The organism is Mesorhizobium sp. M0478 (genome assembly GCF_040321305.1).
In the GTDB taxonomy this organism is placed as follows: domain Bacteria; phylum Pseudomonadota; class Alphaproteobacteria; order Rhizobiales; family Rhizobiaceae; genus Mesorhizobium.
Map to the genome: position 1 here is coordinate 1 of NZ_JAMYRH010000022.1, position 53,924 is coordinate 53,924.

At 61.7% G+C, this 53,924-nt stretch carries 62 protein-coding genes and 2 pseudogenes (1 of these 64 running past the window's edge); 28 read left to right on the plus strand and 36 right to left on the minus strand.

Features of this window, described 5'->3' with window-relative positions; genetic code table 11:
• Window positions 1–8 precede the first annotated feature (8 nt).
• The gene (locus tag NKI64_RS30575) at window positions 9–167 is read right to left on the minus strand and encodes a hypothetical protein (protein ID WP_352504817.1); all 159 of its coding nucleotides are present in this window, start codon (window positions 165–167) and stop codon (window positions 9–11) included.
• A 423-nt stretch (window positions 168–590) separates the two neighbouring features.
• Here NKI64_RS30575 and NKI64_RS30580 point away from each other — a divergent pair, with 423 nt between their 5' ends.
• Both NKI64_RS30580 and NKI64_RS30585 read left to right on the plus strand, forming a co-directional pair.
• Window positions 591–980, plus strand: coding sequence for a hypothetical protein (locus NKI64_RS30580; RefSeq protein ID WP_352671866.1), 390 nt, complete (start codon window positions 591–593; stop codon window positions 978–980).
• A gap of 574 nt (window positions 981–1,554) precedes the next feature.
• Window positions 1,555–1,707: a hypothetical protein gene (locus NKI64_RS30585; protein ID WP_352671868.1), complete on the plus strand. Its 153-nt coding sequence runs from the start codon at window positions 1,555–1,557 to the stop codon at window positions 1,705–1,707.
• On the opposite strand, the gene NKI64_RS30590 is transcribed toward NKI64_RS30585, so the two are convergent.
• Together NKI64_RS30590 and NKI64_RS30595 are read right to left on the minus strand one after the other, a co-directional pair.
• A complete protein-coding gene (locus NKI64_RS30590) occupies window positions 1,704–2,078 on the minus strand; it encodes a hypothetical protein (RefSeq protein ID WP_352504710.1) in 375 nt (124 codons plus the stop codon). The genes NKI64_RS30585 and NKI64_RS30590 overlap by 4 nt on opposite strands.
• 16 nt (window positions 2,079–2,094) lie before the next feature.
• Window positions 2,095–2,781: pseudogene (locus tag NKI64_RS30595) on the minus strand (ATP-dependent DNA ligase).
• A gap of 171 nt (window positions 2,782–2,952) precedes the next feature.
• On the opposite strand from NKI64_RS30595, the gene NKI64_RS30600 reads away from it, so the two are divergent.
• Together NKI64_RS30600 and NKI64_RS30605 are read left to right on the plus strand one after the other, a co-directional pair.
• Window positions 2,953–3,840: a hypothetical protein gene (locus NKI64_RS30600; protein ID WP_352671870.1), complete on the plus strand. Its 888-nt coding sequence runs from the start codon at window positions 2,953–2,955 to the stop codon at window positions 3,838–3,840.
• On the plus strand, window positions 3,837–4,307 hold the full coding sequence (locus NKI64_RS30605; RefSeq protein ID WP_352671872.1) for a hypothetical protein: 471 nt from the start codon (window positions 3,837–3,839) through the stop codon (window positions 4,305–4,307). Before NKI64_RS30600 ends, NKI64_RS30605 begins: the two co-directional genes overlap by 4 nt.
• Window positions 4,308–4,409: 102 nt before the next feature.
• Here NKI64_RS30605 and NKI64_RS30610 read toward each other — a convergent pair whose 3' ends face one another.
• The 18 genes and pseudogenes from NKI64_RS30610 to NKI64_RS30695 all read right to left on the minus strand — a co-directional run bounded on the left by NKI64_RS30610 (window position 4,410) and on the right by NKI64_RS30695 (window position 19,887).
• Window positions 4,410–4,709 (minus strand): PRC-barrel domain-containing protein, encoded by a 300-nt coding sequence (locus NKI64_RS30610; protein WP_352504708.1) that lies wholly within the window; start codon window positions 4,707–4,709, stop codon window positions 4,410–4,412.
• A 406-nt stretch (window positions 4,710–5,115) separates the two neighbouring features.
• A complete protein-coding gene (locus NKI64_RS30615) occupies window positions 5,116–6,471 on the minus strand; it encodes a hypothetical protein (protein WP_352671874.1) in 1,356 nt (451 codons plus the stop codon).
• Window positions 6,472–6,674: 203 nt separating this feature from the next.
• Complete coding sequence (locus tag NKI64_RS30620; RefSeq protein ID WP_352671876.1) at window positions 6,675–6,947, minus strand: hypothetical protein; 273 nt, start codon at window positions 6,945–6,947, stop codon at window positions 6,675–6,677.
• A gap of 302 nt (window positions 6,948–7,249) precedes the next feature.
• Complete coding sequence (locus tag NKI64_RS30625) at window positions 7,250–7,897, minus strand: helix-turn-helix domain-containing protein (RefSeq protein WP_352671878.1); 648 nt, start codon at window positions 7,895–7,897, stop codon at window positions 7,250–7,252.
• A gap of 17 nt (window positions 7,898–7,914) precedes the next feature.
• Window positions 7,915–8,112 (minus strand): hypothetical protein, encoded by a 198-nt coding sequence (locus tag NKI64_RS30630; RefSeq protein ID WP_352504704.1) that lies wholly within the window; start codon window positions 8,110–8,112, stop codon window positions 7,915–7,917.
• Between the two features lie 248 nt (window positions 8,113–8,360).
• The gene (locus tag NKI64_RS30635; RefSeq protein ID WP_352671880.1) at window positions 8,361–10,997 is read right to left on the minus strand and encodes a PriCT-2 domain-containing protein; all 2,637 of its coding nucleotides are present in this window, start codon (window positions 10,995–10,997) and stop codon (window positions 8,361–8,363) included.
• Between the two features lie 180 nt (window positions 10,998–11,177).
• Window positions 11,178–11,396 carry a hypothetical protein gene (locus NKI64_RS30640; protein ID WP_352504701.1) on the minus strand — a complete coding sequence of 73 codons (219 nt, stop codon included), beginning with the start codon at window positions 11,394–11,396 and terminating at the stop codon, window positions 11,178–11,180.
• 84 nt (window positions 11,397–11,480) lie between these two features.
• Window positions 11,481–12,059 (minus strand): hypothetical protein, encoded by a 579-nt coding sequence (locus NKI64_RS30645; RefSeq protein WP_352671882.1) that lies wholly within the window; start codon window positions 12,057–12,059, stop codon window positions 11,481–11,483.
• A 10-nt stretch (window positions 12,060–12,069) separates the two neighbouring features.
• The gene (locus NKI64_RS30650) at window positions 12,070–12,330 is read right to left on the minus strand and encodes a hypothetical protein (protein WP_023745133.1); all 261 of its coding nucleotides are present in this window, start codon (window positions 12,328–12,330) and stop codon (window positions 12,070–12,072) included.
• Window positions 12,330–12,506 carry a hypothetical protein gene (locus NKI64_RS30655; protein ID WP_023745132.1) on the minus strand — a complete coding sequence of 59 codons (177 nt, stop codon included), beginning with the start codon at window positions 12,504–12,506 and terminating at the stop codon, window positions 12,330–12,332. The genes NKI64_RS30650 and NKI64_RS30655 overlap by 1 nt, the downstream gene beginning before the upstream one ends.
• 2 nt (window positions 12,507–12,508) lie before the next feature.
• Window positions 12,509–13,084, minus strand: coding sequence for a tyrosine-type recombinase/integrase (locus NKI64_RS30660; RefSeq protein WP_352671885.1), 576 nt, complete (start codon window positions 13,082–13,084; stop codon window positions 12,509–12,511).
• Between the two features lie 196 nt (window positions 13,085–13,280).
• Window positions 13,281–13,808 (minus strand): annotated as a pseudogene (locus NKI64_RS30665) (integrase arm-type DNA-binding domain-containing protein); the annotation flags it as partial.
• A gap of 246 nt (window positions 13,809–14,054) precedes the next feature.
• Window positions 14,055–15,116 (minus strand): ABC transporter ATP-binding protein, encoded by a 1,062-nt coding sequence (locus NKI64_RS30670; RefSeq protein WP_352535353.1) that lies wholly within the window; start codon window positions 15,114–15,116, stop codon window positions 14,055–14,057.
• A 39-nt stretch (window positions 15,117–15,155) separates the two neighbouring features.
• Window positions 15,156–15,977 carry a carbohydrate ABC transporter permease gene (locus NKI64_RS30675; protein ID WP_023684659.1) on the minus strand — a complete coding sequence of 274 codons (822 nt, stop codon included), beginning with the start codon at window positions 15,975–15,977 and terminating at the stop codon, window positions 15,156–15,158.
• Entirely contained in the window at window positions 15,978–16,916 is a 939-nt protein-coding gene (locus NKI64_RS30680; RefSeq protein WP_352671887.1) for a carbohydrate ABC transporter permease, read from the minus strand.
• Complete coding sequence (locus tag NKI64_RS30685) at window positions 16,916–18,253, minus strand: ABC transporter substrate-binding protein (RefSeq protein ID WP_352671889.1); 1,338 nt, start codon at window positions 18,251–18,253, stop codon at window positions 16,916–16,918. The genes NKI64_RS30680 and NKI64_RS30685 overlap by 1 nt, the downstream gene beginning before the upstream one ends.
• A 66-nt stretch (window positions 18,254–18,319) precedes the next feature.
• Window positions 18,320–18,979: a GntR family transcriptional regulator gene (locus tag NKI64_RS30690; RefSeq protein ID WP_023738696.1), complete on the minus strand. Its 660-nt coding sequence runs from the start codon at window positions 18,977–18,979 to the stop codon at window positions 18,320–18,322.
• 23 nt (window positions 18,980–19,002) lie between these two features.
• Window positions 19,003–19,887, minus strand: coding sequence for a dihydrodipicolinate synthase family protein (locus tag NKI64_RS30695; protein WP_023670987.1), 885 nt, complete (start codon window positions 19,885–19,887; stop codon window positions 19,003–19,005).
• Between the two features lie 237 nt (window positions 19,888–20,124).
• Between NKI64_RS30695 and NKI64_RS30700 the strand changes: the two genes are divergently transcribed.
• From NKI64_RS30700 to NKI64_RS30715, 4 genes are all read left to right on the plus strand, one after another.
• Complete coding sequence (locus NKI64_RS30700; protein ID WP_023712370.1) at window positions 20,125–21,267, plus strand: hypothetical protein; 1,143 nt, start codon at window positions 20,125–20,127, stop codon at window positions 21,265–21,267.
• 176 nt (window positions 21,268–21,443) lie between these two features.
• On the plus strand, window positions 21,444–21,683 hold the full coding sequence (locus NKI64_RS30705; RefSeq protein WP_023713238.1) for a class I SAM-dependent methyltransferase: 240 nt from the start codon (window positions 21,444–21,446) through the stop codon (window positions 21,681–21,683).
• A gap of 238 nt (window positions 21,684–21,921) precedes the next feature.
• Complete coding sequence (locus NKI64_RS30710) at window positions 21,922–22,704, plus strand: glycosyltransferase family 2 protein (protein WP_196813777.1); 783 nt, start codon at window positions 21,922–21,924, stop codon at window positions 22,702–22,704.
• A 17-nt stretch (window positions 22,705–22,721) separates the two neighbouring features.
• Complete coding sequence (locus tag NKI64_RS30715; RefSeq protein WP_023712368.1) at window positions 22,722–23,378, plus strand: TVP38/TMEM64 family protein; 657 nt, start codon at window positions 22,722–22,724, stop codon at window positions 23,376–23,378.
• An 8-nt stretch (window positions 23,379–23,386) separates the two neighbouring features.
• Here NKI64_RS30715 and NKI64_RS30720 read toward each other — a convergent pair whose 3' ends face one another.
• The 4 genes from NKI64_RS30720 to NKI64_RS30735 all read right to left on the minus strand — a co-directional run bounded on the left by NKI64_RS30720 (window position 23,387) and on the right by NKI64_RS30735 (window position 26,876).
• Window positions 23,387–24,712, minus strand: coding sequence for a hypothetical protein (locus NKI64_RS30720; protein ID WP_352671893.1), 1,326 nt, complete (start codon window positions 24,710–24,712; stop codon window positions 23,387–23,389).
• Window positions 24,713–24,847: 135 nt separating this feature from the next.
• On the minus strand, window positions 24,848–25,567 hold the full coding sequence (locus NKI64_RS30725) for a Stf0 family sulfotransferase (RefSeq protein ID WP_023688604.1): 720 nt from the start codon (window positions 25,565–25,567) through the stop codon (window positions 24,848–24,850).
• Entirely contained in the window at window positions 25,564–26,736 is a 1,173-nt protein-coding gene (locus NKI64_RS30730; protein WP_352671895.1) for a glycosyltransferase, read from the minus strand. Before NKI64_RS30730 ends, NKI64_RS30725 begins: the two co-directional genes overlap by 4 nt.
• Entirely contained in the window at window positions 26,655–26,876 is a 222-nt protein-coding gene (locus NKI64_RS30735; protein ID WP_352671897.1) for a glycosyltransferase family protein, read from the minus strand. Before NKI64_RS30735 ends, NKI64_RS30730 begins: the two co-directional genes overlap by 82 nt.
• Before the next feature lie 50 nt (window positions 26,877–26,926).
• Here NKI64_RS30735 and NKI64_RS30740 point away from each other — a divergent pair, with 50 nt between their 5' ends.
• Entirely contained in the window at window positions 26,927–27,835 is a 909-nt protein-coding gene (locus tag NKI64_RS30740; RefSeq protein WP_245263954.1) for a hypothetical protein, read from the plus strand.
• Window positions 27,836–27,846: 11 nt separating this feature from the next.
• Here the strand turns inward: NKI64_RS30740 and dprA are convergent, their stop codons facing one another.
• From dprA to NKI64_RS30760, 4 genes are read right to left on the minus strand one after another with little or no spacing between them, the layout of a single operon-like run.
• Window positions 27,847–28,974, minus strand: coding sequence for a DNA-processing protein DprA (gene dprA / locus NKI64_RS30745; RefSeq protein ID WP_031199582.1), 1,128 nt, complete (start codon window positions 28,972–28,974; stop codon window positions 27,847–27,849).
• Window positions 28,971–29,576, minus strand: coding sequence for a glycerol-3-phosphate 1-O-acyltransferase PlsY (gene plsY / locus NKI64_RS30750; protein WP_023696534.1), 606 nt, complete (start codon window positions 29,574–29,576; stop codon window positions 28,971–28,973). Before plsY ends, dprA begins: the two co-directional genes overlap by 4 nt.
• A gap of 56 nt (window positions 29,577–29,632) precedes the next feature.
• Entirely contained in the window at window positions 29,633–30,919 is a 1,287-nt protein-coding gene (locus NKI64_RS30755) for a dihydroorotase (protein WP_023684667.1), read from the minus strand.
• Window positions 30,916–31,878 (minus strand): aspartate carbamoyltransferase catalytic subunit, encoded by a 963-nt coding sequence (locus NKI64_RS30760; RefSeq protein ID WP_023684668.1) that lies wholly within the window; start codon window positions 31,876–31,878, stop codon window positions 30,916–30,918. Before NKI64_RS30760 ends, NKI64_RS30755 begins: the two co-directional genes overlap by 4 nt.
• Before the next feature lie 196 nt (window positions 31,879–32,074).
• Here NKI64_RS30760 and NKI64_RS30765 point away from each other — a divergent pair, with 196 nt between their 5' ends.
• The 3 genes from NKI64_RS30765 (at window position 32,075) to NKI64_RS30775 (ending at window position 34,756) form a co-directional block, all read left to right on the plus strand.
• The gene (locus NKI64_RS30765) at window positions 32,075–33,703 is read left to right on the plus strand and encodes a DNA alkylation response protein (protein WP_023670993.1); all 1,629 of its coding nucleotides are present in this window, start codon (window positions 32,075–32,077) and stop codon (window positions 33,701–33,703) included.
• Window positions 33,704–33,827: 124 nt separating this feature from the next.
• A complete protein-coding gene (locus tag NKI64_RS30770) occupies window positions 33,828–34,415 on the plus strand; it encodes a hypothetical protein (RefSeq protein WP_023726664.1) in 588 nt (195 codons plus the stop codon).
• Complete coding sequence (locus NKI64_RS30775; RefSeq protein WP_023670995.1) at window positions 34,415–34,756, plus strand: DUF6105 family protein; 342 nt, start codon at window positions 34,415–34,417, stop codon at window positions 34,754–34,756. Before NKI64_RS30770 ends, NKI64_RS30775 begins: the two co-directional genes overlap by 1 nt.
• On the opposite strand, the gene ruvX is transcribed toward NKI64_RS30775, so the two are convergent.
• A complete protein-coding gene (gene ruvX / locus NKI64_RS30780) occupies window positions 34,674–35,180 on the minus strand; it encodes a Holliday junction resolvase RuvX (RefSeq protein ID WP_023688595.1) in 507 nt (168 codons plus the stop codon). The genes NKI64_RS30775 and ruvX overlap by 83 nt on opposite strands.
• A 165-nt stretch (window positions 35,181–35,345) precedes the next feature.
• Between ruvX and NKI64_RS30785 the strand changes: the two genes are divergently transcribed.
• From NKI64_RS30785 to NKI64_RS30815, 7 genes are all read left to right on the plus strand, one after another.
• Window positions 35,346–36,053 (plus strand): metal-dependent hydrolase, encoded by a 708-nt coding sequence (locus NKI64_RS30785; RefSeq protein WP_023670997.1) that lies wholly within the window; start codon window positions 35,346–35,348, stop codon window positions 36,051–36,053.
• A gap of 44 nt (window positions 36,054–36,097) precedes the next feature.
• Window positions 36,098–36,514, plus strand: a complete 417-nt coding sequence (locus tag NKI64_RS30790) for a hypothetical protein (RefSeq protein ID WP_023670998.1) — start codon at window positions 36,098–36,100, stop codon at window positions 36,512–36,514.
• A gap of 110 nt (window positions 36,515–36,624) precedes the next feature.
• The gene (gatC, locus tag NKI64_RS30795; RefSeq protein ID WP_023670999.1) at window positions 36,625–36,912 is read left to right on the plus strand and encodes an Asp-tRNA(Asn)/Glu-tRNA(Gln) amidotransferase subunit GatC; all 288 of its coding nucleotides are present in this window, start codon (window positions 36,625–36,627) and stop codon (window positions 36,910–36,912) included.
• Between the two features lie 7 nt (window positions 36,913–36,919).
• Window positions 36,920–37,375 carry a GNAT family N-acetyltransferase gene (locus tag NKI64_RS30800; RefSeq protein ID WP_023726661.1) on the plus strand — a complete coding sequence of 152 codons (456 nt, stop codon included), beginning with the start codon at window positions 36,920–36,922 and terminating at the stop codon, window positions 37,373–37,375.
• Window positions 37,375–38,940 carry an amidase gene (locus NKI64_RS30805; protein ID WP_023693429.1) on the plus strand — a complete coding sequence of 522 codons (1,566 nt, stop codon included), beginning with the start codon at window positions 37,375–37,377 and terminating at the stop codon, window positions 38,938–38,940. Before NKI64_RS30800 ends, NKI64_RS30805 begins: the two co-directional genes overlap by 1 nt.
• A gap of 1 nt (window position 38,941) precedes the next feature.
• Entirely contained in the window at window positions 38,942–39,472 is a 531-nt protein-coding gene (locus tag NKI64_RS30810; protein ID WP_023671002.1) for a hypothetical protein, read from the plus strand.
• 7 nt (window positions 39,473–39,479) lie between these two features.
• Complete coding sequence (locus tag NKI64_RS30815; protein ID WP_023671003.1) at window positions 39,480–40,277, plus strand: YdcF family protein; 798 nt, start codon at window positions 39,480–39,482, stop codon at window positions 40,275–40,277.
• Here NKI64_RS30815 and NKI64_RS30820 read toward each other — a convergent pair.
• A complete protein-coding gene (locus NKI64_RS30820) occupies window positions 40,226–40,969 on the minus strand; it encodes a DUF599 domain-containing protein (RefSeq protein WP_023671004.1) in 744 nt (247 codons plus the stop codon). The genes NKI64_RS30815 and NKI64_RS30820 overlap by 52 nt on opposite strands.
• A gap of 271 nt (window positions 40,970–41,240) precedes the next feature.
• Between NKI64_RS30820 and NKI64_RS30825 the strand changes: the two genes are divergently transcribed.
• From NKI64_RS30825 to NKI64_RS30840, 4 genes are all read left to right on the plus strand, one after another.
• The gene (locus tag NKI64_RS30825; protein ID WP_023671005.1) at window positions 41,241–42,644 is read left to right on the plus strand and encodes an L-serine ammonia-lyase; all 1,404 of its coding nucleotides are present in this window, start codon (window positions 41,241–41,243) and stop codon (window positions 42,642–42,644) included.
• A 78-nt stretch (window positions 42,645–42,722) separates the two neighbouring features.
• A complete protein-coding gene (locus NKI64_RS30830) occupies window positions 42,723–43,160 on the plus strand; it encodes a DUF1489 family protein (protein ID WP_023815779.1) in 438 nt (145 codons plus the stop codon).
• A gap of 103 nt (window positions 43,161–43,263) precedes the next feature.
• Window positions 43,264–43,989 (plus strand): hypothetical protein, encoded by a 726-nt coding sequence (locus NKI64_RS30835; RefSeq protein WP_023693433.1) that lies wholly within the window; start codon window positions 43,264–43,266, stop codon window positions 43,987–43,989.
• Window positions 43,989–44,687: a DnaJ domain-containing protein gene (locus NKI64_RS30840; RefSeq protein WP_023700739.1), complete on the plus strand. Its 699-nt coding sequence runs from the start codon at window positions 43,989–43,991 to the stop codon at window positions 44,685–44,687. The genes NKI64_RS30835 and NKI64_RS30840 overlap by 1 nt, the downstream gene beginning before the upstream one ends.
• A gap of 46 nt (window positions 44,688–44,733) precedes the next feature.
• On the opposite strand, the gene NKI64_RS30845 is transcribed toward NKI64_RS30840, so the two are convergent.
• Entirely contained in the window at window positions 44,734–46,128 is a 1,395-nt protein-coding gene (locus NKI64_RS30845) for an SPOR domain-containing protein (RefSeq protein ID WP_502901413.1), read from the minus strand.
• 68 nt (window positions 46,129–46,196) lie between these two features.
• On the opposite strand from NKI64_RS30845, the gene NKI64_RS30850 reads away from it, so the two are divergent.
• The 4 genes from NKI64_RS30850 (at window position 46,197) to clpA (ending at window position 49,897) form a co-directional block, all read left to right on the plus strand.
• Entirely contained in the window at window positions 46,197–46,472 is a 276-nt protein-coding gene (locus tag NKI64_RS30850) for a hypothetical protein (protein WP_352671904.1), read from the plus strand.
• Window positions 46,469–46,798 (plus strand): phasin family protein, encoded by a 330-nt coding sequence (locus tag NKI64_RS30855; protein WP_023671011.1) that lies wholly within the window; start codon window positions 46,469–46,471, stop codon window positions 46,796–46,798. The genes NKI64_RS30850 and NKI64_RS30855 overlap by 4 nt, the downstream gene beginning before the upstream one ends.
• A 276-nt stretch (window positions 46,799–47,074) precedes the next feature.
• Window positions 47,075–47,401, plus strand: a complete 327-nt coding sequence (gene clpS / locus NKI64_RS30860; RefSeq protein ID WP_023671012.1) for an ATP-dependent Clp protease adapter ClpS — start codon at window positions 47,075–47,077, stop codon at window positions 47,399–47,401.
• A 6-nt stretch (window positions 47,402–47,407) separates the two neighbouring features.
• On the plus strand, window positions 47,408–49,897 hold the full coding sequence (clpA, locus tag NKI64_RS30865; RefSeq protein ID WP_023693436.1) for an ATP-dependent Clp protease ATP-binding subunit ClpA: 2,490 nt from the start codon (window positions 47,408–47,410) through the stop codon (window positions 49,895–49,897).
• Window positions 49,898–50,262: 365 nt separating this feature from the next.
• Here the strand turns inward: clpA and NKI64_RS30870 are convergent, their stop codons facing one another.
• From NKI64_RS30870 to NKI64_RS30885, 4 genes are all read right to left on the minus strand, one after another.
• Complete coding sequence (locus NKI64_RS30870; protein ID WP_023693438.1) at window positions 50,263–50,691, minus strand: HIT family protein; 429 nt, start codon at window positions 50,689–50,691, stop codon at window positions 50,263–50,265.
• Window positions 50,692–50,786: 95 nt separating this feature from the next.
• Window positions 50,787–52,001 (minus strand): GNAT family N-acetyltransferase, encoded by a 1,215-nt coding sequence (locus NKI64_RS30875; RefSeq protein WP_023693439.1) that lies wholly within the window; start codon window positions 51,999–52,001, stop codon window positions 50,787–50,789.
• Window positions 52,002–52,043: 42 nt separating this feature from the next.
• The gene (locus NKI64_RS30880; RefSeq protein ID WP_023693440.1) at window positions 52,044–52,784 is read right to left on the minus strand and encodes a glycerophosphodiester phosphodiesterase; all 741 of its coding nucleotides are present in this window, start codon (window positions 52,782–52,784) and stop codon (window positions 52,044–52,046) included.
• 14 nt (window positions 52,785–52,798) lie between these two features.
• On the minus strand, window positions 52,799–53,263 hold the full coding sequence (locus NKI64_RS30885; protein ID WP_023693441.1) for a RidA family protein: 465 nt from the start codon (window positions 53,261–53,263) through the stop codon (window positions 52,799–52,801).
• Between the two features lie 138 nt (window positions 53,264–53,401).
• Here NKI64_RS30885 and NKI64_RS30890 point away from each other — a divergent pair, with 138 nt between their 5' ends.
• Window positions 53,402–53,924, plus strand: the 5' portion of a protein-coding gene (locus NKI64_RS30890) for a cell envelope integrity EipB family protein (protein WP_023671019.1). It continues 308 nt past the right edge of the window; only the first 523 of its 831 coding nucleotides appear in the window; its start codon is at window positions 53,402–53,404; its stop codon lies off the right edge, out of view.

The following is a 53,924-nucleotide window of genomic DNA, read 5'->3' on the forward strand; positions in this document are numbered from 1 at the left end:
CTAACACTTTAGCGGTAGAGCTGTGCCTCGTTGCGGAATGCTTTGTCGACAAGGCTGTTGTTGGCAAACCCACCATCGACGTCGACGATCTCCAGGCTGATTGGTTTTTCACCAGCCGAAAGGTCGTCGGGGTCTTTGACCATCGCCGGCCAGAAGGCGCAGTTCATCAAATGGGACGGGACAGGACCGGCACAGCCGCGGGAGAAGCCTCCGGGCTAGTTCTCCTCGCGGAAGCCTGCAGTGAGGCGTGGCGGAGGTCCTCCTAGCCGCGCAGGTGCTTCACAGCTCAAGCTCATACGGGCACTCGGGAAGGGACCGAGTTTAAATCGGGTTATGGTTGCAGCGCGGATTAGACCATCAGGCTTAATTGCTGCGCTGTCATTCTGCGGGTAGGATCGGGGTGTGGTTAATGCCACTCTCCAGTGTGGTCGGCACCGTCACGTCACCCAACTGTAACGTTGCCCCCGACAGCGCCGACCACGCTCAATGTCGGCCGATTAGGCCGGGCCTCCCCTGTACGAAACCGTACCTTCGAACCTCCTTCGCTAAAAAGAGAGTAAATAACTCCCTTCGCCGGAAGGGAGGCCGCGATGGATCTAATAAAGCATTTAGAAACCGCACGTGCGGTGATGGAAACCAGCTTTCAGTTGCAGAGCCGGTCGATGACCGGAACATCTGCTTTCCGCAGCCACATGGACCACACTCGGCAAGCCATCCTAGAGTCGCGCGAACTGCTCAAGCGCCTTCGCCAACGCTACCGCGAAGATATGGCCCAGGTGCTCGAAGACGAGGACGATCTCGCGCCGATGCGCATATCGGGGTTCGATGCCGACGTTCTCCGCTCCGCATTTCAAAACCTAGTCAGGGATGCAGACGTGCCCGAGTGTCAGTGGCGCGTTGTCGCTGAATGCTTGGTACGCGAATATGTCGGGTGTGAGCAGATCGAAGCCGGCTTGCTGGATTGGATCACGAAGAAGTAGTGCCCGTTTTTGTTGCGAGAAACCCGCCGCGCTGGCCTGGCACGACGGGCTCGATTTGCGGCTACATCCTTTCGGCATCGACCGCAGTGTCTCAACTTAGGACACCAGAAATTGTTCCGCCGGCCGTTCAGCAACCTTCCGTAGTCTTTTTTACCTGCCCAGGGGCTGCGGAACTGGCGCTTGTGTCCTGCTGGCCAGGCGCGGCCTGCTTGGCGCTACCTGTCTGTTGTCCTGGCGCGCAGTCCTTGGCCGAGTTCGAATTCGTTCCGCTCGTGGTGGTCGAATCCGTTCCGGTCGTCGCTCCCTGGTCAGTGCTCGGCATCGTCGTAGTTGTTGAGGATCCGCCTGTAGTTGTCGAGGACCCGCCTGTGGTGGTGCTGGTCGATTGGGCAAAGGCGAACCCAGTTGATAATGCCGCAATGGCTGCAGCGCAGAGAAGCCGTTTCATAGTGAACTCCGTTTTCCGCAAACGTCCCTTCAGTGACGAAACATCTCAGGGAAACGACGGTTCCAAAATCGGGGCAAGAAACCACCGGGGATTCACATATTCGCGATTTGGATCTAGAATCTCGGGATGGAAGCGATCTTCGATGATATCGCCAGCGCCCTCAGGGAGCCCCGCCAGGACGTGTGGCGCCCTGTCCGCGCCTTTGCCCTCGACATGGCCGGCAAGCTGTTCCTCGCTATTGGCTTAGGTGTTGGCTTCAGAATGGCGCTGGCTGGTTAGCGTAGATCTGCCCCGGCGATGCGCCGCGTGAATGCCCGCTCGACTCCAGCAACAGCCTCATTCTTCGTTTGGACTGTTCCGCGCGCGCCGCCGTCATGGCAGGTCCAGAACCAAGTGCCTGCGGCTGGACCGTGCATCGTCTTCATGATGCGGCCGACCTTTTCCTGCTGGAACGCTGCGGCGAAATCGAAGGGCGCCGTCTGCCCTCCTATGACGGTCCGCGACCATGCCAGCCAAACGCGAGCACCTCGGCCGAGCACGAACTTGAACGCCTCATCCTGCTTCTCGAACGTCTGAAGAATTGCGCTTCCGTCGAGGACCTGAAAGCCGATTTGATAGGCGAAGCGGACGGTAAGGCGATCTGCTGGCATGGCTCCGATATAGCGTTCAATCTTCCTCGCGGAAATCCTGCAGCGAGGCATGCCTAAGGTCTTCCTCGCCGCGCAAGTGCTTCACGCGGCCAATCAGCCCCGGTTTGACCCATTGCGTTGCCGGTCGCTTCATTCCCTTCGGCGCCGGCCCAGCGTGCTCCTGGACGCGCTTCCATAGCCGTTCCCGGATTGCCCGGCTGGAGTTGATGAACGCTGAGCCGACATACTGCCCGGTCTTCCGATCGGATAGCTTTCGCCTCGCCGGGCAGCGCCTGGCTGAATTGGATGCGAATGTTGGCGGGGATCATGCTCTCGAGGATTTCACGCCGTTCCTGCAGGGCCATGTCCCGGAGATCGTGGCCGTTGAGGTGGAGGAGATCGAAGGCGACGAAATAGAGGTCGTGCTGCCGGCGTGTGATTGCCTTGCGCAGCGCGGCGAAGTCGGAAAGGCCGGCTTCGTTCAGGACGATGATCTCACCGTCTATGATTGCGCTCTCGGCTCCGAGCTCTGCGCTTGCGGCCACAATGTCGCGGTATTTGGTTGTCCAGTCGAGCCCGCGACGGGTGTAGATCCGCGTCCCGTCCTCGTCGATAATTAACTGGGAACGGTAGCGTCAAACTTCACCTCGTGAGTCCATCCATCGCCCTCGGGAGGCTTGTCCACAAGGGTCGGCATCAAAGGCTCGATGAACTTCAAACGCATGAACACACCTGCCACCCGGCGAACCAATTAGCATGTGCTGAAATGGTTCCTGGAATAAAAAACGATTGTGGACTAGCCACTAGTTTCGGTGGAGTAACCTACCACTTGCATTCGGCGTGCTTGACTCTGTTCGGCTCACAGTTCTTTCTTTGCGTCGTGGGGAGAAGTAAAATGAGAGTACACGCCTACAGGGTCGCTCAGCGCGGGCCTAGATCCCTAGAAGCTCTTTTGGATTGGCTTTGGGCGCGTCCTATCCACAACCGTTCGTTTGCTGGCAAGGCACCGACGATGCGGCTTGAAAGCTTAGAAAAGCTAGATGGATTTATTATGGCTGACTTTGCGGCTCCACGGCTAGGCCATGGACCGGGAAAAATGGCTCCGGCGGTGCCGGTAACGGCAATTGCGATGGAGGAAGGACACTCGTTCGCAGAAGATACTGCTTTCGTCGTGGATGCGGCAACGGGCTACATGGCCCTTCAATACAATCATGCAGGCCCCCGCCTGGGGAGCGTGCGCGATTATCTGTTCTCCGCAGACAAGGCGGCTGGGATGCCTGGTGGCGCACAGCCCTTAAGCGCGGACGCGTTCGGCTTCGGCGTTGGGTCCGTCCTTAGGCCTGAGGCCTACGCCCGTTTGCGGCGGTTTGGAATATTCCGATCCGTGGAAGTTGAGATCAGCCTCCCGGGCGCTTTGGCCGTTGACCTGGAGGAAGGCCGCAGCTTGAGCAGCGTTTTGAACGCGCCTTTGCCCGATGGCGTCGAGACGATGTCGATCAAACTGCAGTCAACCGCCGCACGGGGTGGTCAGCTCGCGGCAGAGGGAGTTTGGGGTATTGCTGACGACATCGTCCGCTTAGGAAATGCAGTGAGATCCGCCATCATCGTCGGAAAGGTGGACGACGATTCTCGTCAGGAGGAGGTCGATTTGATCTCGGAGAGGCTATCAACTGACGTGCGGATCCAGTTGGGCAACGGAATGAGATATGATAGAAATGACAGATGGAACGCACTGCGCAGAGCACTAGAGAGTTGGCGGGAAGCCGGGATGTTGCCGGTTTGAAGCTGAAACCCATCCATTTCGAGCGGTCCTGGCCGTACGTTGGGGCGGTGGCAGTTGTAGCTATCTGGCTCTATGTCGGAGGGGACAGCACTTTCCCTTCTGACCCACTGCCAATGTTGGCGGCGGCGGGGACCGTCGCATCCGTTTTGGTCGGATTCATCATCACCGCTGAGACCATTGTGCTCGGGCTTACGGGCACCCCTGTGTTCAAAAAGCTTGCTGCCACTGGGTATGCCGGGATGTTATTCAACTATCTGCATGAGGCGCTTTGGGGTGCCCTGTGTTTCCTAGTTGTGTCATTTCTAGGGTTCTTCACGTTGCAAGCGCCCACGCCACCGTTGCAAGCGGGGGGCGTCCCTGAGTGGTTTGCTACCCTATTTGTGGCATGCGCCGTTGGCTCCATCCTGCTTTTTGTACGGATATCCATAATTCTATCTTCGCTGCTCAAAAACGCTTCCAAGTCTTAGCTGGCACCGGCTACCCGCGAAGTCTAAATCGAACGCAAAAAAAGCCCGCCAACCTGAGCCGGCGGGCCTTTCTGGATTTCGGTGGAGCAGAGCCCCATTGCCTCAAGCGTCGTGATGCTCGGGCATCTCTTTCAGTTGATCTTTGGTCCATGAGGTCACTGCGTGAACATCGCCATCTTCATCCCGCATGAAGTCCAACTGGCTGGCGGGCACGGAAACAGACTTAGCGCCGATCCCCAGAAACCCGCCGACATCAATCACGACCTGTGTAGCATCGCCGGCCCCATGCGTGTGTGAGACCGTCCCGATTTTCTCGTCGTCGGGGCCATAGATCGTGGCATCTTCCAGATTGTCCTGAGTCAGTTCCGTGCCTGTGAGCCGCACATGCTTGGTGTGGTCCATTGTCGGTATCTCCTCTCGGTCTAGACCATTCCAACAATCGAAATCTCCGTCCGTTCCGAAGAAAGGGCGATTTCCGCATCATTTCGGCGTCAACAAGGTGCAGTATCTCTGGCCGCCCGGTTTGGACAAATAGAACCGCAGACGAAACGCCCTCCGCTGAGTTGTCGGGCTGCGGGAGGCTTGTTGCCTCCGGACGACCTCAATAACAGCGAAACGCGGGCTCACCAAGAAAACCCCAGTAATCTTAGCCAGCCGGTCGCCCGGCATGAGGGACAAACTGAGCGACCAGTCTCTGTACGATCCCATTACCCACAAAGTTGCCAAGTGGCTCGAATATCGCTGATGGCGCGGAGACCGACAGGCCTCGCGCCAAGTTTTCCCGCAAATCCTGTCTATAACCGCTGCCCTACTCGCGGCGGCCGATCCGCCGCACGACGTCGGTGTCGCCCGGCAATGGCGCGAGTTCACGAACGTTCATGTGCTGCCTATGTAGCGCAGTCGGTTCGAGCCCTAGCGCATGCTTTCGGGTGGCTTTCATGGCCTTTTCCGCCACGTCTTTCAGTGGATCGGATTGATCATATCCTGAAAACGAAAGGGCGTGCGCGTTCCCGACCCTAAGCTGATAGGCATCGTCGCTCTCACCCTTGCGGTCGACCTGCAATCGTTTTGCCAGCGCGTCGCGCAGCCGCAGGCGGTGATCCGCGTCGCTTTCGTCTTTGGATCGCTGCGAATGCAGTGTGATAGCGGCGGCGGCCCATTGGCGTGCCCTGTAGGCCTTGCCATCCTCGTTCGCGTGCCGTTCGATGTGCATCGCGCGGCAGTCCGTGAGCATAGCCTTGCCAATGGTCTTGTTGCTCTTGCTGCGCGGGTCCTTCCGTGCGTTCGTTTCGACCACGGACCAAAGCCGAACTTCGAACGCCTCGTCGGTCTCACCCATGCGGACAGGGACAACGACACTGGCCCGCATCGTGCCGATCGTATCGACTACAGCCCGTCTAATCGCGCGAGCGTCGATTACAAGGTCCGCCCGGCCGGCCGCCAACGCCGCGATGTTGGTGCCTTCAATGGCGAGCATGTGCTCGTCGATCACCTTAGCGGTGTGACAGACGCCGGCCAGAAGCTCGAACATGGTCTCGTAGGCGTCGGCGAGCGGTGCATAGTGCTCGGTCTTGGCAGCGACGGCCTGCCTTCCGACCGTGGCGTTGCGCGAGGCTGTCTTGGCTTTAGCTAGCATGGCCTTCGTCGGCTCGACGGCGGCCGTGAGTGACTTGACCATCTGCTCGGCGTCGCGGAGATCGTTGTGCAGCTTTTCGATGTTGCCGCCGTTCAACACGACGTCGGCGCGGCTTTCATCGAGCTCGGCATACCGGGCCAGATATCGCGCGATGTCGGTTTCAAGGCGGTCTACGACACTCTGCAGCCTGGCCACCTCGGCTTTGAGCGCGGCGGCGTCTTCGGCAGCCGGCGCTGCGGGCTGGGCGTTCAGGAGTTCATCGAGGGGTGTCACTTCGCCCGGCCCGTAGGTCTTGATCTCGGGGCTGGAGCGTTCGGTAAGCTGCGCGAAGTCGAGATCGCTCATTTCGCTGGCCCGGCGGTGGGCTGGAATGCCGGCGCTCAGGGCCTCGTCGATCTCGTCGACTTCGCCGAGCTCGTCGCTGTCGACCGTTCGGGCGTTCAGCCGGTCGCTACGCCGGGAGTTCATCTTATCGCTCATCGCGAGCTCGTCGGGGTTCGGTGCCCACTCTCCGGTGATACTGGTCATGGTCGTGTCCTTTTTCGGGTTGCGAGGAAAGCGTTGATGCGGGCGAAATCTTCCAAGAACCACTGGGCCGCAGACGCGAGCGAGGGGGGTGTACCCATGCCGTTTCGGACAACTTGCTGTGGCGTGCGGTTGAAGGCTCCGCTGAGTTGCGCGAGCGCGTTGTTCACGGGCAGGGTGCGTTTTGTGATCAACATGGTCTGTTGTTACCCCGCGAGGTAACCGGCAATTGTGCCGGCAAGCCGCTTGGACGCCGCCGCAGTGGGCGCGCGACGAGATTTTGCTAGACCGAGATCGGCGAGTACCCGACGAAGTGTGTTGGTGGAGGTGCTGTAGGCGGCAGCGTTGATCGGCTTGCCGCCGGCCATGTCGCTTTCGGCCTGCTCGCAAATCACCGATAGGGTGGCAGCGCGGCGCAACAGTAGGGCTTGAGCGTCGGATGGCGCGCCGCCGATGGCGTCACTGAGCAGTGCCAGCACATCCCGATAGCGCCTAGCCACAGTCGAGCGACCGTCGACGCGACCGAGAAACAGCTGGCCGCCCGTGGTCAGGCGGCTTTGGCTTCGACCTTAGCCGCTCTTACAGGCTTGTGCAGGGCTGCTACGTCGCTAGCTGTAGGCATATTTCACGCTCTGATCGCGGACATCGTGCGGACACGAGGCAGTCACCGACCCATAAAGTCAAGCGAAATCAACATACTTGTCCATAACTGTCTACTGATAAAACATCAGTGGCAGCCGCTGTCCTGGCGCGTGAGGCGGATGGGGGGCGAGGACAAAAGTCACCACTCCGCTAGCGGATCTTCCATAGGCAGCGCTTCGCCGTCGTCCGTCTCGTTCTGCCAATCATGAGGCTCTTGGGGTTCGATAGGCTGACCCCGTGCGCCGCGGCTCTGTTGGTTTCGATGCCAGCTAGATACGTCGTCAAACTCGGAGCGATCGAGGGAAGACCTCTGGCGAGCTCGCCGGCGGTCGCTTAGGCGATCTTCAGGCCGAGGATGTGCCTCGGAGTGGCGGCCCACGGCCTCCTGATCTTGAGCGGGTCCTATAGCGCTCATAATCGGCTCGCCAGCCTCCAAGAGGGCGTCCGGTGCCACGGTAGCCGCTTCCGTTAGCAGCAAACCCAGCGTGGCGCGGGCAGCTGTTGCGTCGACGCGGCTCGGCCTTGGCGGCAGCCGCAGCCATTGCCGGTTCCTGGCGTGTCTAATCCCGTAAAGGCGTTCCGCTTCGGCCGCCCGGTTCGCGGCGCGTTGCGTCAGCCCGTCCTTTAGGGGTTGTCGCAAAGTTGTAACGTAACGTTGCATCCATCGGTGCAAAGTCATCCGACTGACGCCTAGCTCAGCCGCCACCTCGCCGAGCGAATGTCCCTGCGCCACGAGGTCCTGCAGTGTTTGCGCCATCTCAGGTTTGAAGAGACTAGGACGCGCCATCCGCTTCGCTCAACCTATCACGCGTCGCCGTCGTGCTGTGTAACCTGCGGCCCGCCGCGCAGCGCCAGCTCCGCGTCTTTGATCCATTTTCGAAGTTGCTCCCTTGCTCGACCGTCGTCAGGGACTGCAATCGCCTTGGCGTGTGGCGCCGAAAGGATCAGGCGCTGGACCTCGGCGAGAGCCGATCGCAGTTGCAGGTGGTCATCGTCTGTCATGGCAATCTCGTTCCTAAGCTGCGCGAGGTAGCGGTGGTCGTTCTGCAGAGGTTTTTCAGCCGAGTTTAGGTTTGTGCGGGTATCAGCGGGTATCAGCGGGTATGTTTTTGGCCATAAATTCATAGATGTCAGGTGTGGTATTGTAATTACTCCGACAGTTTTATTCGTTTGATCGAAAGCATACCCGCTGATACCCGCTGATACCCGCAAAGTGCCCGAGCATCGCCGCTGCTGCCGTCGCAGCTGCATTATCCGCCGCCCACTTCTGCCAGGCACCACAGGTTCTGCTTAGCGTGCGTGTCTCTTACGGATGTGATTTTTAAGCCGTCGACGACGCGTCCGCTCTGTTTCCCCAGCCATTTGCCTAACTCTCGCGTGTCGATTTCACCTCGGCCGGGCACTCCGGCCACTTCGAGCAGCGCCGCGTGCAGGCCGGGATTGTCGAGCTTGAAGCCGCCGATAGTCCCCTTCTTTTCCGCGAGCTCTTTCAGCCCGGCTGTGGCCAGCGGCTTGCCTAAGGCCGTAGGGTCAGGCCGTGCTGCCTCACCCTGCAAGGCGTCGCGCCATGCAGCGACGACTTGCCGAACCTGGGTCTTTTTCGGGTCGTCGACCCTCGCGGCTTCCATCGTATCGACAGGGTCGGTGCGACCGAGCCATACGATCGCTGAGCGAACCAGCCGTGACCAGTCACCGAACGAAGCCAGCGCCGGCAGCGTAGCGGGACAACCGGCCACGCTGTATGCGCGAACGATGGTAAGAGCTGCGGCGACGTAGTGGCCGCGGTCGGCCAGCACCATTTCGAACGGGTCGGCTTTGAACTGCCGCAGCTCTGGCCGCTCCATATTGGGGTCGAGAGAACAGGTGATCGATCGCCGAACGATATCGCCCACGATCTTGATATTGTTGCCGGTCGCGAACATGGTGGACCGGCTCTCAATCCGGACGTTCTTCGATTGACCCAGAACGCGGACTTCATTCACTGGCCTTTCAATGAACTGGCACAGCGCGTCGCCGTAGAGTTCGCCGTTCAAATTATCGATCGAGATCAACGCCTGCCCTTTCATGAGCGCTGAGCCGAGCCGCTTCTCCGTCTCTTCCTCTGTCCTGCCGGCCGCTATAACCGGGCATCGCTGCCCTGTGGCAATAGCGGACGCGAGGTCGACGATGTAGCTCTTGCCCGAACCGGCTTCCGGGGCATTGACCACGTGCAGTGGTGCGACGACTAGCGCACCACGCACCACCGGCGTGATCAGCCCGGACAGCGCCACCGAGCGGCTTGCATCATCTGCAAATGGAAACTCCGTGAGGAGCCCGTCGAGAGTGCTGAGCGCTCGCAGCGCGTCGCTTCGACTTGGCCTTTCAGATATCGCCGGCAGCGTCGGCGGGTCGATGAGGATCAGCCGTGTTGCTGGATCATAGCCCGGTTCACTCAAGATGGTTCCGTCGGGTCTCAGCGTCGGCGTGGTGATGACGCCCGCAACGCGCGGCAGCCGCCATTCGCCATCACGCGAAAGGATTGTTGCAGCGAGGTCGTGGGATGGATCGGTCGGCACGTAAGTCTTTTTGCGGGCATCCCATTTTTGAAAATTAGCGACACGGGACATATGGTCTTTGAGCGTGTCGGTCGTGGCTTCCGCAAACCTCGCCACCTTGGTTTTTCGCCCCTTGGACGCGTCGACTTCGTCGACGACAGGCCGCTTGATCCTTTCACCGTGAACGTAGAGCGGTGCGCCGGCGTCGATCAGCGCCGTTTCCGCCTGCGTCGCTAGTGTGTGCAGGATACCGGCCCTTACTGTGATGAGGGGGCGGTCACCGTCGCCGCGGTCGAGGCCTTCGCGCCAGTTCGGATTTGCCTCGCTCGCCATATAGAAGATCGTACCGGCGCCGATCTCGCTGGGCGGTGAGTTTGCAAAGCCTTCCCACCTCTCCGCGCAACATGCGTAGTCGTACTTACCCACCGCCTTTTTCGACCATTCATCGAACAGCTGAAAACCTTCGCCGCTGCCTTCCGACGCCCGCCACAGTGCCATTCCCACCTTGTTCCACTCGTCCCAGGAGACGTTGTCGTTTGGGATGACGGCCATGGCCGCCGATAACAGTTCGATGCCGGCATGTGGGTCGTTGCCGGGCTTGTGGTTGCCGGTATCCCCACGCTGCGATGCGTGGGTCAGCTTCACCCAACCACGCTTTTCGAACAGCCGGTCGACGGCATCGCAGATCGCGTAAAGTTGCTGTTTCGTCACCAACGGCAGTTTGTCGATTGGCGTGTTGGCAGGTGACGCGTCGACCCATGAGTATTTAGCGGCCACCGTATTGCCGTCGGCTTCAAACGAATGGGTGCCGATCACGCCTATGTACCGCTTGCGCGTGCCGCCGAAAATTTCGAGCTGGCACTTGTTCTGCTTCATGAACGCCTTTCGCTCTGTAGGGGGCATCGCTGCGACCTTCTCAAGGTCCGTCTCCGGCGGCAGCCAGGCACGCGAAGACATACTGTCAAAGTCGCCTTCGATGCGGGCCAGTATTGTGAACTTGTGGCCGACACTGTTGCGAATGAGCAGCGGGTTGCGCTCGTCGTTCAGGTCCGGCGCGCCGTTCATGATCTCTTCGAATGCTAGGTCGGACATTTCCTTTTGGTAGATGTCGCCGTCGAACGCGATCAGCGGCGGGGTGATAATCACTCCGCTGGAGCCGCCCTTACGCGACCGGCCCCACTTGATAATCATCTCCGGTGTCGGTTCGAGGGTCTGCCATGCGTCATGCAGCGGGGTCGCCTTGTCGCGGGTGAGCATGACGAGGTAGCCGTTCGCCAGTGCCGCAAGCCGCCACGCCGTCAGGTCGCTCAGTTTTGTAGCGTTTTCGGCCGTCGCGGTGTCGAGAATGTTCATTGTTCTTGGTTCCATTTCAATGCCGTTCACGGTTCGCTCTGGCGGCTCGGCAATCGCAGCGAGCCCGTCGGCGGGCTCGGCGGCGCCACTTCGGGGTGTTTCTGTGTTGCCTTCCTTTTGGTTTTGTGCGCGCTGCCGGCAGTGCTCCACCCTTCCAGTCATTCGCGACGGCGGTTTCGCTTAATATGCCGCGCGCCGTGGATTTGGCCTGCGCTCGCGTCGGTCGAGCCATTCGCGCACTGCGACAAGGCGATACAATTTACGCCCGCCCACCATGAGGCTCGGTATGCCGTCCGGCTGATTTTCGTATCTGGCAACCGTGCGCTCAGAGCACTTCAGCGCATCTGCGAGCGATGCCCGGTCAAGGTAGCCGTTAAGAAGGACGTCAGTGGTGTTCATCTTGCTCTCCAAGGGTCTGCACAACACCGTGCGTTGACAATGGATGACAAGATCGTTGAAGCCAGCCTGTAGTAAAAGTAGGGTCTATTTACAGGATTTGTCTTCGAGGTGTTTTGCCCAGATTTCCGTTACGCAATCGAGCGTCAATGGCGCAGGCGGTCCGTAAGGTTGAGCCTGCCACCCACCACGGCAGTGGTAATCGTAAACTTCGGTAGCCTCGGGGCTAGCTTTGCGGTGGCGAATGTTGTCTCGCAGGTTCTTTAGCTGCTCCCAAGGCTGCAACTCTCCGTCGCCAAGTTTCATACGGCCGCCAGTTGCCTTCGCCACGTCCCTGCAAGCCTGCTCAAGCGAGATATGTTTCTCCGCCACCAGGGCGTCGACCGCTGCTACCGTCAAGGCCTCGTCCACCGCCCGCTGGAGTGGCTTTGCCCGCCGTCCTTTTTTCCGACGTTCGTCCAGGATGTCGACCAAGAACCGGAACGGCGCTTCCAGCTGTTCGTCGTGGAGAAAGTCCGATACGGCGGCCAATGCCATGTTGGCGCTCTTCTCGCGGTCAATGGCATAAGCGCCCGCGGCCGCCCTCAGAGCGTCCATCAGCCCGTCGCGGCGCTGTTGCTCAGCTCCGCTGATAATATTGGCAATCCCAGCCCTAAGATGGTCCATAGTGCACCTCTTATTCCGTCATCCAACCCCGGTACAGATCGACGCCGGCCACGTAGTGCCAAACCCACCGCCATTCTTGCACCATGGCCTCGGCTGTCTCCTGGGAGGTGCTTCCGGTCGGAAGCACGCCCTCGTCGAGGAGGTGCTTGGCGACCGCCTTCTGCGTTGGTGGAGCGGCTCGCGGATACCTCGCCTCGAAAAGGACCGCAGCATCGTAGGCCTTTTCCCAGCCAGCTCGGATCGGTGCCGCGCCAAGAAGTTGTACGGCCATCACTGCGATCCCTTGCGAGTGGCGACGTCCGGCGACTTGGCCGCACCTTCCTGCGGCTGTTGCGGGGCGCGCTTTGTTAGCGCATCGAGCAAGGCCTGATCTTTAAGCCGGGCGAGGTCTGCCTCGTCCTGCATCGCTTCCATAAGGTCGTCCGCCGCCTGCTGTAGCGTCTTCATCGTCAAGCTCCTTGCCTGATGGGAAAAATCTCCGCTGACGTCGCGCCACTCGCGCTCTCGCCCGTTGGCATCACAATCGCGCCGGCTCGCTCAGTTGCCTGCCGGAGCGGGTCGTCCATCAGGTGCGCATAGCGGGCCGTGGTGGCCGGCTGCGAGTGCCCGAGCAAGGCACCGATGATCGGTAGCGACAGGCCAGCCGACGCCAGGACGGAGGCGTAGGTGTGCCGCAGGTCGTGGAGGCGTGCCGTTGGCGTCAGGGTGACCCGCTCCTTGCCTTTGCTGTCCTTTGCAGATGTCGCCTGCACGATCCCGGCAGCGACACAAAGCTCACGCCATGCTCTTTTGATCTCGATCCGGTGCGGGCTGCCGCGGCCGGGGAACACGAAGGGCGACAGGTCTTCGCCACGCTTCGCGGCTGCCTTCTCTGCGGCGGCATGGATGGCGACGAGGAGTTGCCGGGCAGGGGCGGAGAGGGGGACGCGGTGCAGTGTCTTCTGCTTCGTGGTCGAGCCTGGTTTCGTCCACACGCCATCCTTGATGTCGAACTGATCCCACTTTTGCGGCCTGGACCTCGCCACGGCGCGCGCCGGTCAGCAGCAGCAGCCGCACAATGTTCGCGGCTTGTTGGTCCTCATGCTCGGCAAGCGCCTTGGTCAGGGTCGCCAACTCGGCGATAGACAAATACCGATGGCGCTTCTGCTCATCATTGCGCTCGACGCCCTTGGCGGGGTTGTCTGCGCGCCACCTCCACTTGATGGCGAGCCCAAACATCTTCGACAGAACGGCCACCGTCCTGTTTGCTAGATAGGGCGCGCCTTTCGAAATCTTTCGGTGCAGCTCATCGATGTCGGAAAACTCGACCTCAGCAACCTTCTTGTTTTTCAGGGCGGGCAGGATGTGGTTCTTGATCAAAGCCTTGTAGTCGCGAGAGGTTGAAGCTCGCTTCTTGGTCAGATGTTCTTCTTCGAAACGGTCGCACAGGTCGGCCACGGTCTTTGCGTCGCGCGCCGCGGCAACGTCACCCATTGGATCAGCGCCCACATCAACCTGCTGCTTGAGGCGTTTCGCTTCCTCGCGTGCGGGACCGCTTTTCCAGTCTGGGAAGGAGCCGATCGTATATCGGCGCTCCAGGCCGGAGCGAGTGCGGTAATTCAAGATGAAGGCCCGCGCGCCAGCCTTGGTAACGCGAACGCCAAAGCCCTTCACGTCGTCGTCATAGGTAATCTTGTTTCCGCTGGCGGGTGCCGGTAGGTTCTTGATCACGACATCTGAAAGCTTCACGTCAGGCTCCTGTGTCCGCACTGTGTCCGTCGGCCCGACGGCTAGCAGTGTGCGGTTATTGTCTCACAGTGTCCTGATTTGTCAAAAGGTGTCCTATAGAAATCAATGGCTTATGTGCAGACGCGGATAAAATCAAATGAAAGCAACAGCTTGCCCAAAAGGCCAAAAAAGAACTTTTAATCAGTAGGTCTCGGGTTCGAACCCCGACGCGCTCACCAGAAATATTTCGTGCGAAAGTTGCTCCCTGTCAGCAGCCCCCGTCGCCGCCTACAATCGCCGCCCGGTCTTGACGTCGAACAGATGAGCACAGGCGCGGTCGATCTCGATCCGCATCTGCTCGCCCTGTTTCAGTGCCAGCCGCTCGCGGAAAAGGCAGGAGATTTCTTCTCCGGCGCAGTCGACCCTGGCAAAGATTTCCGAACCCGTTGCTTCCAGAAGCACGATCGTGCCGGGGATTCCTTTGGCGGTCGTCGCTCGGATGTGTTCGGGCCGGATGCCGTAGATGAGGTCGTCGCCGGGAATGTTGGTCAGGTCGATGCCTTCTGGCAGCGGCAAGATCAGTCCACCGGCGCTGCGGAAAACGCCTTCCTCGACATGGCCGCGAATGAAATTCATCGCCGGCGAGCCGATGAAGCCGGCAACGAAGAGGTTGGCCGGGCGATCGTAGAGATCGAGCGGCGCGCCGATCTGCTCGACAAGGCCGTCATGCAGCACGACGATCTTGTCGGCCATGGTCATGGCCTCGATCTGGTCGTGGGTGACGTAGATGGTGGTGGTTCCCAGCCGCTGGTGCAGCGCCTTGATCTCGCCGCGCATCTGCACGCGCAATTTGGCGTCGAGATTGGACAGCGGCTCGTCGAACAGGAACACCTGCGGGTCGCGCACGATGGCGCGGCCCATGGCGACGCGCTGGCGCTGGCCGCCGGAAAGCTGACGCGGATAGCGGTCGAGCAGCTTGTCCAGGCCGAGAATGCTGGCGGCCCTCCCGACGCGGCCGGCGGTGTCGGCCGGATCGGCTTTCTTGATCTTCAGGGCAAAGCCCATATTGTCGGCCACCGTCATATGCGGATAGAGCGCGTAGTTCTGGAACACCATGGCGATGTTTCGGTCGCGCGCCCTGAGATTGTTGACGACGCGATCGCCAATGGCGATCCTGCCGCCCGAGATCGTTTCCAGTCCGGCAATCATGCGCAGCAGCGTCGACTTTCCGCAGCCCGACGGCCCGACCAGGATGACGAATTCGCCATCGGCGATGTCGACGCTGACATCGTGGATGATCTTGGCGGCTCCGAAAGCCTTCTGAACGTTCTTGATTGTTACCGATGCCATCGGATTTCTCCCGGAAATGAGTGATGTCGGGGCCGTGCCTCAGCCGCCCTTGACGGCGCCTGCGGTCAGCCCGGCGACGATCTGCCTTTGCGCGAACAGGGTCAGCACCAGCACCGGCAGCGTCACCACAAGTGCTGCGGCGGCGAGCGGACCCCAGCTCACCTGCTCGTAGGAAAGCATGTTGTAGACGGCGACCGGCAGCGTGCGGGTCTCGCGGCTGGCGAGCACAATGCCGAAGACGAAATTGTTCCATGAGAAGATGATCGACAGGATGAAGGCGACGACAATGCCCGGCTTGGCGATGGGCAAGGCGACCAGCCGGAACACCTGCCAGGAACTGGCGCCATCGATGTTGGCCGCTTCTTCCAGCTCCATCGGCGTGGTCTCGAAATAGCCGATCATCACCCAGACCACGATCGGCACCGTCACCACCAGATGGATGATGATCTGCGGCCACAGCGTGCCGAGAATGCCGACCCACTGGAACAGTAGGAACAGCGGAATGAGATAGGAAAGCCCCGGCGTCATGCGGGCGATCATGATGACCACCGCCGAGCGTTCGGCCTTGAGCCGCGCGATGCCATAGCCCGCCGGCACGCCGATCAGCAGCGCCAGCAACGTTGCCGTGCCCGTCACCAGAACCGAATTCCAGAAATAGAGCAGGAAATTGTTCTCCTCGAATACCTTCACATAGTTCGACCAGGCGAGATGTTCCGGGATCAGGATCGGCGGGTATGCACCGTTGTCGATCTCGAACTTCAGCGACAGCGAGACCATCCAGAGGAAGAACAGGATCGCCGGCGAGACGAAGACCAGAGCCGCGAAAAACAGCCCGATCCGGTTGAGCAGCCGTGAACTCATCTATTTGCCCTCCACCCCAATCCATTGGGAGCGCTGGCGCAGCATCAGCAGGATGAAGGACAGCGCGACGATGACGATGAAGAACACCACGGCCATGCTCGAGCCATAGCCGATGTCGTAGTAGGAGAAGGCGGTGTTGTAGAGATAGATGTTGATGGTTTCCGAGGCCGTGCCCGGTCCGCCCTGGGTCATCGCGTAGATGATGTCAAAACTCTTCAGCGCATCGATGGTGCGGATGATCATCGCGATCATCAGGAACGGCGCGATCATCGGCAAGGTGAGATAGCGGAATTGCTGCCAGGCGTTGGCGCCATCGATCTCGGCGCTCTCGAAGGGCTCGCGCGGCACGGAGGCCAAGCCGCCCAGCACGATCAGCATCACCAGCGGCGTCCACTGCCAGGTCTCGACCGCAACCAGGGACGGGATGACCGTCCTGGCATTAAAGATCCATTCCTGCGCCGGGATGCCGACCAGCGACAACAGATAGTTGAGCACGCCAAGCTGGGGATGGAACATCATCGTCCAGACCAGCGCCACGGCGACTGGCGTTGCCATCATCGGCATGACGAAGACGCCGCGCAACAGGCCGCGCAGCGGAAATTTGGCGTCGAAGATCAGCGCCGCGACAGTGCCGAGGAACATCGGCGCCGCGACCGAAAGCGCCGTGTAGGTCAGCGTATGGAAAAGCGATTCCCAGAAGCGTTGGTCGACTGCCAGCCGCAGATAGTTTTCCATCCCGGCAAAGCTTCGCGCCTGGCCGAGGGTCCAGCGGTTGACGCTCATCCACAGTGTGAAGGCCCAGGGAAAGACGATCACGGCGCCGACGACGACGAGCGCCGGGACGACGAAAGGCCAGTAGTTGGGAGCCAGACGGATGGTCTGGCCCCCTTCGTTGGCTTGCGTCGTCACCCCGGTGCGTTCTGGGGTGATGGCGGACATCAGCCTTGCTCGCTCCTGTCGAGCACCGGCTGGAATTGCTCGGTGGCCTTCTTCAGTTCCTCTGCCGGATCGGCGCCGGCGATCAGATTGGTCAACGCCACGCCATAGATGTCGCGGAACTCGGTGACCGGGATGATGACCGGAAGCGACAGCCGGCTGACATTGCCCGAGCCGACCACGGCATCGAGCCAGCTCGCCGGCATGGTGACGCCTTCGCGCACCTTGGGGTCTTCCAGCACCGACTTGCGGAACGGCACGCCGGCGCCGGCCTGCAGCAGGCGCGCGCCCATAGCCGGTGACACCGCCCACTGACAGAACAGATAGGCGGCCTCCTTCTTCTCGCTGGCGGCCGTCACGCCGAGGCCGTCGCCAAAGGTGCCGGCGGCATGCGCCTTGGGCCCCTTGGGCATGACGCCGTAGCCGACCTTGCCGACCACTCGTGACTTTTCCGGGTTTTCCATCGGCGGGGCAAAGCCGACGCCATCGAACCACATGCCGATCTTGCCTTGCAGGAAGGCGGACTGGGCTTCGGCCCAGTTGAATCCGGTGACGCCTGGAGGCGCCGACTTGGTCATCAGCCGCTGGTAGAGGCTGGCGGCCTCGACCGCCTCGGGCGAGGTCGTGCGCAGCTTGCCCTTGTCATCGAGCGGCGTCATGTCGTAGCCGAGCATCAGCGACGTCCACACCGGCGTGTTGGCGTTTTTCAGGCCGCGGGCGACAAAGCCGTAGGTGTTGGTCGACGGATCGGTCAGCGTTTCGGCGGCGGCCACCAGCTGCTCGAACGTCTCGGGGTATTTGAGGCCCTTGGCCTCGAACAATTCCTTGTTCCAGTAGACGATCCAGTAATCCACCGAGAACGGCAGCGAGCGCAGCACGCCCTGGCCGTCCTTGGCAAACAGCATGCCGGCATCGGCGAAATCGGTTTCCACCAGCGCAGGATCGGTCAGGGTCGGGTCGGCGAGATAGCCTGATATGTCGGCCAGCCAGTCGCCCTTTTCGAACTGGCGCTTCTGCACGTGGTAGCTCAGATGCACGACGTCGAAGCTCGGTTTGCCGGAGCTCAGTTCGATCACCGTCTTCTGGCGCTGCTGCTGTTCCGGCGTCGCTTCGGCATTGACCTTGATCCCGGTCAGTTCCTCGAACTCGGCGATGTATTTTATCAGCGTGTCGCTGCGCGGGCTTTTCACCAGATTGACGTCAAGCGTCGTTCCCGCAAAGCGCTTCCAGTCGACGCCGGCGGCAAAGCTTGGGCGAACGCCGGCAAAGCCGGCGGCGGCAAGGGCGGCGGTTCCCTGGAGGAGTTGCCTCCTGGTTGGGTTGAACAGATTGGACGACATTTTCTTCCTCCCGGTTGTTGTCGTTGTCGATTGCGCCGCAGCGACCGCGGCGCGGCTCATGCTTCCTCAGATTTGCAGCGCCAGCCGGCGCGCCTTGTCGATATGCTGGCTAATGGCCTCGACCGCCTTGCCAGGATCGCGGCTCTGCATCGCATCGATCACCGCCAGGTGCTCGCGCATGACCGGCACGACGCGCCCGTCGATACGGAACCGCTCCTGGTGGATCAGCCGGATCTTCACCGAATTGACCAGATAGGCCTTGGCGATGATCTCGTTGCCCAGCGCATCGATGAACGTGTCGTGCATGGCCCAGTCGATGGTCTGCGCCTTGGCCTCCATCTCCGGCGTCGGGGTATGCGCCAGCGCCTGGGCAAGCATGTCCTCATGCTCGCGCCGCAAGCGGGCAAGCTCGGCGTCGGACGCGCTGACCGTAAACAGCGCCACCGCTTCACGCTCCATGAACAGGCGGAACTGAAAGGCCTCGCGGATCAGGCTGATATCGATATGGGCGATCTGCATGCCGCGCTGCGGGAAGGTCGTCAGCAGTCCTTCCGCCTCGAGACGCGGCACGATCTCGCGAATGGCGCCGAGCGGCAGTCCGGTGAAGGCAACCAGCTCACGCTGCGACACGAACTGGCCCGGCTTGAAGTCGCGCGCCAGCAAATGCCGCGTGAAGCTGGCATAGGCCTTCTCCCTGAGGGTGGTCGGTTCGTTGCCGTCTTCCATTTCGGCGCGCTTCTCTTTGCCGGTCAGGCCGGTTCCCTGGCAAACAAGCTGTCATAGGCTGCGGCAAGCTGCTGCTGCCCTTGCGACGCGATCGGCTCCAGCGGCGGACGGACCGCCAGCCAGCGCTCGTCGCCGGTCTTACGCGCCACCATCACCTTTACCGCCGGGGTGACCGGATATTTGAGCAATTCGAGCACAAAACTCTCGACGCGAGGATCGTCGCGCCCGTCCTCGGCCATGGCGCGGATTTCGCCCGGGACGAAATTGGCCATGCCCGAGATTGCGCCTTGACCACCCAGTCGCACCGCACGCGCCAGATGCCTTTCATCGCCGATCAGGATCACCAGATCGCCATGGGCGGCAAGCAGCGCCTCGCTGTAGCTCCAATTTCCACCGGAATCCTTGACCCCGGCGACCACGTCGGGAAAAGCAGTGCGCAACCGGCCGATCAGGCCAAGCGAAAGCTGCACCATGGTAACCGAAGGGATGTTGTAGAGCAGCACGTCACGGGCGAGGGGGCCGAGCGCGGCAAAGACGGCGGAGAACCAGCCGAAAAGGCCCTCCTCGCCGACATTCTTGAAGTAGCTCGGCGGGGCCAGCAGAATGTTTCGGGCGCCTCGCTGCAAGGCATGCTGTGCCTGTTCGGCGGCGTCTTCGGCGGCGTCGACCAGCACGCCGGCAACGAGTTGATGCGGCAAGATTCCAGCAGCCAGCATGGCTTCGGTCACCGACCGCCGCTCCGTCGTGCCCACCGACGCGCCTTCCCCTGTGGTGCCGAAAAGCGTCACGCTGCCGCAACCCTGCGCCAGGCAACTTTTGGCCTGAGCGATCATGGGAGCGGTGGCGATCTGCCCGCGGGCATCGAAAGGCGTGGCGAGAGCGGCCGAAAGGCCAAAGCGTGATGTCACCGGAAGGTCTCCGAAGTAGGTGTGTATGCCCTGCTAGCACACTAACATGTTAGTCGTAAATTGGGGTGGTGCGCTTTTTTAACGGCGGAGGGCCTTCACAGGTTCGAAGCCCATGGCGGATCGAGACCATTGGCGAAACAGCAGGATGGTCCAGTGTTCGGGCGCGGAGCGGCAGCTCCAAGCTTGTCCCCATTCCAGTCGATGGCTAAACTCAGCCTTCCCAGGGGAGGTTCTGACATGACACTTCAGCTTTCGGCGGATGCTGTCGCTCCTAAGGCGGCGGCGCCTCAAAAATACCTCTTCGGCCCGGTCGCCGATTTCCTCATGCTGGGCGGCAGCGCCTTTCTCATCCTGCCGGTGCTGTTTCTCGTTCCGCTCGAATATGAAGGTCCGGTGGCCGCAACGATGGTCTTCGTGGCCTATCTCGTGAACTATCCCCACTTCGCCCACTCCTACCAGCTCTTCTACCGCAATTTCGGGCGCAAGGTGACGGGCGACGGCTACGACAGGAGCCTGCAGCTCCGCTACATCTTCGCGGGCATTGTCGTGCCCCTGGTCATGGCCGGGTTCTTTGCCTATGGCGCCGCGGCGGCGAACACGCGCCTGCTCGGCTATGCCACCAACGCCATGTTCTTTTTCGTCGGTTGGCACTACGTCAAGCAGGGCTACGGCATGCTGATGGTGGATGCGGTGCTGAAGCGCAAATTCTTCGACGACCGCGACAAGAAGGTGCTGCTGGTGAACTCCTATGCGGTGTGGATCCTGGCATGGCTGCAGACGAATACGGCGGTCACCCAGGGCAAATATTATGGCCTGGACTATTACACATTCGCGGCCCCTTCCTGGGTCACCAACATCGCCATGCTGGCGGCCGTTGCGTCGACGGCGGCCACGCTCTTGATGCTGGTCAATCGTTGGCGGAAGAACGGCGGCGGCCTGCCCTATAACGGTTTGGTGGCCTATGTGGCGTCGCTCTATCTCTGGATCCTGATTGCGCGCGTAAACCCGCTTTGGCTGCTGATCGTGCCCGCGCTCCACTCGCTGCAGTATCTCGCCGTGGTCTGGCGCTACCAGACGAACGTCGAGCGCGACAGTTCCGATGCCGAAAGCGATCCGCAGCCGAAAATCCTGTCCTTTCTTGGCCCTCTCTACAGGTTTCGGCTCCTCGGCTTCATCGTCGGCGGCACGGCCCTTGGCTATCTCGGCTTCTGGCTGATCCCATCCGCGCTGACGGCTTTGATTCCCTATGACAGGCAAGTCCTGGGGTCATCCCTGTTCTTCTTCATCGTGCTCATCTTCATCAATGTGCACCATTATTTTCTGGACAATGTGATGTGGCGCCGTGGCAATCCGGAGGTATCGAAGTATCTGTTCCGCTGACTGATGCGCAGACTGTCGAGCCCGGTTTTCGTCAGCTGTCGAGTATGCCATCGCGAGCGTGATCGTCAGTGCAACGGAGAGCCCTGGAATGGCGGAGTGCTTTTCCGAGAGCCGCCTGGAAAATACCCTGCGGTGGCATCTGTACCGCCGTTGGCGCCGCCGGCGTGCCATCGATCATGAAGATGGACATTGAGGGCAGCGAAGCCGAATGCCTCGAAGCATCCCGCGAAGCTGGGCTGCAAGACGCTATCGGCGCCATTCTGGTTGAAACGCACGACCGGGTGTCGCCAGACATAGCGCGTCGGGTGGAGCGCATTCGCCAGCGCATCGCCCAGGAAACATCCGAAACATCAATCTGGAATGGATCTGACTGCGCGCCGTCGTTGCCCGGCAACCGACGGCCCCAGTTTGCTTGATCGGCTAACTTTAGGACAACCCGACCAGGGAAAGCGCCTTGCGCCGGACCCGCTTTGCCAGCAGGCGCGCGAGTTCTGCCGTCGACTGGATTGGCGGCTCGACATAAACCGGGACCTCGACCACCACGGTCTCTCGTTCCGGCGTCGTTTGGTGCGGACGGAAACATTGCGTGGCGTTTTTGCCGCACGTGGATCGGGAAATGCTAGGCCGGCTTGCGCTATAGGACGTTTTCCGGCAATGGAAACGCAACATCGGGGCGTTAGCGTAGAAATGATTGATGGATTGCGTGTGGCGGTGATCATGCCCGCCTATAATGCGTCGGCTACACTGGAGAAGACCTACTTCGCCTTGCCGATGCAATTGATCGACGACGTTATTCTCACGGACGATCTCTCGAAGGACGATACTGTCGGCATTTCGCGACAGCTCGGCATTCACACAATCGAGCATTCGATCAACAAGGGCTACGGTGGCAATCAGAAGACTTGTTACGATGCGGCGCTGCAGCGCGATGCCGATATCGTCGTGATGCTTCATCCCGATTATCAATATTCGCCCAGGTTGGTGCCGGCCATTGCCTCGATGGTCGCCTCTGGCGAGTATGATTACGTCTTTGGTTCGCGCATCTTGGGCAAGGGTGCCCTGCGCGGCGGCATGCCGGTCTATAAATATATCGCCAATCGCTTTCTGACCCTGGTTCAAAACATCCTGATCGGTCAGAAAATGTCGGAGTTTCACACTGGCTTTCGGTGCTGGAGCCGGAAAGCGTTGACCGAGATTCCTTATCACCGGTGCTCGGACGACTTTGTGTTCGACAATGAGATGGTCTGCCAGGCCGTCTATCTCGGCCTGCGTGGTGGCGAGATGTCCTGTCCGACGAGATACTTCCCGGAGGCGTCGTCGATCAACTTTCGGCGTAGCGTCGTCTATGGCTTGGGTGTCTTGAAAACCGCGGCGAAGTTTCGCCTCAGCAAACTGGGCATTCGACAAGATCCGTTATTCGTCGGGAGCAATATCTGATGAGGCGTCGGACACGAATGGCCCTCGGTGTGGCGGGCCTTGCGATGGTTCTCGTCCCCGCGGCGCTGTCGGGCTATCTCGACGATATCTTGCGGATCGCCAAAGCGAGCGTTCAGCAGACAGGGCTGTTTGGTTTCGTTGCGCTGGTCGTGATGCAGTTTCTAGTGGCCGCCACCGGCATATTGCCGGCGTCCCTGCTCGGGATCGCAGGCGGAGCGGTTTACGGATTCGCCGGTGGATCGGCAATGGCGCTCGTCGGGACTTTGGCCGGCGGCATCGTCGGCTACTACGTAGGCCGAAAGGGTCTCCAAAACGTTCCTTTTACCAACACGAAAATTGTTGGCGGCCTCGACAAGGTCAAACAGTTCCTTGCCGCTGACGGCTGGCGATCGGTTTTTCTGATCCGCCTGTCACCGGTCGTTCCCTTTGCCGCCACAAGCATTGCGCTGGGCGCGAGTGGAATTCGCCTCGCCGACTACGTGATAGGAACCGCAGCGTCGCTTCCCGCCCTTTTTGGTTATGTCTATGTCGGTTCATTGCTCGGCAATGCGGCGTCTCTCGAATCGCCTGAGTTTCACCAGGTTTTTTTGCTGATGCTGGCGGGAGGCGTTATTGCAGGCGCGACGTTGGTCGGCAGGTTCGTCATGTATAAGCACAATTCCGAAACAACCTGATGTGCTTGTTAGCAGTGGTATTCTCCACAGTCCGGTAGCTGCACTCCGCCTGCTCCGGGGTAATTTACAAGCGTTTGCGACGGTGACGTGAGATGGGTCGTTGCCTGCGAGGACCAACTGGTGTGGGACGGTGTGAAGAACAAGCCTTCGACCATGGCGTTGTAGTCTCGATTTGCGAGGACCGCGCATAGGCAAATAGCAACCGCCGCGACCCTTGTAACCAACCTCCACGAAGACGCCCAAATCGCCAGAACGATCAGAAGTGTTGCGACTGGCGCGAAGTAATACCTGAAGCCAGATCCTGATTGGAGCAGTGACTCGGCACCTCCGACGGCGAGAATCGCAGTAGCCGAAAATTGCAGCGCAACGATCGGGACGAGCAGCAGGATGGGCTGGCGGCGGGCGAGGAAAACTGCAGTTCCAAGCACGCCAAGGAAGACGATGGCAGCTGCTATCAGTTCAAGCGTACCCGGTGTCAAGTTGCTGAAAAACAAGGCCGGCCAAAGGATCGCACCACCCACCTTGAGCAGGAACAGGTCCGGCAAGCTTGCAAAACCGAGGAACGTGAACGGCCGTACGGCCAAGCCGGTATTCGTTGCCGGCAACAGTGCGCAGCCGATCTGCGTCGCCAATCCAGGAATAGACCAAACCAGAGGTCGGACAAGATAAGGCTGCCGTAGCACAAAGCCGGCAGCCGCCCATATGATAAGCGCGAAAGCTGCGGGGGTTCCTGTGAACGGCAGCACTAGAAGAAGACCGATATGAACGCGATTGAGCGGCTGTTTGAACGCTAACGACCCAAAAACAAGCGCGGCATAAACAGGTCCCCAGCCTTTGATGTGCAGTGCCGTTCCGAATGTTTCCGATGCAGTGACGCAATAGAGCGCGGTCGCAACCGCCAACAGGATTCCGGTTCGCCACGATATCGATTGCGTTGTGCCGGCGACAACAAATGGAAACAGCAAAGCCACCAGAAGACCGGAGCCGGTGTCAACGACCGGCCACCACTGAAGTCCGGCCGACACCGCAACGGCTGAAGATAGGTTTGCCGCTAGATCGTAGTAATTGCTTGCCGGGTTGAACAGAGCGGCTAACGGACCGTTCGCATAGGCATAGCCGAAGTACAGAGGGCCAATTTCAGCCCAAACCCTATAGAAAGTAAGCAACGCCGGGGCTCTTACCGCGACCAGGATCGCAAACAGTATCCCTGCGACGATGGTACACTCGGTCTTGCCCCTGGGGGATAACGAATCGTCTGCCCGGACATAAAGGAAGCTCAACCCTGCAAAGGCGAGAAACTCAACCAAAGTAAATGCACTGAACGGTGTCGACATCTGCCCCCCGGCTGGATGGCGTGGCGCCCCACGCGGTCTGGGGCGGTGATACAGACGGGATGGCGAAGAGTAAATGGCTACTTTTGCTACCCGCTCAGCGGCGCTCCAGACAGCCCGAAGACGAATTCTGCGGAGCTAGATCAAGTCCAGGATGTTCGGGTCGCCGCGCTCTGCCCGGAAGCGGTCTGCCCATTCGAGGTTTGATGCATCCCTTTGCAGCTCAACGGTCACGTTGCCGGGGTCCAGCTTGGAGGGCGGCTTCAGGCCCATCAGCTCGGCGACCTGACTGACGGCGTGGCGAGGGTCCTCGATCATTGTCTCGTATTCGAACCGCAAGGGCTCGATACCGGTGCGCGCAAAGAACATCTCCCAGCGGGCTCGTTCACGAGCAAGGGCGTTGAGCTGGCTCTGGATCAGTCCAGCGTCGAAGACCGGCTTCTGGGCCATCGGTTGGCTCGATCGGTATTGTCCTGTCTGCAGCGCGCGTGCCCAGGAAATCGCTTGGCCAAGCAAGTCGCGTCTGGTGAGCAGCACGAAGCGAAGATTGGGAAGGGCATCGACCCAGTTCACCTCGCCCGAAATCCAGTCGTGCTGGTGGGCAAATAACTTCAAGCCGTAGATGCCGTTGGGAGTGGCGCCCATGGTAAGGATTTTCCAGACCTGGCCGGCGATATCCTTGGGGTAGTCCGGGTCATCGAAATAGCGCCGCCCGCCCCAATTGAAATATTCCAGCGGATGTCCGAGCAGGCCCGTGCCGCTCAGATGCTGGCACAGGAAATTGCTGCCGGATCGTGGCGAGGTGCAGATGCTGTAGCCACTCAATTTATCGCGGTCCAAGCCGTCGAGCCCTGTCAATGTCCGACCCCTTTACGCGCCCGAAAGAGAAGCTTTCTGATGAACAGGGGGATCATACCGTTGTACAGCCGCTTTATCTCGTCCACAAAATTTGAAAGGTTCGAAAGCTGTTCCTCCACCCGGCTCAGCACAGCCGGGTTGTCGCCCAGCGCGGCGGCGCGCGAGACAGCCTCGTCCAGAACAAGCTGCTGGGTTCTGGCGATCTGTTCGCCAAGCTTCTCCAAAACTCGCGAGTTTGCGTGGGACTGAGCCAGAAGCGTCGCCAATTCGGGCGCATCCGGCCAGCCGTGCAATTCTTTCACGATGTGAAACCATCTTCGGCGTGGATGCGAGACCCCGATCTCTTCGATCCACACGGCGGTCGCAAGCGCGCGCTCATCGGGATCCAGCCCCCTGTCGGATCGCAGCACCTGATCATAGATGCGCACATGTTCCTCGACAAAATACGCATCGCCGGCCGCCTTCCGAAAATAGGTGGACACCGCCGCGGCATCGTTCGCATCGAAACCGGATATCGCGCCCAGAAGATTTTCGACCGTGGTCGGCTTGGTCAAAAGCCCAACGCCCAGATTGAAGCGACGCCATGCCTCCATGTTTGCGCTGCTGAGCAATCCCGCGAAACCGCGCGCGTCGCAAACCACGACGGAACAGCCGACCGCAGCTGCCTCGATGGCCATCCGGGCGGTTGCGAACACGATGTCGTAACCAAGCAGATCCTGTTCCAGCTGCTGCGAAAACCGCCCGGTGGCTGGACCTAGCTCATCCAGCTGGATGCCACTTCTCGCACAGGCCTCACGAACCGCCGCCTGGTGCTCGAAATTCTTGGTCAGCAGCAGGCCTCGCGCGGGTCTGGCGGGGAGCGGTGGGCGCTGTTTGAAGCGATTGAGATCGACCGCGTTGTAGACAAGGCTCATCTGGTCGGCCGGTATGCCCCTCGACAGGCATTTGGCTCGGCACGCCTCGTCGACCGCAATCCAATGGCGTATCTGGGGATGCAGCATCGGCGCTTCGACTTCAAAGAAGGCGCTGTGACAGGAAAATACCGCTGGCACGTCGGGAAACCTGGCGAGCGCAGTCAGGCAGGGCGTCAGATGCTGGGCGTGAATGACATCGGGCCTTTCGACGATCTCGGCAATCCGATCGACGACATGATGCCCGCGCCGACGCATTCATCGGCCATGTCGCCCAGAGTGGGAGCCAGCAGCATGGTCTGATGGCCGGCGCCGCGAAGCCCGTCGGCCAACAGTTCGACGACCGCTTCCGATCCGCTGTTTCGCGACAGGGAGAGATTGGTGATAAGAATTCGCAACGGGCGATTCCTTGCTTGCGCACTACATCTGATATGAGAGAGAAAGGCGCATGAGTTTCTGGCAGCGTCTTAAGTTGAAGCCGCTGACCAAACAAGCTTCGTCAGCATTGTCGCCGCCAAGGTTTGCGCCTGAATTTGTCCCCAGGCCATTCGGCTCGATCGGACCAGAAACTGGATTGGAGCCATTGTTGCCTGAAAAGTCAGGAGAAAAACTGGAAAACGTGCTGATCCTCGCTCACCCCGGGCACGAACTCAGGATCCACCATTGGCTCGAGATCGCCAAACCAAGGGTCTATCTTCTGACCGACGGATCAGGCGGCAAGGAAACATCGCGAACCCGCTATTCGCGCGATCTGGTCGAAGCTGCGGGCGCGACACGCGGCGCGGTGTTTGGGGAAATTCCGGATGGCGCCTGGTACGAAGCGCTGCTGGCCGGGAACCATGATTTCCTGATCGACGTGTTTTCGAGAGTGCGCGCCGATCTAACGACCGCAAAGAGTGTCCAGATCGTATCGGATGCGGTCGACGGCTATAATCCCATACATGATCTTGCCTTTGCGTTTGGCCAGGCCCTCTGCCGAGGACTGCGAAAGACGGCACAGGTCGGCAAACAGCTTTGTTCCGCTGCGGTTCCAAATGTGGCGGGACGTGTCGAATCGGCAATTCAGCTTTCCCCGGCCGCGCGGGCGCGGAAGATAGCGGCTGTTGAAAACTATAGTCCCCTCGCCGATGAAGCGCGTCGGATACTCGAGAGGGATCCGCAATGCTTCGACAGGGAAAATCTGATGTCCCAGGATTTTGACTGGAATTCCTCCTGGACACCGGAGTGGGAGCGCATTGGTAAACAGCGCGTTGCCGATGGCCGCTACCGCCAATGCATTACATACAGGGATAATGTCCAACCCGCCGCGCGGCGCCTCATGTCTGAAAGTGCTGCGGTATTTGCGGCCGCAAACTAAGTCTCAGGCTTTCACGAAACCAGTGAGACATTGCCGCCGGCATGGCGCTCGATGCGGCCGGCAAGGTCGAGTTCCAGCAGCACCATGGAGACTTGCGCGGCGTTGAGGCCGGTGTGGCGGATGATCTCGTCCACGCCCACCGGCGTTGGGCCTAGCACTTCGAGCACGCCGCTGCGTTCGTCCTCACCGGGCGGGGGAGTTGCCGAAAAATCGGGTGCCTTTTCTGGCGGCGCAATGCTTCGCGTTCGCGTGCCCGCCAAGGGTGCGATCGCACCGGAAACATCGGCCGCCTCGGTGACCAGGGTGGCGCCGTCCTTGAGCAGGCCGTTGGAGCCGGCGCAGCGCGGATCGAGCGGCGAACCCGGTACGGCAAAGACCAGCCGGCCCATCTCGCCGGCCAGGCGCGCGCTGATCAGCGAGCCGGAGCGTTGCGCAGCTTCGATGACCACCAGTCCGAGGGCGGCGCCCGCGACAAGCCGGTTGCGGCGCGGAAAATCCTGCGCCCGCGGCTGCCAGCCGAACGGCATTTCCGAAATAACGGCGCCGCCACGCTCGGCAATGTCTTCGCACAAGCCGATATTTTCGGGCGGGTAGGGGACATCGAGCCCACCGGCCAGCACACCCACTGTACCAGTCGAGAGACTGCCCTGGTGTGCTGCCGTGTCGATGCCGCGCGCCAGGCCGGAAACGATGACGTAGCCGTCGCGGCCAAGATCCGCCGCCAGCATGCGCGCCATCTTGATGCCGGCGAGCGACGCGTTGCGGGCGCCGACGATGGCCACCGCCGGCAGGCGAAAGACGGCTGCCTCGCCCTTCACGGCAATCAGTGGCGGCGGATTGTCCATGTTTTTCAGCATCGGCGGGTAGTCGGCCTCGCCGATGCCGACGAAGCGGGCGCCGTTTTCACTGGCTGCGTCGAGTTCCGCTTCGGCTTCCTCCACGGAAGGAATGCGCATGATCCTTTTGGCTCCGCCCGAAATCATCAGCTCGGGCAGCATCTCCAACGCCGCCTCCGCCGAACCAAAGCGGTTGATCAATTCGCGAAACGAGGCCGGGCCGACATTTTGTGTGCGGATCAGCCGCAGCCAGCTCAGCCGCTGCCGGTCGCTGAGGCGCGGCCCGGCGGCGGGCTTGCTCAACCCTTGGCTCCGATCTTGCCTTCGGTGCCGGCAAGAAGGCGCGAAATGTTGGCGCGATGTTTGAAGATGACGATCAGGCTCATCACCAGGAACAGCCCGGCGGTCTCAGGTGTGCTCCAGAAATAAAGCGCGATCGGCACGATGACCGCCGCCGTCAGCGCTGCCAGCGAGGAATAGCGAAACAGAAAAGCCATCGCCAGCCAGACGACGATAAAAATCAGCGCCACATGCCAGCCGAGCGCGATCAGCACGCCGAGATAGGTCGCCACGCCCTTGCCGCCCTTGAAACCGAGCCAGACCGGAAACAGATGGCCAAGGAAGGCGCCAAGGCCCGCCCAGAGTCCAAGGCCGGCCCACAGTCCGTAGTCGTGTCCAAAATGGCGCGCGATCATCACCGCCGCCGTACCCTTCAACGCGTCGAGCACCAGCGTCGCGGCGGCGAGGCCCTTGTTGCCGGTGCGCAGAACGTTGGTGGCGCCGATATTGCCGGAGCCGATTTTGCGCACATCGCCGAGGCCGGCCGCGCGGGTGATCAAGAGGCCGAAGGGAATCGAGCCGAGGAGATAGCCGAACAGCAATGCCAGGATAACGTTATAACTCATTGTTTGCCCCCGCATTTCCCCAGCAACATATCGGTCTGCGACGTGGCGCGATCGCTCTAGCTCGAAAACACTGTGCGGCCCGCCACCAGCGTTTGCAAGACCATGCCTTGCAGCCGCGCACCTTCGAAGCAGGTGTTTTTCGAGCGCGAGCGGATGCCGCTTTCACTCACGATCCAGGGTTCTTCAAGGTCGATCAGCGCAAGATCGGCCGGCGCTCCCGGCTTCAGCGTGCCGCCCGGCAGGCCGAACAGCCTTGCTGGTGCGGTGGACAGTGTTTCGACCAGCCGAAGTAGCGGCACGTCGCCATTGTGGTAGAGCCGAAGCGCTGCTCCAAGCAGCGTCTCCAACCCGATCGCGCCGGCAGCTGCATCGGCGAAGGGAAGGCGCTTGGTGTCGACATCCTGAGGGTCGTGCGAGGAGACGATGATGTCGATGGTGCCGTCCTTGACCGCCTCGATCATGGCCAGCCGGTCTTCCTCGGCGCGCAAAGGCGGCGTCAGCCGGAAGAAGGTGCGGTATTCCCCGACATCGTTTTCGTTCAGCGACAGATTGTGGATCGCCACGCCCGCCGTGACATTGGCCTGGTCGGCTTTCGCCCGCGTCACCGCTTGCGCTGCCGTCGCCGTCGAGATCTTGGCCGCGTGGTAGGCGCCGCGCGTCAGCCGCGCCAGCGCCAGGTCGCGCTCCAGCGGGATGGACTCGGCCTCGCGCGGAATGCCGGCAAGGCCGAGCCAGCTGGCATACAGGCCTTCATTCATCACGCCTGCCGAAGCGAGGTCGCCATCCTGTGTCTCATGTGCGATGACGCCACCGAAATCGCGGGCATAGGTGAGAGCCCGGCGCATCACCAGTGCGCTGGATATTGTGTGCCGCCCATCGGTGAAGGCGACCGCACCGGCCTCGCGCAACAGGCCGAATTCGGTCATCTCGCGACCGGCGAGGCCTTTGGTGATCGCCGCCGCCGGAAAGATGTTGACGCTTGCCGTGTCCCGGGCGGTGCGCAGCACGAATTCGACCAGCGCGACATTGTCGATCACCGGGTCCGTGTCGGGCATCATAACGACGGAGGTAACGCCGCCGGCCGCCGCCGCAACGCTGGCCGAAGCGATGGTCTCGCGATGTTCGCCGCCCGGTTCGCCGATGAAGACGCGCGCGTCGATCAGGCCGGGAATGATTGCCTTGCCGGCGCAGTCGACCACGGTGGCTCCCGCCGGCAGGCCCTGGTTCAGGGCAGCCTTGCCGGCGGCAACGATCTTTTTCCCCTCGACGATCACGGTGCCGACCTCGTCGATGCCGCGTGACGGGTCGACGATGCGGGCGCGCTCAAAGACCGTCGTGCTCATGCCACCCGGCCCTCGTTGCGGCGCGGGTCGAGCAGCGCTTCCATCACCGCCATGCGCACGGCGACACCCATCTCGACCTGTTCCTGGATGACGCTTTGGGGACCGTCGGCGATTTCGGACGCAATCTCGACGCCGCGGTTCATCGGACCGGGATGCATCACCAGCGCGCCGTCCTTGGCGGCCTTCAGCTTTTCGGCATCGAGGCCGAAATAGCGGAAATATTCGCGTACCGAAGGCACGAAGGCGCCTTCCATCCGCTCACGCTGCAGGCGCAGCATCATCACCACGTCGGCGCCCTTGAGGCCCTCGGCCATCGAGCGCGAGACGATGACGCCCATTTTCTCGATGCCGGTGGGCAGCAGCGTCGACGGCGCCACGACCCGCACCTGCGCGCCAAGCGCGTTCAACAGCATGATGTTGGAACGCGCGACGCGCGAATGCAGGATGTCGCCGCAGATCGCTACGATCAGTTTCGACAGCGGCCCCTTGGCGCGGCGGATGGTCAGCGCGTCGAGCAGCGCCTGCGTCGGGTGTTCATGCGCGCCGTCGCCGGCATTGACCACCGAGCAGCCGACCTTCTGCGCCAAAAGGGCGGCGGCGCCCGCAGACTGGTGGCGGATGATCAGGATGTCGGGCCGCATGGCGTTCAGCGTCATCGCCGTGTCGATCAGCGTCTCGCCCTTCTTCACCGAAGAGCTCGCCACCGACATGTTCATGACGTCGGCGCCGAGCCGTTTCCCGGCCAGTTCGAACGACGACTGCGTGCGCGTCGAGGCTTCGTAGAAGAGGTTGATCTGGGTGCGGCCGCGCAGCGTCGAGGTCTTCTTTTCGGACTGCCGCGAAATGGCGACGGCGCGATCGGCCCGGTCGAGCAGGAGCTCGATATCACCGGGGGAAAGATCGCGGATGCCCAGAAGATGGCGGTGAGGATAAAGCGGCAGGGACGAAGCGTCGGTCATCTCAAGGCGCTGCTATAGGGGGGAGAATTCCTTGCCGCAAGCGCCAGCTTGGGATTGCGGCCTTTCTCCCCGGTATTTTCGTCGCGCGCGCCGCCTGGCTTGGGCTATATCTAGCCGATTGCTTCGGATTCGAAGCCTTGTGATGATAAGGCCTTTCTACCGTTAGAAGGCCCTTCTACTTTCAGAAGGATTGGGCGTGACCGACGACGTGACCAACCAGCCGCCGCCGCTGACGGGCGGCAACGCCTGGCGGGGCGATCCGTTGCTGATCCAGCTTGCCGAGCGTTTTTCCGATCCGGTGCGCAAGGACCTCGACGGGCTTGGCCGGTTCGTCCTGACGCAGGAGGCGCAGGAGCTGGCGCGCCTCGCCAATGTCGAGACGCCGAAGCTCCGCACGCATGACCGTCAGGGCCGGCGCATCGACCTCGTCGAATTCCATCCGGCCTATCATGCGCTGATGCGCCGCTCGGTTGCCGGCGGCCTGCATTCCTCGATCTGGGAAAACGGCGATAGCGAGATCGGCCGTCGCCATCAGGTGCGCGCCGCGCGTTTCTACCTGACCGCCGAACTCGAGACCGGGCATCTCTGCCCCATCACCATGACCAGCGCTTCGCTGGCCGCCCTGATGGCCAGCCCAAAGCTGTTTCGCGAATGGGCGCCGCGCGTGACGACGCGCAAATACGACCAGAGCCAGAAGCCGCCGGTCGACAAGGCCGGGCTGACGCTCGGCATGGGCATGACCGAAAAGCAGGGCGGCACCGACGTGCGCGCCAACACCACACGGGCCGAACGCGCCGGCAGCGGCTTTTATCGCCTCACCGGCCACAAATGGTTCATGTCGGCGCCGATGTCGGACGCTTTTCTCGTGCTTGGACAGGCGCCGGAAGGGCTTTCCTGTTTTCTCGTCCCGCGCATCCTCGGCGACGGTTCCGGCAACGGCTTCCGCTTTCAGCGGCTGAAGGACAAGCTCGGCAACCGCTCCAACGCCTCATCGGAGGTAGAGTTCGTCAACGCCATCGGCGAGATGGTCGGCGAGCCCGGCGCCGGTATAAAGACGATCATGGACATGGTCACGCTGACCCGGCTCGACTGCGCCGTCGCCTCGTCGGCAATCATGCGAGCGGGGCTGGCTGAGGCCGTGCATCACGCCCGTCACCGCCAGGTGGCCGGCTCGACGCTGATCGAACAGCCGCTTATGCAGCGCGTGCTGGCGGACATGGCGCTCGATGTCGCCGCCGCCACGGCACTCTCGTTCCGACTGGCGCGCTCCTTCGACGAGGCTGCCGGCGACCGCGGCGAGGCTGCTTTTGCCCGCGCCATGACCCCGGTGGTCAAATACTGGGTCTGCAAGATCGCGCCGCCACTGCTCTATGAGGCGATGGAGTGCCTCGGCGGCAATGGCTATGTCGAGGAAGCGCCGCTCGCCCGCTACTACCGCGAAGCCCCGGTCAATGCGATCTGGGAGGGCTCAGGCAATGTCATGGCGCTCGACGTGCTGCGCGTGCTCGGCCGCGCGCCCGGCCTGTTCGAGGAGGTGCTGGCCGGCATCGACCGCGATCTCGGCGCCGGCGGACGCGGAACCATTGGCGTGCTCAAGGCGGCCATGCAGGTCGCCGGCACCGATGAGGGGTCGGCCCGCCTGCTGACCGAACAGCTGGCGCTGTCGGCGGCAGCTGCGGAATTGCGCCGGCTGGGGGCAGGGCGGATTGCGGACGCCTTCGTCGAGACGCGGCTCGCCGGCCAGTGGCGCAACACCTATGGCATGCTCGATTCGCGCCACGATGCGCGCATGATCATCGACACGCTCTATCCGCCGGTGAATTGAGGGCCTTCCGCCAGGCCGTGAACGAATTTGCCTGCCTGTGGACAGCCGTTAACCTTAACGAATGGTTTCCGTTGCAGCCGCAGGCCGCAGACCCCACTGTCTTTGTCACCAAAGCAGGAATGCCATGCGGCACATTTTGACGTCCTTTCTGGCCTTGCACTGGGCGCTGGTTTTCGCCCTGCTGGCGTTCATCTGTGTCGATGGAAACCGCGGCGTTGCGGGCGCTCTGGGCGTGCTCGGCGTCGTCGTGGAAAACACTCGTCTGGCCGATCTCGACAATGCTGCCGTCGTGGCGCCGCTGGCCATCGCCTTGCTGGTCGTGGCGGTGCTGTTTTGCTGGGTCTTCGTCGAGAGCCTGGTTAACGCCGCAGCGAGCCCGGACGAAGCCGACAGTGTGGCGCGGACCGCCTTCATTTCGGCATCCGCGGTGTTGTCGCTCATCCTGATCGGCGGCGCAGCGCGAGGCATCAACGGCCTGTTTTTGGTTGTCGCCGTGCAATTGGCGGCACTTCTGGCCTCCTATGTCGCCATGCTGGCCGAGCGGAGGTCGGTCTTCGCTGTCATGGTTTCTCGGGAGGCAGAGAGCCGCGCCACCGCCCATGCCATGGCCAAGGGTGCCGCGCACGGCTCCTTGCTATCGCGCATTTCCGGCCGTCCGGACATTGGTCCCAGCGGTCGCAGAGGCGGCTCCAGCCGCAGGGACGGTCACTGATGCGCACGCTGTTCGCATTGTGGGCCGCGCCACTCGCTCTGTTCTGGGGCTGGTTCTTCCTGTCGCTCAACGACATCAATTTCGGCTACGTCATGCTCAGCCGGCAGCTGCATGATTTCGTGTTTCAGCTCTACGGGCAGATGCTGGGCATCGATCCGGCGATCATTCCGGGCATGGTGGCAAGGGCCTGCATCTTCGACGGCTTCCTGCTGATGGCATTGTGGGCGTTTCGCCGCCGCCGCAACATCATGGCCTGGGTCAGGCGGCAGGCGGGGAATCCGGTTCCGTCCGATCGCGTGGGTCAAGCGACTGGAGCCGGTCCAGAACTCCCTGCAGAATAAAGGCCGCAGCCGCCGAATCGATCTTGCCGGCGCGCTTTCGGCGCGAGAAATCCATCTCGATCAGCGTCCGCTCCGCCGCCACCGTCGACAGCCGCTCGTCCCACAGCACAAAGGGCAGGTCGGTTATACCTGCCATGTTGCGCACGAAGGCGCGCGACTTCTGGGCGCGGGGACCTTCCGAACCGTCCATGTTGATGGGGAGACCGAGTACAAACGCGCCGACATTGTCCTTCTGCAGCTGGGCGAGCAGCGCTGCCGCATCCAGCGAAAACTTTTTGCGCAGGATGACCGCGCGCGGATGGGCGAAGGACAGGCCGCGGTCGGAAACGGCGACACCGATCGTCTTGTCGCCGAGGTCGAGCCCGGCCAGCGTCCTGCCGCCCTCCAGCCGTGCCGGCAGATCCTCGATTGCTATGATGCCCAACGGCTTTCCCCAACCAGTTTTACCGTGACCCAGTCTAACCGTGACCCAGACTTGCCGTCACAAAGAGCGCGACACGTTCTTTTGAACCGCGAGCACACTATGTCACTTTAATTTTGCTGCCGGCGTTCTATCTTCCGGCGCAACCAAAATCGAGGAACACGATCGATGAAATTGACCTGGTACGGACATTCCGCCTTCCGCGTCGAGACATCAGGCGCGAACATCCTGATCGACCCCTATCTCGTCGGCAACCCATCATGGACGAGCGGCTGGGAGGGGCCGGCGGAAGGCGTCACCCATGTGCTTCTGACCCACGGCCACAGTGATCATGTCAGCGGCGCGGTGGAGGTGCTGAAGAAGAGCGGCGCCCAGCTGGTCGCCAATTACGAGATCTGCATGTACCTGGTCGGCAAGGGCGTCGACGGCAAGAAGATCAATCCCGGCAATCATGGCGGCACCGTCGATTGCGGTGCCTTCACCACCACATTCGTGCAGGCACTGCATTCCTCGTCGTTTGGGCTCGATGGCGGCCAGAACGTCTACCTCGGCAATCCCAACGGGCTGGTCCTGCATTTCCCGGAGGACAAGACGCTCTACCATATGGGCGACACCGACATCTTCTCCGATATGGCGCTGATCGAGGAATTGCATGAGCCGAAGATCGGCCTCGTGCCGGTCGGCGACCGCTTCACCATGGGCGGCGCGGTGGCGGCCCTGGCCTGCCGGCGCTTCTTCCACTTCGACACCGTCGTGCCATGCCACTTCGGCACCTTCCCGATCATCGACGCGACGGCGGAGAAGTTCGTGGCCGGCCTCGAAGGATCAGGTGTCGACGTAGCCTTGCCAGCCATCGGCCAAACGATCACACTATAGAGCGATCGTTGAAACGATCCCTTGTCGCAAAGGGGAATTAAACCATGGGTTTGAGAGAGACTCTTTGCGTTTCGATGCTGGTCGCTGCGTCGCCCGCATCCGCCGCCGAGGACTTCATCAAGGGCGTTTACCTCCAGACCCAGGAGCTTTGCGCGCAAGCCAAAAAGGACACGCTGCAGACGCTGATTGACACCGGCAATGTCATCTTGTCGGCGGACGGCCTGCAAAGCGTCGAGTATAATTGCGAGTTCGTCCAGGTCACCAAGGCGACGCGCTCGCCGAGCTGGGCGGTCACTGCCATCTGCCAGGAGCCGGGCTTTCTCTTTCCCGATATACTGTCGATCACGCAGATGAACGCGACCCAAATCGACATCGTCTCGGTGCGCCCGACCGCCGACGAAGGCGAGCAGGCCGGCAATGGCGGCAGCTATTATCTGTGCGAGGGTGTATCGCTGCCCTAGGCTGAAATGCCGCCCTGGCATGAACGGGCTCTATCCCCAAGCACGATCGATGTTGCGCGGCACGCGCCACGCCGCTATAGCGCCATCTGGTTTTCCCAAAGGCTAAAGACATGTCCGTTGATCTGCAAACTGTGAAGCGCGTCGCGCGTCTCGCCCGCATTGCGGTGAGCGAGGAGGATGCCGAGCGCATGACCGGCGAGCTGAACGCCATTCTGGGCTTTGTCGAGCAGCTGAACGAGGTCGATGTCTCCGGCGTCGAACCGATGACATCGGTGACCCCGATGGAGATGAAGAAGCGCCAAGACATCGTCACCGACGGCAACAAGGCTGCCGATATCGTCGCCAACGCGCCGGCCACTGACGAGAATTTCTTCCTCGTGCCGAAGGTCGTGGAGTAGCTGGCCGATGGCAATCGAGATCGCCGTCGAAACGCCGCTGCAGGACGATGTCCGCGCTTTGGTCGAGGAGCTCAACGCGACGCTGCTCGAACTGACGCCGCCGGAGCATTGCTACCATCTGACGGTCGAGCAGATGGCTGGCGACGACACCACCGTGTTCATCGCCCGCGACGACGGGCAAGCCATCGGTTGCGGCGCGCTGAAGCGCCATGATGCCCGCGTCGGTGAGGTCAAGCGTATGTACACGCGGCCTTCGCATCGGGGCAGGAAGATCGGCGCCAAGATCGTCGAACATGTCGAAACGCTGGCGCGCAGCGAAGGGCTGAAGCGTCTGGTGCTGGAAACCGGCGACCGCCATCCCGCCGCCTGGACCGTCTATGAACGCGCCGGCTTCTCGCGCTGCGGGCCGGTGCTGGATTATCCCGATTCCGAGTGGTCGGTGTTTTACGAAAAGAGCCTTTGATGAGCGAACTGACCCATCTGACAATTTCGCAGGCGCGCGCCAAGCTGCGCGCCAAGGAGATTTCTGCCGTCGAAATCACCGAGGCCTATCTCGGTGCCATCGAGCGCGCCAATCCGGTGCTCAATGCCTACATCGTCGTCACCGGCGACAAGGCGCGCGATATGGCCAAAGCTTCCGACGCCAGGCTCGCCAAGGGCCAGGGCGGTGCGCTGGAAGGCATCCCGCTCGGCATCAAGGACCTGTTCGGCACCGAAGGTATCCACACCCAGGCCTGCAGCCATGTGCTGGACGGCTTCAAGCCGCGCTACGAATCGACCGTCACCGCCAATCTGTGGGCAGACGGCGCCGTCATGCTGGGCAAGCTTAACATGGACGAGTTCGCCATGGGCTCGTCCAACGAGACCTCCTATTACGGCCCTGTCGTCAATCCGTGGCGGCGTTCGCGCCTCGACACGGTGGTGATGCCGACCACGCATCAGGGCGATGGCGGTTTCGTTTCGGCCGGCGGCACCAAGACCGCGCGCACGCTGGACAATGCCCAACTGGTGCCCGGCGGCTCCTCGGGGGGCTCGGCTTCCGCCGTCTCGGCTTTCCTGTGCGCCGGCGCCACCGCCACCGACACCGGCGGCTCGATCCGCCAGCCAGCCGCCTTCACCGGCACCGTCGGCATCAAGCCGACCTATGGCCGCTGCTCGCGCTGGGGCATCGTCGCCTTCGCTTCGTCGCTCGATCAGGCCGGCCCGATCGCCCGGGACGTGCGCGATGCCGCGATCATGCTGAAGTCCATGGCCTCGGTCGACCCCAAGGACACCACTTCCGTCGACCGGCCGGTGCCGGATTACGAGGCGGCGATCGGCAAACCGATCAGGGGCATGAAGGTCGGCATTCCCCGGGAATACCGCGTCGACGGCATGCCGGAAGAGATCGAGGCGCTGTGGCAGAAGGGCATTGCCTGGCTCAGGGATGCCGGCGCCGAGATCGTCGACATCTCGCTGCCGCACACCAAATACGCTTTGCCGGCTTATTATATCGTTGCGCCCGCCGAAGCGTCATCCAATCTGGCGCGCTATGACGGCGTCCGCTACGGCCTGCGCGTGCCGGGCCAGGACATTGTCGACATGTACGAAAAGACCCGAGCCGCCGGGTTCGGTCGGGAGGTCAAGCGTCGCATCATGATCGGCACCTATGTGCTGTCGGCGGGCTATTACGATGCCTACTATCTGCAGGCGCAGAAGGTGCGCAATTTGATCAAGCGCGACTTCGAGACGGTTTTTGCCGACGGCGTCGACGTCATCCTGACGCCGGCGACGCCGTCGGCCGCCTTCGGCATCGCTGACGAGGACATGGCCGCCGATCCGGTGAAAATGTACCTCAACGACATTTTCACGGTGACCGTGAACATGGCCGGACTGCCGGGCATTGCCGTGCCTGCCGGCCTCGATGCCAAGGGCCTGCCGCTCGGCCTGCAGCTGATTGGCCGTCCCTTCGACGAGGAAACCCTGTTCCAGACAGCCGCCGTCATCGAGCAGGCGGCGGGAACCTTCCAGCCGGAGAAGTGGTGGTAGCATGCCGCCTCCGTCTCGCATTTCCATCGTCGAGACGGGAAACGAACTGCTGATCACGAACCCGCCACGCACCTCGGATTTCAGGACAGTCTTTGTCCTGATCGGGGCCGCGATCGTCGCCTACACCGGCTACATGGGATTGACGGATATGTCGTCCGCAACGCTCACCAGCGGCACGCTCGGCCTGCTGTCCTTCGTGGCGGTCATTGCCCTCTTCACCTATTTCCTGGGCAAGGATTTCATCTGGCGGGTGTTCGGCAGGGAAACCCTGCGGCTGACCGACACTGCAGCCGTGCGCTCGGTGAGGGGTTCCTTGCGAAATCGGTGGTCACTGCCTTTGAAAGGGCATCTTAGGGTCGAAATCCTCGACCATACCTATCCCACGGACGAAGTGGGACTGTCGGAAGTCATCAGCTTGACCAACGCGAACGGCGTCCTTGTTTTCGGCAGGGAGTTAAGCCGCCTCGAAGCGGAAGCGGTAGCGAGTGCGGTCGAGCACTTCACCGGCCGTCACAATTTGAGCTGGAGATAGGCAGGCAATGTTCTTCTATCTCTCCAAGGTATTCTGGTTCTTCGTCCAACCACTCAACCTGGCGATCTTCCTGCTGCTTGCCGGCTTGCTCGCGGCGCTGATCGGCCGCCGGCGATTGGCGGCGACGGGCAGTGTGTTCGCCTTCCTGATTCTGGCGCTGTCGGCCTGGACGTCGCTTGGCGCCATGATGCTCAATCCGCTCGAAGAGCGCTTCCCAAAGCCGCCGCTGCCGCGGAAGGTCGACGGCATTGTCGTGCTCGGCGGCGGCTTCGAGGGCGCCATCAACTTGGCGCGCGGCGGCTATGAGCTGAATTCCGGCGGCGACCGCATGGTCGAGGCGGCGATCCTTGCCCGGCGCTTTCCCGAGGCGAAAGTGGTTATCTCGGGCGGCACCGGTGAACTGTTCATCGATGGCGAGGGGGATGCGGCCACCGCGCCGCGGCTGCTCGGTGCGCTTGGCGTCGACGCCGATCGCCTGATGCTCGAGAGCAAATCCCGCAACACCTATGAGAATGCCGTCTTCACCAAGGAACTGGTAACGCCGAAATCGGGCGAAACCTGGCTGCTGGTGACCTCCGCCTTCCACATGCCGCGCGCCAAGGCGCTGTTCGACAAGGCCGGCTTTCACACGGTCCCGTGGCCGGTCGACTATCGCACCTCGGGCAAGGAAGGCTTTGGCCTGTTTCGCGACAACGCACCCGATTCGCTGCAGACCACGACCGTGGCGATCCGCGAGTGGATCGGGCTCGCCGCCTATTGGCTGTCGGGCCGGATCGACCAGCTTTTCCCCGGCCCGGGCGGCTGACCGATCACGGCTTGCCTTGCGGCGGAAAAGAACTGACGCCGCACCAGCACTGCCAGTAGCAGCAGCGTCGACAGCACGAACACGATCGGGTCGACGAACCAGCCGAGATAGCCGATCGAGAAGAACACCGCGCGCAGGCCTGAATTGAAATGCTTGCCGGCCAGCATGTTCATGCGCGCCGCGCGCCACACCGCCGTTTCGCTGACCGGGTTGCGTGACGCCTCGCCATAGGGGATCGGCACCGCGCCGATCAGGATCGTGCAGTAGTTGAAGAGACGGTAGGCCCAGCCGAACTTGAAGAAGGCGAAGGCCAGGATCAGCACCAGGCCAAAGACCTTGATCTGAAAGGCGGAGCGCGATGAGGTCGCGTTCAACGGCAGGTCGTTCAGCACGGCAAGGACCTGATCCGAGGCGCCAAGCAGCGCGAAACAGCCACCGAGCGCAATCAGCGAACTGGAGGCGAAAAAGGCGGTGCCTTGCTGCAGGCCGCTCATGATGGCGGTGTCGACGATGCGGATTTCGCGCTCGGCCATGGTGCGCATCCAAGCCTCGCGCTGCACGTTCATGGCCATCGTCAACGACACCCGGCTGACCAGTCTGCCGTCGGACGCCAGCGTATGCAGCAACCATGCGAGCAGGAAGAAAGCCAGCGCCGCCAGATCAGCCGTCGACAGATGGAAGGAATCGCCCATGCCGCCTTTTACCACAGGCAAAGCGGTCAGTTCGATGCTCCAATGCATGCGCCCAGAGGTGAGCTGCGGTTCTGGGACAACGACATGCATTGAAACAAGAACTTAAAGCGCGTCGCATGAATCCGTTTCAGCGCGACACGCTTTCAGCCGGTGATGTCGCTGCCGGAGCAAACAAGGTCGGCAGGTGCAGCGCCGCAATCCGCAAAACAGCACAAACATCATGGAAAGTCCTATATGTAGGTCTTGATCCCATTCCCGGAGACGGCGCAGCGTGTTTCTTTCGGTTTTCGACCTGTTCAAGATCGGCGTCGGACCGTCGAGTTCGCACACGATGGGACCGATGACAGCGGCGCGGCGGTTTCTCGACGAGATCGCCGGAGACGACTGGCCGCGCCCGGCCGGCGCGAAAGTTGATCGTCTGGGCGCCAGCCTGCACGGTTCGCTCGCCTATACCGGTATCGGCCATGGCTCGGATCGCGCCGTTGTCCTCGGCCTTGCTGGCCTGACACCGCAGACGGTCGATCCCGATCAGGCCGAAGGCATCGCCACGCGCATCGCCGCCGAGAAGCGGATATCGCCACACGGCCATCCCTCCTATCGCTTCGACCCGGCGACGGATCTGGTGCTCGACCGCAAGACGCCGCTCACCGGCCACGCCAACGGCATGGCTTTCTACGCTTACGATGCCGGCGACCGGCTGCTGCTCAAGCGCATCTATTATTCCATCGGCGGCGGCTTCGTGGTGTCCGAGGAAGAGCTGCAGCGGATGAAGGTCAAGGGCTCGGTGACCACAGAAGGCAAGAAGGTGCCCTATCCCTTCAAGAACGCCGTCGAGATGCTGAAGATGGCAGGCAAAAGCGGCCTGTCTATCGCCGACATGAAGCGCGTCAATGAAGAGACGCATATGTCGCGCGAGGAGCTCGACAGCGGCCTTGATGCGATCTGGGGCGCCATGAAGGGCTGCATCGACCGCGGCCTGTCGCAGGACGGCATCATGCCGGGCGGGCTGAAAGTGCGCCGTCGTGCCCGCATGCTGCACGACAAGCTGCAGGAGCAATGGCAGCAGAACAAGCCCAACCCTTTGCTGGCCAATGACTGGCTGTCGATCTACGCCATGGCGGTGAACGAAGAGAACGCGGCCGGTGGACGCGTCGTCACCGCGCCCACCAATGGCGCGGCCGGCACATTGCCGGCGGTGCTGCGTTACTGGCTGCATTTCCACCCCGAGGCTGACCAGCCGAGCATCCGCGACTTCCTGCTCACGGCCGCCGCCGTCGGCGGCATCATCAAGACCAATGCCTCGATCTCCGGCGCCGAAGTCGGCTGCCAGGGCGAGGTCGGCTCGGCCTCGGCGATGGCTGCCGCGGGTCTCTGCGCCGTCATGGGCGGCACGCCCGAGCAGGTCGAGAACGCCGCCGAAATCGCGCTCGAACATCATCTCGGCATGACTTGCGATCCAGTCGGCGGTCTGGTCCAAGTGCCTTGCATCGAGCGCAACGCGCTCGGCGCCGTCAAGGCGGTCACCGCCGCCTCTCTGGCGATCAAAGGCGACGGCGTCCATTTCGTGCCGCTCGACGCCGCGATCGAAACAATGCGCCAGACGGGCCTCGACATGAACGAGAAGTACAAGGAAACCAGCCTTGGCGGGCTCGCCGTCAATGTCGTGGAATGCTGACCGCGCAACGCCACTGGCACTGTGGAGAAGTCGGGCAGGGCCGTTGACGCAATCGCGCGCCGGACTAAACCTTAAGCGATGGCACTCAATCTCCTAAAACTGTGCGTCGGTTGCGACAGCGTCGAGGACCTCGAAGAATGGATCGCCTTTCGCGTCGATGAGCGCCGCCGCGCCGGCGAACCCGCCGAGCACTGGCACACCACCCGCATGGTGCCGGCGCGCGGCGCCGAGGTGACCGATGGCGGTTCGCTTTATTGGGTGATCAAGGGCAGCGTGCAATGCCGCCAGCTGATCACTGATATCAGGCCCTTCACCGACGACGAAGGCATCGGCCGTTGCCGCCTGATGCTCGACCTCGACGTCGTGCGCACCGACTGGCAGCCGCGCCGCGCCTTCCAGGGCTGGCGTTATCTCAAACCTTCGGATGCGCCCGCAGATATCGGCAAGGGCAAGGCCGGAATGGTCGAGATGCCGCCGAAACTGAAGCGCGAGCTCGCCGATCTGGGCTTGCTGTAGAGCCAAGGGCGCGGCCGCTTCTCCCAGAGCGTCGAGCGCTGGCCCTTCATCTTGTCCAAGGCTGGACTTGCAAGGGAGCCGACAACGCCACATCTTGCTTCTTATGAGCGACAAGAAGCAGCGCGTGCCCGCAAGGGCCGATCCTGCGCCGGTCAAGCCTCAATCCAATGCCGGCGAGATCGACGCCTTCATCCGTCAGGCCCGGACGCTTGTCGCGACCGGCACGGGCCGGCTGATCCTTGCCCTCGACGCAACGATGAGCCGCCAGCCGACCTGGGATCTCGCCATCAAGCTGCAGGGCGAAATGTTCGACGCCGTCGGCAAGGCCGGCACCCTCAGCGTCCAACTGGCCTATTTTCGCGGGTTGGGCGAGTGCCGCTCGTCGGCTTTTGTCGCCGACACCAATGCCCTGAAGCAGCTGATGACGCGGATCGACTGCCGTGCCGGCCACACCCAGATCGGCAAGGTGCTGGCGCATGCGCTGAAGGAAACGGCGGCGGCCAAGGTCAATGCTCTGGTCTATATCGGCGACGCCATGGAAGAGGATATCGACGACCTGGCGCAGAAGGCCGGCAGCCTCGGTCTGCACGGCGTTCCCGTCTTCGTCTTCCAGGAAGGCCATGATCCCGGCGCAGAAAAGGCGTTCAAGGAGATTGCGCGGCTGTCCAAAGGGGCTTGGTTCCGATTTGATCGGCGGGCTGCCGCGACCTTGGCCGGGCTGCTTTCGGCGGTTGCCGTCTATGCGACGGGTGGATTGAAGGCGCTCGAGGCAAGGGACAGGCCGGGAGACCGGCTGCTGATCGAGCATCTCAGGGGCGGCGGGAATTGATGGGCGCTATCATTGCACTTGTTGCACTGTTTCTGGTGCTGCTCGGCGCGGCGACGATCTTTGTCCGCGCCGATGCGCAAAAACTGGCAAGCGGCATGCGCACGCTCGGGCCGGTGCTTCTGGCGCTGGTCGGGCTCGCCGTGCTGGTGGTCGGGCGCGAAGGCATTGCCGGCCTCATTCTGGCCGCGGCCCTTGCCTGGTACGGTTCGATGCGAATGAAGCGGCCGTCGGTCGGGCCGGCGCCCGGCAAGCGCTCGACGGTGCGGACCGCCGCACTGGAAATGGAGCTTGATCACGATACGGGCGGGCTTGAAGGCCTGGTTCTGGCCGGCCGCCATGAAGGCAAGATGCTGGGCGCGATGGGCCTGGCCGAGCTGCAGCAGCTTTACCGCGAACTCCCCGGCGACCCGGAGAGCCGCCAGCTCCTAGAGACGTATCTTGACGGCCGTTTTCCCGTCTGGCGCAAAGACGCTGAGGCGAACGGTGGCGAAGGGCTGGGTGTTGCGCCAGGTGCGGGCGCCATGACTAAGGAGGAGGCCTACAAGATCCTTGGTCTTGAAGCGGGGGCCGCCGCGGCGGATGTCCGCAAGGCGCACCGCCGCCTGATGCAGCGCCTGCACCCCGACATCGGCGGCACGTCTTTCCTGGCGGCGCGGATCAACGAAGCCAAGGACGTCTTGCTCTCCAATCACAACTAGTCTCCTTCGACGCAGTAAATTTCCGGGAGATGGTTCCGACGCCGCCCTACTGTTGGACGGCGTAGCAGGCGATTTTCTTTTTCTTCAGGGCATTGCAGGCATTCCAGGCCGCGTCCTTCGAGCGGAAGCCGCCGAACCGGGCGCGGTAATAGGTCTCGCCATCCTTTTCGAAGGCGACGGTGAAACCGGAAGCAGCCCCAAGAACTTTGGGCGCCAGCTTGGCGGTCTTGTCGAGGAAAGCCTGGGCTTCGGACTGCTTGGGCGACGACGCCACCTGCACCGCCCAACCAGCCGGCACCGAGGCCGTGTTGACCGGGTCGACCGCCTGTGGGGATACAGGCGTGGGTTCGGCATAGGCAGCCACAATCTGCGCAGTTTCGACCTTCGGCGCCGTCACGATGACGGTCTTGACCTTCCTGGTCTTGACGACGGGGGCGGGCTCTTCGACCGCGGCCACCGTCTGTTCGTCGGCAGACTGGCCTTCAGCAGACTGCTCGTCAGCGGATGTCGGATCGTCATTGGACGCTACGGGATCGTCTTCAACGATCGGCTTGCCATCCGGCGTCGGCGCGTCATGCTTGGGCAGGAAGACCTTGGCCAGCGCCTTGACCGGATTGTCACCGCCGGCCTTGGCGACCAGGGCGCCGCCGCCGCGGGTCGATGCGCGCGGCATGTAGGCGTTGATCAGGCCGGCCATCTGGTTGTCGCGGCTGCGCCCCGAAGTGCCGCCCATGACGACGGCGACGAGGCGGCGGTTGCCATCCGAAACCGACGAGACGAGGTTGAAGCCGGAGGCGCGGGTATAGCCGGTCTTGATGCCGTCGACGCCCTTGATGCGGCCGAGCAGACGGTTGTGGCCATTGATGCGCTGGCGGCCGTAAAGGAAGGAGCGCTGCGAGAAATAGCCGTAATACTGCGGAAAATGTTCCCTGAGCGATATGCCGAGCATCGCCATGTCGTGGGCGGTTGTGAACTGGCCGGGATCGGGCAGGCCGTTGGCATTGCGAAACACGGTGCCGTCCATGCCGAGCGCGCGCGCCTTGGCGGTCATCATGCGGGCGAAATTGCTTTCGCTGCCGCCAAGCAGTTCGCCGAGCGCGGTCGCCGAATCATTGGCCGACTTGGTCACCATCGACAGGATGGCGGTCTCGACCGAAACCGCTCCGCCCGCCTTGACGCCGAGCTTGGTCGGCGGTTCGGCCGCCGCTTTGGCCGAGAACGGCACGGGCGTGTTCCTGCTGATCCGGCCCTTCGCCATGGCCTCGAAGGTCAGATAGAGCGTCATCATCTTGGTCAGCGACGCCGGGTAGCGCCGGCCGTTGGCATCGGACGAATAAAGCACCTTGCCGGTCTTGGCGTCGACGACGATCGCCGAAGACCTGGCGGCCATCGAGGACGCGGCATCCGCAACGACAAATGACATCGCCAAAGCGAGGATCATGATCGTTTTGAGGGAAGATGCGGATTTTGAACCGAAGACCGACAACGCCTGACGCACTGATAGTTCCTTTGAAACTCATTGCCCTGGAGGCGGCAAAGGGATCCGACCTCACTTGTCGTCAAACTATCGCAGCCAGCGTTACCAATCCGTTTATGGTAACCGGCGCGTTCACCATTTTACTCGGGCTTGAGCCTTTCTTTATTCGAATTTTAGCTGTTGCCGGCGCAGCGCGGCCTGATGCCGCTGAAATCTTGACTTTTGTGCAGCGCACAATATATTCTCGTGCATTGCACAACCGCGCTCAGGCAAGGGCGCTTCAAAACGCCAAGGGAAACGTCAAATGACCCAGACCTACGAGGACTTCTCGAAATACGGCAAGGAGTTTGCCGATACCGGATTGAAGAGCTTCACCTCGCTCTCTAAGGGCGCGCAGGCGATCGCCACCGAAGCTGGCGAATACACCAAGAAGAGCTTCGAGGCCGGCAGCGCCGCGGTCGAAAAGCTGTTCTCCGCCAAGTCGCTGGAAAAGGCGGTCGAGATCCAGTCCGACTTCGCCAAGCAGAGCTATGAGAGCTTCGTCGCCGAGGCGACCAAGTTCGGCGATCTATATGCCGATCTCGCCAAGGAGGCTTACAAGCCCTTCGAATCGATTGTCGCCAAGGCGAAGTAATTTCGCTCGAGAATACCAGGCACGGCCTTTCGGGCTTGCAAAACAGACCCGGTCGCAGATGCGCGGCCGGGTTTTTTCATGCCTGTTTCAATTCCGGGGCTTTGGCGGTTCACGATTTTGAAAATCGCCTCGGTTTGCCCACCTAGCCATATTGTCAGCTAACAAGAAGGGCTTAAAATCGTCCATCGAACACCTACATATCGAACTCGCATGGGGATTCGAAAGAGGCAGGATTACGTGACTTCAGGTTTGACTGCCACAACAAGCGTGGTGCGGATGCAAAGTGACGGCGACGGCAATGAGGCCGGTCGCGGCACAGCCGTCATTACGCGCACCAAGACCAAGACCAAGAAGCCCAGCCTTTACAGGGTCCTCATCCTCAACGACGACTATACGCCCATGGAGTTCGTGGTTCACGTCCTGGAGCGTTTTTTTCAAAAGGACCGCGAAGCCGCCACACGCATCATGCTTCATGTTCACAATCATGGGGTGGGCGAGTGCGGGGTCTATACATTCGAGGTGGCCGAGACCAAAGTGTCTCAGGTCATGGATTTCGCCCGACAGAATCAGCATCCGCTGCAATGCGTGATGGAGAAGAAGTGAGGTAACATGCCGGCTTTCTCCCAAGGCCTGGAAAAGGCGCTTCACCAGGCGCTGACGCTCGCCAATGAGCGGCACCATGAATATGCAACCCTAGAACATCTGCTGCTCGCCCTCATCGACGACACCGAGGCGGCCGCCGTTATGCGCGCCTGCAACGTCGATCTGGACGAGCTGAAGCACACCGTTCTGACCTATATCGACACCGAACTCGACAATCTGGTCACCGGTTACGATGAGGATTCCAAGCCGACCGCCGGCTTCCAGCGCGTCATCCAGCGCGCCGTGATCCATGTACAGTCATCCGGCCGCGAGGAAGTGTCCGGCGCCAACGTGCTCGTCGCCATCTTTGCCGAGCGCGAGAGCCATGCCGCTTATTTCCTGCAGGAACAGCAGATGACCCGCTACGACGCGGTCAACTACATCTCGCACGGCATCGCCAAGCGCCCCGGCGCATCGGAGACGCGCTCGCCGCGCGGCGCCGATGACGAGCAGGGCGGCCCGAACGGCGCCGAGCCGCAGGAGGAAGGCGGCAAGAAGAAGCAGCAGCAGGATGCGCTGACGGCTTATTGCGTCAACCTCAACAACAAGGCCAAGGCCGGCAAGATCGATCCGCTGATCGGCCGCGAGAGCGAAATCAACCGCACCATCCAGGTGCTGTGCCGCCGTTCCAAGAACAACCCGCTCTATGTCGGCGATCCCGGCGTTGGCAAGACGGCGATTGCCGAAGGCCTGGCCAAGCGCATCGTTGAAGGCGATGTGCCCGAAGTGCTGCAGGACGCCACCATCTTCGCGCTCGACATGGGCACGCTGTTGGCCGGCACGCGCTATCGCGGCGATTTCGAAGAGCGGCTGAAGCAGGTCGTCAAGGAGCTCGAGGATTATCCAGGCGCCGTGCTGTTCATCGACGAGATCCACACCGTCATCGGCGCCGGTGCGACGTCCGGCGGCGCGATGGATGCGTCGAACCTGTTGAAGCCGGCGCTGTCTTCGGGTGCCATCCGCTGCATCGGCTCGACCACTTACAAGGAGTTCCGCCAGTTCTTCGAGAAGGACCGCGCTCTGGTGCGGCGCTTCCAGAAGATCGACGTCAACGAGCCGACCATCGAGGACGCCATCGAGATCATGAAGGGCCTCAAGCCCTATTATGAGGAATTCCACAAGGTGAAGTTCACCAACGAGGCGATCAAGGCTTCGGTGGAACTGTCGGCCCGCTACATCAACGACCGCAAGCTGCCGGACAAGGCGATCGACGTGATCGACGAGACCGGCGCCTCGCAGATGCTGGTGCCGGAAGCCAAGCGCAAGAAGACGATCGGCATCAAGGAGATCGAAGCCACGATCGCCACGATGGCCCGCATCCCGCCGAAGACGGTTTCGGCCGACGACGAGAAGGTGCTGCAAGGCCTCGACATCGAGCTGAAGCGCGTCGTCTATGGCCAGGACACCGCCATCACCGCGCTGACCTCGGCAATCAAGCTGGCGCGTGCCGGCCTGCGCGAACCGGAAAAGCCGATCGGCTCCTACCTGTTCTCAGGCCCGACCGGCGTCGGCAAGACCGAAGTCGCCAAGCAGTTGGCTGCCTCGCTCGGCGTCGAGCTGATCCGCTTCGACATGTCGGAATATATGGAACGCCACACCGTTTCGCGGCTGATCGGCGCGCCTCCCGGCTATGTCGGCTTCGACCAAGGCGGCTTGTTGACCGACGGCGTCGACCAGCATCCGCACTGCGTGCTCTTGCTGGATGAGGTCGAGAAGGCGCATCCGGACCTGTTCAACATCCTGTTGCAGGTCATGGACCACGGCAAGCTGACCGACCACAACGGCAAGCAGATCGACTTCCGCAATGTCATCCTTATCATGACCACCAATGCGGGCGCATCCGATGCGCAGCGCGCGGCGATCGGTTTCGGATCGACCAAGCGCGAAGGCGACGATGTCGAGGCCATCAACCGGTTGTTCACGCCGGAGTTCCGCAACCGTCTCGATGCGATCATCCCGTTCGGCTCGCTGCCGGTGCCGGTCATCCATCAGGTGGTGCAGAAGTTCGTCATGCAGCTCGAGGCCCAGCTCTCCGAGCGGGGCGTCACCTTCGACCTTTCGCCGGACGCGATCGCCTGGCTGGCCGACAAGGGCTACGATGAACGCATGGGTGCGCGGCCGCTCGGCCGGGTCATCCAGGAGCACATCAAGAAGCCGTTGGCCGACGAGGTGCTGTTCGGCAAGCTCAAGAAGGGCGGCACGGTGCGCGTCACCGTCGAGAAGAAGGAAACCGGCGAAACCGGCCTGAAGCTCGAATCACTGGCCGACGAAGCCCCGGTGCAGCCGAAGCAGGAGCCGGAAGAGACGCCGAAAGCCCGCAAGGCAGTGGCCAAGAAGCCCGTCGCCAAGAAGGCGGTGGCGCAGAAGCCTCAGCCCAAGGGCAAGGACGAGCCTGAGCCCAAGGGCAAGGATGGCGGCAAGCGCAGCCTGGTGCCGCAACTGCCGCGCAAGAGCTGAAAGGTTCGCCTATGAAGGGCCCGGTGACGGGCCCTTTTTTCATTGGCTGGCCGGTTTGCCGACACAGCGCCCCTGCTTTTCAGGGCAGATGTTGTTAGGTCAGGCGGCGACGCCCTCGGGTGCAAACTTGCCCAGGAAGTACCCGCACGCCTTCCAGATGGCGATCGAGATCAGAACGCTCGCATAGCCATCCACGGCGCGGCAGCTGCTTCTACCAACGGCTCTGATGTCGCAACCGAATGTTCCCCGATTTTGAAAACCCAAACGCATCCCGGTACGGCGCGCGTTATCACGGGTGGTTTGATATTTCCCTAACCGACGTAATGGATTGTGGCTGAGCTCATCGCCTTGAGGCGCACGCCACCTCAACCGTTCAGCGCTGCCCGGATCCTGGCCGCGTTCTCAGTCAGCACTTCGGGCTTCTCCATCTGTCCCGTATGCGGCTTGAGCGCGATGCCTTCGAACCGCGGGATGACATGGACATGCAGGTGGTAGACGGTCTGGCCAGACGCCGGTTCGTTGAACTGCAGGATGGTGACCCCGTCAGCGCCGAAAGCCTTTTTGACCGCCAGCGCCACCTTCTGGACCGTGGTGAACAGCCGGCCGAGCGTCGCCGGATCGGCATCGAGCAGATTGCGCGACGGTGCTTTGGGCACCACCAGCGTGTGACCGGGGCCTTGCGGCATCACATCCATGAAGGCGACCACGGCATCATCCTCGTAGACGCGGTGCGACGGGATTTCGCCGCGCAGGATCTTCGCGAAGATATTGCTGGGGTCGTAAGCCTCGGTCATGGCGGCGCTCCGGGAGTATGCTCCCGGTGTAGCGAAGCTGTCCCGGACCGGCAAGATGGTCCGGCGATATCGACAGGCGAGGGCAGGGCGGATCGCTATTCCTCAAGATCCTTGCGGAACGGCGTATGCTCTTCCAGAATTTCGCCCATCCGCTCGACCTCGCGCCGCTCACGCCGGAGATAATCGGCCACAGCATTGCGCAGGCCGGGATGTGCGATGTAGTGCGCCGAATGCATGGTCACGGGACGATAGCCGCGCGCCAGCTTGTGCTCACCCTGCGCGCCGGCCTCGACCACCTTCAGCTTACGCTCGATGGCGAAGTCGATGGCCTGATGGTAGCAAACTTCGAAATGCAGGAACGGGTGGTCCTCGATGCAGCCCCAATTGCGGCCGTAGAGCGCATCGGAGCCGATGAAGTTGATGGCGCCGGCGACATAGCGGCCATTGCGCTTGGCCATTACCAACAGGATATCCTGGGACATGCGCTCGCCGATCAGCGAGAAGAACTTGCGGTTGAGATAAGGCCGGCCCCATTTGCGGCTGCCGGTGTCCATATAGAAGGCGAAGAAATCGTCCCAGGCCCTTTCGGTCAGGTCCTTGCCGGTCAGCCGGTCGATCGAGATATCGTTGGCGAGCGCCTCGCGCCGCTCCTTCTTCATCGCCTTGCGCTTGCGCGATGCCAGCGTGGCGAGGAAATCGTCATAGGTCGAAAAGCCTTCGTTGAAGAAGTGGAACTGCTGGTCGGTGCGGTGCAGGAAGCCGGCTGCTTCCAGCGTTGCAACGTCGCTTTCACTGGCGAAGGTGACATGCGCGGAGGACACGCCGAGCTTTTCCGTCACCGCCTTCAGGCCCGCTGCGAGACCGGCCTTCACAATGGCGCTGTCCTCGCCCTTGCTGACCAGCAGGCGAGGGCCGGTGACCGGAGAGAACGGCACGGCGCATTGCAGTTTCGGATAGTAGTTGCCGCCGGCGCGTTCGAACGCATCGGACCAGCCGTGGTCGAAGACATATTCGCCCTGGCTGTGCGATTTGAGATAGCAGGGCACGGCGCCCAGCAATCTGCCTTGGGCATTTTCCAGTCTGAGATGATGACCTTGCCAGCCGGTACGCCGCACGGCGCAGCCGGAATCTTCAAGCGCGCTCAGAAAAGCATATGAAACGAGAGGGTTATAGCCATTTTCTGTGTCGCTGCGGGTTGTGCCGGTAAAGCCGTTCCACTCGTCGCAGGTGAAGGCATTGATGCCGGCGGCGACGCGGATGGAAAACTCCGCATTCGCCGTTTGCCCGTCGCCTTCATCACCCTGATCCATGGGGCCTATTTAAGCTCTGTCGGGGCCGCTACAAGTCACGTTTCAGGCACTTCCATCAGGCGACACTGACAGATCGGGTTCGAACCCTTCGAACGTCATCTGGTCGGCGTATTTGAAAGTGAGATCCACCGCCGGCTGGTCATGCACCGTCCAGGTGATGACAGGCATTTTAAGCCTTTCGCGCACGAAGCTGACGAACGGGTTCGGCAGATCGCCCGCGGCATAGGAGGTGAAGGCGAGGTCATGTGCCAGCATGGCAAAATGCGCCTCGATCAACTGATTGTCCCTGCCGTAGGCGGTCAGCCCACCCGGAATGCCAGGCGCATCCCTAGGGAAGTCGCGGACCAGCCAGTGGTCGAACGACATGATCGCCGCCTTGCCCTTGTAGCGCTCCAGCATCTTGCCGACGCTTGCCACCAAGCCCTCGTCGTAACCGGGCACACCCTTCAGTTCGACAATCATCGGCACACGGCCGTCGACCAGGTCGAGCGCTTCTTGCAGTGTCGGCACATGGTCCTTGGTGCCGCCGATCCTGAGCGCCGCCAGTTCCGCTGCCGTGCGCTGCCAGACAAAGCCGTCCTGGCCGGTCAGCCGCTTGAGGTCGCCGTCATGGATGATGACGGGAACGCGGTCGGATGAGAGGTGCACGTCGCATTCGATCGCATAGCCGCGCTCGGCGGCAGCAGCGAAGGCCGACAGCGTGTTTTCCCAGCGCGTCTTGTTCATGTCGTGAAAGCCGCGATGCGCCACCGGCCGGGCGGTCAGCCAGGAAAGGTCGGTCATTGTCTTGGTCCTGCTCATGCGACCTCGAAGACGGCTTCGATTTCCACTGCGGCATTAAGCGGCAGACAGGCGGTGCCGACGGCGGAGCGGGCATGCTTGCCGCGCTCGCCAAGGGCCGCGACCAGGAAATCGGAGGCGCCATTGGCGACCAGATGCTGCTCGACGAAATCCGGCACTGATGCAACAAAGACGGTGATCTTGACCAGCCGCTGGATTTTTTCGAGATCGCCAAGTGCTGCTTTTGCCTGCGCCAAGATGTTGATTGCACAGTACTTTGCGCCTTCCTTGCCGGTTGCCGTGTCGACGTCGCGGCCGAGCAGGCCGCTTGCCTGCAGCTTGCCGTCCTTGAGCGGCAACTGCCCGGCGGTGAACAAAAGATTGCCGGACCTGCAATAGGGCACATAGTTCGCGGCGGGCGCTGCGGCGGCAGGTATCGTCACGCCGAGATCGCTTAGCCGCTTTTCGATTGTTTCACTCATGGTATTTCCCTATTGCTTGGAGACGCCGCGCTGGCCGGGCCGAAATTGCTATTTTTGCCTCGCTTCCGCCACGACTTTTTTTAAGCTGGACCATCTTTACCTGCGGCCTGCCATCAGCTGCGACGATCGGAGCCCCTTATGCGCGCAACGCGCCTTGCCTTCCACGCCGTTCTCGTTCCGGTGCTGTTCTCGATGGCTCCGGCCTTTGCCGTGCCGGCGCTGCAGGCGCATCGCGCCGTCTACGATCTTACCCTCGACAAGGCGTCGGACCGCTCGGGCATCACCGGGATTTCCGGCCGCATGGTCTATGAGTTCAACGGCTCGCCCTGCGAGGGCTATACGGTAAAATTCCGTTTCGTCACCCAGATCGCCACCGGCGACAACACCAGGCTGACCGACCAGCAGACGACCACGTTCGAGGACGCCGAAGGCAAGACCTTCTCGTTCGTGACCAAATCCTTCGTCGACCAGAACCTAGACAAGGAGGTCAAAGGCACCGCCACAAAAGAGACCAAGGGCCTCAAGGTCGACATCGACAAGCCCGAGAAGAACAGCCTCGAACTCGCCGCCACCCAGTTCCCGACCCAGCATCTGGTCGAACTGATCGGCAAGGCCGAGAAGGGCGAGAATTTCTACGAAACCAGCCTGTTCGACGGTTCGG

Coding starts and splice junctions, on each gene's coding strand:
- NKI64_RS30575 (WP_352504817.1), bottom strand. CDS start 167: ATGAACTGCGCCTTCTGGCCGGCGATGGTCAAAGACCCCGACGACCTT.
- NKI64_RS30580 (WP_352671866.1), top strand. CDS start 591: ATGGATCTAATAAAGCATTTAGAAACCGCACGTGCGGTGATGGAAACC.
- NKI64_RS30585 (WP_352671868.1), top strand. CDS start 1,555: ATGGAAGCGATCTTCGATGATATCGCCAGCGCCCTCAGGGAGCCCCGC.
- NKI64_RS30590 (WP_352504710.1), bottom strand. CDS start 2,078: ATGCCAGCAGATCGCCTTACCGTCCGCTTCGCCTATCAAATCGGCTTT.
- NKI64_RS30600 (WP_352671870.1), top strand. CDS start 2,953: ATGAGAGTACACGCCTACAGGGTCGCTCAGCGCGGGCCTAGATCCCTA.
- NKI64_RS30610 (WP_352504708.1), bottom strand. CDS start 4,709: ATGGACCACACCAAGCATGTGCGGCTCACAGGCACGGAACTGACTCAG.
- NKI64_RS30615 (WP_352671874.1), bottom strand. CDS start 6,471: ATGACCAGTATCACCGGAGAGTGGGCACCGAACCCCGACGAGCTCGCG.
- NKI64_RS30625 (WP_352671878.1), bottom strand. CDS start 7,897: ATGGCGCGTCCTAGTCTCTTCAAACCTGAGATGGCGCAAACACTGCAG.
- NKI64_RS30630 (WP_352504704.1), bottom strand. CDS start 8,112: ATGACAGACGATGACCACCTGCAACTGCGATCGGCTCTCGCCGAGGTC.
- NKI64_RS30635 (WP_352671880.1), bottom strand. CDS start 10,997: ATGAACATTCTCGACACCGCGACGGCCGAAAACGCTACAAAACTGAGC.
- NKI64_RS30640 (WP_352504701.1), bottom strand. CDS start 11,396: ATGAACACCACTGACGTCCTTCTTAACGGCTACCTTGACCGGGCATCG.
- NKI64_RS30645 (WP_352671882.1), bottom strand. CDS start 12,059: ATGGACCATCTTAGGGCTGGGATTGCCAATATTATCAGCGGAGCTGAG.
- NKI64_RS30650 (WP_023745133.1), bottom strand. CDS start 12,330: ATGGCCGTACAACTTCTTGGCGCGGCACCGATCCGAGCTGGCTGGGAA.
- NKI64_RS30655 (WP_023745132.1), bottom strand. CDS start 12,506: ATGAAGACGCTACAGCAGGCGGCGGACGACCTTATGGAAGCGATGCAG.
- NKI64_RS30670 (WP_352535353.1), bottom strand. CDS start 15,116: ATGGCATCGGTAACAATCAAGAACGTTCAGAAGGCTTTCGGAGCCGCC.
- NKI64_RS30675 (WP_023684659.1), bottom strand. CDS start 15,977: ATGAGTTCACGGCTGCTCAACCGGATCGGGCTGTTTTTCGCGGCTCTG.
- NKI64_RS30680 (WP_352671887.1), bottom strand. CDS start 16,916: ATGTCCGCCATCACCCCAGAACGCACCGGGGTGACGACGCAAGCCAAC.
- NKI64_RS30685 (WP_352671889.1), bottom strand. CDS start 18,253: ATGTCGTCCAATCTGTTCAACCCAACCAGGAGGCAACTCCTCCAGGGA.
- NKI64_RS30690 (WP_023738696.1), bottom strand. CDS start 18,979: ATGGAAGACGGCAACGAACCGACCACCCTCAGGGAGAAGGCCTATGCC.
- NKI64_RS30700 (WP_023712370.1), top strand. CDS start 20,125: ATGACACTTCAGCTTTCGGCGGATGCTGTCGCTCCTAAGGCGGCGGCG.
- NKI64_RS30705 (WP_023713238.1), top strand. CDS start 21,444: ATGAAGATGGACATTGAGGGCAGCGAAGCCGAATGCCTCGAAGCATCC.
- NKI64_RS30710 (WP_196813777.1), top strand. CDS start 21,922: ATGGAAACGCAACATCGGGGCGTTAGCGTAGAAATGATTGATGGATTG.
- NKI64_RS30715 (WP_023712368.1), top strand. CDS start 22,722: ATGGCCCTCGGTGTGGCGGGCCTTGCGATGGTTCTCGTCCCCGCGGCG.
- NKI64_RS30720 (WP_352671893.1), bottom strand. CDS start 24,712: ATGTCGACACCGTTCAGTGCATTTACTTTGGTTGAGTTTCTCGCCTTT.
- NKI64_RS30730 (WP_352671895.1), bottom strand. CDS start 26,736: ATGCGTCGGCGCGGGCATCATGTCGTCGATCGGATTGCCGAGATCGTC.
- NKI64_RS30740 (WP_245263954.1), top strand. CDS start 26,927: ATGAGTTTCTGGCAGCGTCTTAAGTTGAAGCCGCTGACCAAACAAGCT.
- plsY (WP_023696534.1), bottom strand. CDS start 29,576: ATGAGTTATAACGTTATCCTGGCATTGCTGTTCGGCTATCTCCTCGGC.
- NKI64_RS30755 (WP_023684667.1), bottom strand. CDS start 30,919: ATGAGCACGACGGTCTTTGAGCGCGCCCGCATCGTCGACCCGTCACGC.
- NKI64_RS30760 (WP_023684668.1), bottom strand. CDS start 31,878: ATGACCGACGCTTCGTCCCTGCCGCTTTATCCTCACCGCCATCTTCTG.
- NKI64_RS30770 (WP_023726664.1), top strand. CDS start 33,828: ATGCGGCACATTTTGACGTCCTTTCTGGCCTTGCACTGGGCGCTGGTT.
- NKI64_RS30775 (WP_023670995.1), top strand. CDS start 34,415: ATGCGCACGCTGTTCGCATTGTGGGCCGCGCCACTCGCTCTGTTCTGG.
- NKI64_RS30785 (WP_023670997.1), top strand. CDS start 35,346: ATGAAATTGACCTGGTACGGACATTCCGCCTTCCGCGTCGAGACATCA.
- NKI64_RS30790 (WP_023670998.1), top strand. CDS start 36,098: ATGGGTTTGAGAGAGACTCTTTGCGTTTCGATGCTGGTCGCTGCGTCG.
- gatC (WP_023670999.1), top strand. CDS start 36,625: ATGTCCGTTGATCTGCAAACTGTGAAGCGCGTCGCGCGTCTCGCCCGC.
- NKI64_RS30800 (WP_023726661.1), top strand. CDS start 36,920: ATGGCAATCGAGATCGCCGTCGAAACGCCGCTGCAGGACGATGTCCGC.
- NKI64_RS30805 (WP_023693429.1), top strand. CDS start 37,375: ATGAGCGAACTGACCCATCTGACAATTTCGCAGGCGCGCGCCAAGCTG.
- NKI64_RS30810 (WP_023671002.1), top strand. CDS start 38,942: ATGCCGCCTCCGTCTCGCATTTCCATCGTCGAGACGGGAAACGAACTG.
- NKI64_RS30815 (WP_023671003.1), top strand. CDS start 39,480: ATGTTCTTCTATCTCTCCAAGGTATTCTGGTTCTTCGTCCAACCACTC.
- NKI64_RS30820 (WP_023671004.1), bottom strand. CDS start 40,969: ATGGGCGATTCCTTCCATCTGTCGACGGCTGATCTGGCGGCGCTGGCT.
- NKI64_RS30830 (WP_023815779.1), top strand. CDS start 42,723: ATGGCACTCAATCTCCTAAAACTGTGCGTCGGTTGCGACAGCGTCGAG.
- NKI64_RS30835 (WP_023693433.1), top strand. CDS start 43,264: ATGAGCGACAAGAAGCAGCGCGTGCCCGCAAGGGCCGATCCTGCGCCG.
- NKI64_RS30840 (WP_023700739.1), top strand. CDS start 43,989: ATGGGCGCTATCATTGCACTTGTTGCACTGTTTCTGGTGCTGCTCGGC.
- NKI64_RS30845 (WP_502901413.1), bottom strand. CDS start 46,128: ATGATCCTCGCTTTGGCGATGTCATTTGTCGTTGCGGATGCCGCGTCC.
- NKI64_RS30855 (WP_023671011.1), top strand. CDS start 46,469: ATGACCCAGACCTACGAGGACTTCTCGAAATACGGCAAGGAGTTTGCC.
- clpS (WP_023671012.1), top strand. CDS start 47,075: ATGCAAAGTGACGGCGACGGCAATGAGGCCGGTCGCGGCACAGCCGTC.
- clpA (WP_023693436.1), top strand. CDS start 47,408: ATGCCGGCTTTCTCCCAAGGCCTGGAAAAGGCGCTTCACCAGGCGCTG.
- NKI64_RS30870 (WP_023693438.1), bottom strand. CDS start 50,691: ATGACCGAGGCTTACGACCCCAGCAATATCTTCGCGAAGATCCTGCGC.
- NKI64_RS30875 (WP_023693439.1), bottom strand. CDS start 52,001: ATGGATCAGGGTGATGAAGGCGACGGGCAAACGGCGAATGCGGAGTTT.
- NKI64_RS30880 (WP_023693440.1), bottom strand. CDS start 52,784: ATGACCGACCTTTCCTGGCTGACCGCCCGGCCGGTGGCGCATCGCGGC.
- NKI64_RS30885 (WP_023693441.1), bottom strand. CDS start 53,263: ATGAGTGAAACAATCGAAAAGCGGCTAAGCGATCTCGGCGTGACGATA.